Source organism: Haematobacter genomosp. 1, assembly GCF_002196855.1.
In the GTDB taxonomy this organism is placed as follows: Bacteria; Pseudomonadota; Alphaproteobacteria; order Rhodobacterales; family Rhodobacteraceae; genus Haematobacter.
The window spans coordinates 113,347-171,017 of record NZ_NIPW01000027.1; the positions used below are offsets into that span (position 1 = coordinate 113,347).

The 57,671-nt window shown below is 64.0% G+C and carries 42 protein-coding genes, 1 tRNA gene and 2 pseudogenes (2 of these 45 only partly in view); 17 read left to right on the forward strand and 28 right to left on the reverse strand.

The annotated features are described in order from the left end of the window. From CDV49_RS14040 to CDV49_RS14060, 5 genes are all read right to left on the reverse strand, one after another. On the reverse strand, positions 1–487 hold the 5' portion of the coding sequence (locus tag CDV49_RS14040) for a class I adenylate-forming enzyme family protein (protein ID WP_088216106.1). The gene continues 1,112 nt to the left of window position 1, outside the view; 487 of the gene's 1,599 nt are visible here — the first part of the coding sequence; it begins with the start codon at positions 485–487; the stop codon falls past the left edge of the window. A gap of 199 nt (positions 488–686) precedes the next feature. Then, on the reverse strand, positions 687–1,106 hold the full coding sequence (locus tag CDV49_RS14045) for a PaaI family thioesterase (RefSeq protein ID WP_088216049.1): 420 nt from the start codon (positions 1,104–1,106) through the stop codon (positions 687–689). Between the two features lie 12 nt (positions 1,107–1,118). Continuing rightward, on the reverse strand, positions 1,119–1,784 hold the full coding sequence (locus CDV49_RS14050; protein ID WP_088216050.1) for a histidine phosphatase family protein: 666 nt from the start codon (positions 1,782–1,784) through the stop codon (positions 1,119–1,121). A gap of 1 nt (position 1,785) precedes the next feature. Further along, positions 1,786–2,787, reverse strand: coding sequence for an NAD(P)H-dependent flavin oxidoreductase (locus CDV49_RS14055; protein WP_088216051.1), 1,002 nt, complete (start codon positions 2,785–2,787; stop codon positions 1,786–1,788). Next, positions 2,787–3,251, reverse strand: a complete 465-nt coding sequence (locus CDV49_RS14060; RefSeq protein ID WP_256947350.1) for a MaoC family dehydratase — start codon at positions 3,249–3,251, stop codon at positions 2,787–2,789. The genes CDV49_RS14055 and CDV49_RS14060 overlap by 1 nt, the downstream gene beginning before the upstream one ends. Before the next feature lie 306 nt (positions 3,252–3,557). Here CDV49_RS14060 and CDV49_RS14065 point away from each other — a divergent pair, with 306 nt between their 5' ends. After that, complete coding sequence (locus CDV49_RS14065) at positions 3,558–5,144, forward strand: ABC transporter substrate-binding protein (RefSeq protein ID WP_218821980.1); 1,587 nt, start codon at positions 3,558–3,560, stop codon at positions 5,142–5,144. A 412-nt stretch (positions 5,145–5,556) separates the two neighbouring features. Here CDV49_RS14065 and CDV49_RS14070 read toward each other — a convergent pair whose 3' ends face one another. The 3 genes from CDV49_RS14070 to CDV49_RS14080 all read right to left on the reverse strand — a co-directional run bounded on the left by CDV49_RS14070 (position 5,557) and on the right by CDV49_RS14080 (position 9,695). Continuing rightward, complete coding sequence (locus CDV49_RS14070) at positions 5,557–6,093, reverse strand: hypothetical protein (protein WP_088216054.1); 537 nt, start codon at positions 6,091–6,093, stop codon at positions 5,557–5,559. Positions 6,094–6,178: 85 nt separating this feature from the next. Next, positions 6,179–7,240 carry a histidinol-phosphate transaminase gene (hisC, locus tag CDV49_RS14075; RefSeq protein WP_179209219.1) on the reverse strand — a complete coding sequence of 354 codons (1,062 nt, stop codon included), beginning with the start codon at positions 7,238–7,240 and terminating at the stop codon, positions 6,179–6,181. A 1,282-nt stretch (positions 7,241–8,522) separates the two neighbouring features. Next, positions 8,523–9,695 carry an NAD(P)/FAD-dependent oxidoreductase gene (locus CDV49_RS14080; protein WP_088216056.1) on the reverse strand — a complete coding sequence of 391 codons (1,173 nt, stop codon included), beginning with the start codon at positions 9,693–9,695 and terminating at the stop codon, positions 8,523–8,525. Positions 9,696–9,912: 217 nt separating this feature from the next. On the opposite strand from CDV49_RS14080, the gene CDV49_RS14085 reads away from it, so the two are divergent. From CDV49_RS14085 to CDV49_RS14140, 12 genes and pseudogenes are all read left to right on the forward strand, one after another. Next, entirely contained in the window at positions 9,913–10,956 is a 1,044-nt protein-coding gene (locus CDV49_RS14085) for a glycerophosphodiester phosphodiesterase family protein (RefSeq protein ID WP_179209220.1), read from the forward strand. Positions 10,957–11,076: 120 nt separating this feature from the next. Further along, the gene (locus CDV49_RS14090; RefSeq protein ID WP_088216058.1) at positions 11,077–11,934 is read left to right on the forward strand and encodes a bestrophin family protein; all 858 of its coding nucleotides are present in this window, start codon (positions 11,077–11,079) and stop codon (positions 11,932–11,934) included. 259 nt (positions 11,935–12,193) lie between these two features. After that, entirely contained in the window at positions 12,194–12,667 is a 474-nt protein-coding gene (locus CDV49_RS14095) for an RrF2 family transcriptional regulator (protein WP_088216059.1), read from the forward strand. A 31-nt stretch (positions 12,668–12,698) separates the two neighbouring features. Then, on the forward strand, positions 12,699–14,060 hold the full coding sequence (locus CDV49_RS14100; RefSeq protein WP_088216060.1) for an FAD/NAD(P)-binding protein: 1,362 nt from the start codon (positions 12,699–12,701) through the stop codon (positions 14,058–14,060). A gap of 143 nt (positions 14,061–14,203) precedes the next feature. After that, positions 14,204–16,288: a hydantoinase/oxoprolinase family protein gene (locus CDV49_RS14105; protein WP_088216061.1), complete on the forward strand. Its 2,085-nt coding sequence runs from the start codon at positions 14,204–14,206 to the stop codon at positions 16,286–16,288. A 145-nt stretch (positions 16,289–16,433) separates the two neighbouring features. Beyond that, complete coding sequence (locus CDV49_RS14110) at positions 16,434–18,110, forward strand: hydantoinase B/oxoprolinase family protein (protein ID WP_088216107.1); 1,677 nt, start codon at positions 16,434–16,436, stop codon at positions 18,108–18,110. A gap of 303 nt (positions 18,111–18,413) precedes the next feature. Next, positions 18,414–19,229 (forward strand): NAD-dependent epimerase/dehydratase family protein, encoded by an 816-nt coding sequence (locus CDV49_RS14115; protein ID WP_088216062.1) that lies wholly within the window; start codon positions 18,414–18,416, stop codon positions 19,227–19,229. Between the two features lie 287 nt (positions 19,230–19,516). Next, positions 19,517–20,728 (forward strand): NAD(P)/FAD-dependent oxidoreductase, encoded by a 1,212-nt coding sequence (locus tag CDV49_RS14120; protein ID WP_088216063.1) that lies wholly within the window; start codon positions 19,517–19,519, stop codon positions 20,726–20,728. A gap of 73 nt (positions 20,729–20,801) precedes the next feature. Next, positions 20,802–21,719, forward strand: a complete 918-nt coding sequence (locus CDV49_RS14125; RefSeq protein WP_088216064.1) for a LysR substrate-binding domain-containing protein — start codon at positions 20,802–20,804, stop codon at positions 21,717–21,719. 63 nt (positions 21,720–21,782) lie between these two features. Further along, positions 21,783–22,887, forward strand: a pseudogene (locus CDV49_RS14130) (bifunctional transcriptional activator/DNA repair enzyme AdaA). 688 nt (positions 22,888–23,575) lie between these two features. Further along, a tRNA-Ser gene (locus CDV49_RS14135) sits at positions 23,576–23,665 on the forward strand. Positions 23,666–24,014: 349 nt separating this feature from the next. Next, positions 24,015–24,847, forward strand: a pseudogene (locus tag CDV49_RS14140) (DUF3883 domain-containing protein). 593 nt (positions 24,848–25,440) lie between these two features. Here the strand turns inward: CDV49_RS14140 and CDV49_RS14145 are convergent. From CDV49_RS14145 to traA, 9 genes are all read right to left on the reverse strand, one after another. Next, positions 25,441–27,183, reverse strand: coding sequence for a recombinase family protein (locus tag CDV49_RS14145; protein WP_088216065.1), 1,743 nt, complete (start codon positions 27,181–27,183; stop codon positions 25,441–25,443). 16 nt (positions 27,184–27,199) lie between these two features. Then, complete coding sequence (locus CDV49_RS20740; protein WP_088216066.1) at positions 27,200–27,409, reverse strand: hypothetical protein; 210 nt, start codon at positions 27,407–27,409, stop codon at positions 27,200–27,202. Next, positions 27,409–27,822, reverse strand: a complete 414-nt coding sequence (locus CDV49_RS14155; protein WP_088216067.1) for a type II toxin-antitoxin system VapC family toxin — start codon at positions 27,820–27,822, stop codon at positions 27,409–27,411. Before CDV49_RS14155 ends, CDV49_RS20740 begins: the two co-directional genes overlap by 1 nt. Next, on the reverse strand, positions 27,819–28,091 hold the full coding sequence (locus CDV49_RS14160) for a type II toxin-antitoxin system VapB family antitoxin (RefSeq protein ID WP_088216068.1): 273 nt from the start codon (positions 28,089–28,091) through the stop codon (positions 27,819–27,821). The genes CDV49_RS14155 and CDV49_RS14160 overlap by 4 nt, the downstream gene beginning before the upstream one ends. Positions 28,092–28,177: 86 nt before the next feature. Continuing rightward, a complete protein-coding gene (locus CDV49_RS14165; RefSeq protein ID WP_088216069.1) occupies positions 28,178–28,435 on the reverse strand; it encodes a hypothetical protein in 258 nt (85 codons plus the stop codon). Next, positions 28,425–28,643, reverse strand: coding sequence for a helix-turn-helix transcriptional regulator (locus tag CDV49_RS14170; RefSeq protein WP_088216070.1), 219 nt, complete (start codon positions 28,641–28,643; stop codon positions 28,425–28,427). Before CDV49_RS14170 ends, CDV49_RS14165 begins: the two co-directional genes overlap by 11 nt. A gap of 696 nt (positions 28,644–29,339) precedes the next feature. Next, complete coding sequence (gene drt3b, locus CDV49_RS14175) at positions 29,340–31,421, reverse strand: antiviral reverse transcriptase Drt3b (RefSeq protein WP_088216071.1); 2,082 nt, start codon at positions 31,419–31,421, stop codon at positions 29,340–29,342. Then, complete coding sequence (gene drt3a / locus CDV49_RS14180) at positions 31,414–32,760, reverse strand: antiviral reverse transcriptase Drt3a (RefSeq protein ID WP_179209223.1); 1,347 nt, start codon at positions 32,758–32,760, stop codon at positions 31,414–31,416. Before drt3a ends, drt3b begins: the two co-directional genes overlap by 8 nt. A gap of 257 nt (positions 32,761–33,017) precedes the next feature. Beyond that, positions 33,018–35,981, reverse strand: a complete 2,964-nt coding sequence (gene traA / locus CDV49_RS14185) for a Ti-type conjugative transfer relaxase TraA (protein WP_088216109.1) — start codon at positions 35,979–35,981, stop codon at positions 33,018–33,020. 171 nt (positions 35,982–36,152) lie between these two features. Here traA and CDV49_RS14190 point away from each other — a divergent pair, with 171 nt between their 5' ends. Both CDV49_RS14190 and CDV49_RS14195 read left to right on the forward strand, forming a co-directional pair. Beyond that, entirely contained in the window at positions 36,153–36,479 is a 327-nt protein-coding gene (locus CDV49_RS14190; protein ID WP_179209224.1) for a conjugal transfer protein TraD, read from the forward strand. 1 nt (position 36,480) lies between these two features. Next, the gene (locus tag CDV49_RS14195) at positions 36,481–36,747 is read left to right on the forward strand and encodes a conjugal transfer protein TraD (RefSeq protein ID WP_088216073.1); all 267 of its coding nucleotides are present in this window, start codon (positions 36,481–36,483) and stop codon (positions 36,745–36,747) included. A 129-nt stretch (positions 36,748–36,876) separates the two neighbouring features. Here CDV49_RS14195 and CDV49_RS14200 read toward each other — a convergent pair whose 3' ends face one another. From CDV49_RS14200 to CDV49_RS14220, 5 genes are read right to left on the reverse strand one after another with little or no spacing between them, the layout of a single operon-like run. Further along, positions 36,877–37,989, reverse strand: a complete 1,113-nt coding sequence (locus CDV49_RS14200) for an ABC transporter permease (protein ID WP_088216074.1) — start codon at positions 37,987–37,989, stop codon at positions 36,877–36,879. A 1-nt stretch (position 37,990) separates the two neighbouring features. Beyond that, positions 37,991–39,148 (reverse strand): ABC transporter permease, encoded by a 1,158-nt coding sequence (locus CDV49_RS14205; RefSeq protein ID WP_088216075.1) that lies wholly within the window; start codon positions 39,146–39,148, stop codon positions 37,991–37,993. Next, the gene (locus CDV49_RS14210; protein WP_179209225.1) at positions 39,145–40,908 is read right to left on the reverse strand and encodes an ATP-binding cassette domain-containing protein; all 1,764 of its coding nucleotides are present in this window, start codon (positions 40,906–40,908) and stop codon (positions 39,145–39,147) included. Before CDV49_RS14210 ends, CDV49_RS14205 begins: the two co-directional genes overlap by 4 nt. Continuing rightward, a complete protein-coding gene (gene hlyD / locus CDV49_RS14215; protein WP_088216076.1) occupies positions 40,905–41,921 on the reverse strand; it encodes a secretion protein HlyD in 1,017 nt (338 codons plus the stop codon). Before hlyD ends, CDV49_RS14210 begins: the two co-directional genes overlap by 4 nt. Then, positions 41,918–42,595 carry a CerR family C-terminal domain-containing protein gene (locus tag CDV49_RS14220; protein WP_088216077.1) on the reverse strand — a complete coding sequence of 226 codons (678 nt, stop codon included), beginning with the start codon at positions 42,593–42,595 and terminating at the stop codon, positions 41,918–41,920. The genes hlyD and CDV49_RS14220 overlap by 4 nt, the downstream gene beginning before the upstream one ends. 217 nt (positions 42,596–42,812) lie before the next feature. Between CDV49_RS14220 and CDV49_RS14225 the strand changes: the two genes are divergently transcribed. After that, a complete protein-coding gene (locus tag CDV49_RS14225; protein WP_088216078.1) occupies positions 42,813–43,016 on the forward strand; it encodes a transcriptional regulator domain-containing protein in 204 nt (67 codons plus the stop codon). A 58-nt stretch (positions 43,017–43,074) separates the two neighbouring features. Next, positions 43,075–43,596, forward strand: coding sequence for a DUF2285 domain-containing protein (locus CDV49_RS14230; RefSeq protein ID WP_088216079.1), 522 nt, complete (start codon positions 43,075–43,077; stop codon positions 43,594–43,596). A 225-nt stretch (positions 43,597–43,821) separates the two neighbouring features. Here CDV49_RS14230 and CDV49_RS14235 read toward each other — a convergent pair whose 3' ends face one another. From CDV49_RS14235 to CDV49_RS14260, 6 genes are all read right to left on the reverse strand, one after another. Beyond that, positions 43,822–44,136, reverse strand: a complete 315-nt coding sequence (locus CDV49_RS14235) for a type II toxin-antitoxin system RelE/ParE family toxin (RefSeq protein WP_088216080.1) — start codon at positions 44,134–44,136, stop codon at positions 43,822–43,824. Continuing rightward, a complete protein-coding gene (locus CDV49_RS14240; protein ID WP_088216081.1) occupies positions 44,133–44,399 on the reverse strand; it encodes a hypothetical protein in 267 nt (88 codons plus the stop codon). Before CDV49_RS14240 ends, CDV49_RS14235 begins: the two co-directional genes overlap by 4 nt. A gap of 111 nt (positions 44,400–44,510) precedes the next feature. Continuing rightward, positions 44,511–49,907 (reverse strand): RecQ family ATP-dependent DNA helicase, encoded by a 5,397-nt coding sequence (locus CDV49_RS14245; protein WP_088216082.1) that lies wholly within the window; start codon positions 49,905–49,907, stop codon positions 44,511–44,513. 223 nt (positions 49,908–50,130) lie between these two features. Then, positions 50,131–51,159: a hypothetical protein gene (locus CDV49_RS14250; protein ID WP_088216083.1), complete on the reverse strand. Its 1,029-nt coding sequence runs from the start codon at positions 51,157–51,159 to the stop codon at positions 50,131–50,133. Then, on the reverse strand, positions 51,159–56,930 hold the full coding sequence (locus tag CDV49_RS14255) for an AAA family ATPase (RefSeq protein WP_218821981.1): 5,772 nt from the start codon (positions 56,928–56,930) through the stop codon (positions 51,159–51,161). Before CDV49_RS14255 ends, CDV49_RS14250 begins: the two co-directional genes overlap by 1 nt. Before the next feature lie 95 nt (positions 56,931–57,025). Beyond that, positions 57,026–57,671, reverse strand: partial view of a DEAD/DEAH box helicase gene (locus CDV49_RS14260; RefSeq protein ID WP_088216085.1) — the 3' end only. It continues 5,342 nt past the right edge of the window; the window shows 646 of its 5,988 coding nt (coding positions 5,343–5,988); its start codon lies off the right edge, out of view; its stop codon occupies positions 57,026–57,028.

Sequence of the window (57,671 nt, forward strand, 5' to 3'; positions counted from 1 at the left end):
TGTAGATGATGTCGAACAGGGTATCGGGCTGGATGCGGCGGGGCGGCAGGGGGGCGAGCGCCTGAGCCTCCGCCACGAAACGCTCCAGATCCCGGGCGCCGGGCGTCTCCGGCGCGGCGGCATCGGCAAAGACCTGCGCGGCGCCCGCATTCTCCCGCATCCGGGCCAGCGCCTCGGGATGGCCGGAGGTCGGCAGCGGCGCCACGCAGACGCCAAGCGCCGCGGCACCCAGATAAAGCGTGAGGTGGTCAGAGGTCAGCCCGCCCACCGTGGCGATCACGTCGCCCTCGGCCAGACCGAGCGCGGCCAGCGCCGCAGCTACCCTGTCCATCCGGTCCACCAGTGCGGCTGCCGTGATCTCCCCCGCGCCGTCGATCAGGGCGATATGCTCCGGCCGCTTTGCGGCGGCGGCGCGGATGCGGTGCGGAATGTCCAGCACCTCCTCCTCCACCGGGATGGGCCAGAGGCGCATTTCCGCCGCGGTCATGTCCGCCACCCGTGCGGCATCTGCGATCCGGCCATGCCGGACATCAGGGCGATCTCAGCCATTCTCTCCTCCCTCTCGTGCAGTGCAGCGCGGGTGTCTCCTCTCCCGCGCCGTGCCGGTTGTCTTGCGGCATCCGTGCCAGATGCCGCGCCCTGTGCCCGCGCCCGCATCCGGGCGCGGTCGCGTCATGCCAGTGCCGTCACTTGCCCGCGCCGGTGTACCGGAAGGCGCCGCTGCCGGTGGCCACGATCGTCCCCTCGGCATCGGTGATCCGGCCCTCGGCGAAGAAGGTCTTCTGCCCGCCGCCGACGCGCCAGCCCTCCGCCACGATCACCGTGCCCGCGGGCCGCGAGAGGAAATTGGTGGTCAGCGACAGCGTCATCGCCTTGCGGCGGTTCTCGGCATCGCCGGTATAGCTGCCGCTGTAGCCCATCACCGTGTCCAGCAGGGCCGCATAGACCCCGCCATGCGGAATGCCGTAGCGGTTCTGGAGATGCTCCCCGAGCGGCAGTTCGAACCGGGCGCGGTCCTGGGCCCAGTCGAGCATGCGGAAGCCCAGCAGCTTCTGAAACGGATAGGGGTCTTCGGTCAAGAACGTGCCGGACACGGGTTGATCCATCGGTAGTCTCCTTCAGGCATAGGTCAGCAGCCGGTCGTCCTCTTCCGTCCGCAGGTGTGGCGCTTCGTTGAACGCATGCAGGAACAGCCCCTGCCCCCCGCCGACAAGACGCGACACAGCGCAGTTCTTCATCTGAAGCTGGAGCAGGATCATCTGCGCGGGCGGCGCGCCCAGCACTTCCACCAGCATCCGGCTGATCGCGCCCCCGGAGCTGACCGCGAGCACATCGCCCCCCGCCGCACGCATCTCCGCCAGCGCGTCGGACACGCGGGCGGAGAAGTCGCGCCAGCGTTCGGGCGGGGCTTCCACCTCGTCCCGCTGCCAGGCGAGCACCGTCTCCCGCAGGGTGCGGAAGTAGAGCCGCCTGTCACGCCGCACATCCTCGGGCAGCGCGCCGCCGAACCGGCAGGCAAGCAGCGCGCCACCGTCGAACTCGTTCAGGCCCTCGTGAACGACGGCGGCATCGGGATCCAGTCCGAGCGCGGGGGCCAGCCCCTCCAGCGTCTCCCGATGGCGGCGCATGTTCCCCAGGAACACCCGTGACGGACGCGCCCCGCCCCGCAGGGCCAGGCTTTCCCCCAGCAGGCGGGCCTGTTCGTGGCCGAGCGGCGAGAGACGGTCGTAATCCGCCGCCCCGAAGGACGCCTGCCCGTGACGGACGAGGGTGATCTCCACCATCTCAGCCAGGCACGCGTTCGTCGAGCGCCACGACACCCTCCACGGCGTGCCGGTATTCCCGCTCCAGCCGCGCGACCAGATCGGCGGCAGACACCACGCCCTTCACCGCACCGATCCCCTGACCCGCACCCCAGATCTCCTTCCAGGCCTTGGGTTTGGAGGCGCCGTCCTTGAAGTTCATCGTGGCGACGTCGCCCTGCGGCAGCGCGTCCGGGTCCAGACCCGCGCGGCGGATCGACGGCTTGAGGTAGTTGCCCGAGACACCCGTGAAAAGCGAGGAGGTGACGATGTCCTCCGCCCCGGAGCCCACGATCATATCCTTGTATTCCGCGGGGGCCTGCGCTTCCTTCGTTGCGATGAAGGCGGAACCCATATAGCCCATGTCCGCGCCCATCACCTGCGCCGCCAGCAGCGCCTGCCCGGTGGCGAGGCTTCCCGACAGCAGCAGCGGGCCGGAGAACCACGACCGGATTTCCTGCACCAGAGCAAAGGGCGACTGCATCCCGGCATGGCCGCCCGCACCGGCGGCAACAGCGATCAGCCCGTCCGCGCCCTTCTCCACCGCCTTGCGGGCGAAGGTGTTGTTGATGACATCGTGCAGCACGATCGCGCCTGACTCATGGGCCACCGCGTTCACTTCGGGCCGCGCGCCGAGCGAGGTGATCCAAATCGGCACCTTCCAGCGGGCGCAAATCTCCACGTCCCGGTCCAGCCGCGCGTTGGAGCGGTGAACGATCTGGTTCACGGCAAAGGGCGCGGCGGGCCGGTCGGGGTTGGCCTGGTTGTGGCGGTCCAGCTCCTCCGTGATGCGGCGGAGCCATGCCTCCAGAAGCGGCGGCTCGCCCGCTCCCTCACGCGCGTTGAGCGCGGGGAAGCTGCCGACGATCCCCGCCTTGCACTGGGCGATGACCAGATCGGGGCCGGAGAGGATGAACATGGGCGATGCGACGAGCGGCAGGCGGAGCCTGCGGAACGGGGCGGGAAGATCCTTGAGTGTCCGCATCACGCGGCCTCCTTTCCAACATAGCGCAGTCCGAGCCAGTCAGCGAGGAGCGCGGGCCGGTCGGCCCCCTCAATTTCCACAGTCACCCCCCAGACGGCAAGCAGAGCGTCGGGTGACCTCCAGTCAGCCCGGGTCAGCCGGAACCGCCCCCGGATGCGTGCGCCGACCGGGACCGGCGCCACGAAGCGCACCCGGTCGAAGCCATAGTTCACGCTGGAGCGCACATTGGTGAGCTTCGGCAGCGCGCTTTTCGCCAGAGCGGGCAGGAGAGAAAGCGTGAGCAGCCCATGCGCGACCGTCGTGCCATAGGGCCCTTCGGCGGCGGCGCGGCCCGGATCGACGTGGATGAACTGATAGTCGTCCGTGACTTTGGCGAAAGCGTCGATCAGCGGCTGGTCGATGACCTTCCAATCGGACAGGCCGATCTCCTCCCCCACGCGCTCCGCAAGCTCTGCTGGCGACATCTCCATCCCACCTGCCTCCCCGTTTCCTGACAAATGTAAGGCGACCGTAGATCCAAATCCTGCGACAGACAACGCCGATAATTCTCTTGCGCCCGTTTTGACGGATCGCCTTGTTCCCTTGGGGTTTCGCAGAGTGGAACGGGGCCGGTCAGGTATCCTGACATTTGTAAGGAATCCGTTGACACGCGGGTCGGCGAATGCTGTCGTCAGGGCGGATCCCCTCCGGAGGAGGAGGGGTTGTACAGACCAGACGGGGCCTTGCCGCCAGGCGGCACAGGGCGACCGGACATGACAGGGAGGAACAGGGTGACTTTTGATGACCACGGGTCCGCTTCGCGCGGATTTTTTCCCGCTCTCAGCCGCAGGAAGCTGCTGATCGGCATGACGGCGGCAGGCGCGGTAGCAAGCCTCGGCCTGCCGATTCGCGCCTTTGCGGGGGCGACGGGTCGGCTGCGGATCGCGGGCATCGCCAATCCGTCCAGCCTTGATCCGGCGACGAGCGGGTCCGGGTCCGACCACGTCTATCTGTTCAATTTCTACGATACGCTGGTGGACTGGGATCCCGATACGCTCGCCCCCCGCCCCGGCCTTGCGAAAAGCTATGCCTTCAGCGATCCGCAGACGCTCGTGCTCGACCTTCGGGAGGGCGTCACCTTCCACGACGGCACCCCGATGGATGCGGAGGCGGTCAAGTTCAACCTCGACCGGATGCGCGGCTCGCCGCTGTCCAACCACAAGGCCGAGATGTCCACGATCGACACGGTCGAGATCACCGGCCCGCTTCAGGTGACACTGCGCCTCAAGGTGCCGGACAGCGCCATGCCGCTCATCCTCGCGGACCGGCCGGGCATGGTCGTCTCGCCCACCGCGCTGAAGGCCAGCGAGCAGGGCCGGATCGACCGCAGTCCGGTGGGCACCGGCGCGTGGAAATACGTGAGCTGGACCGATGCGGAGCGGCTGATCGGGGAAGCCAACCCCGCCTACTGGCGGCAGGATCGCCCCGGTGCGGCGGAGATCGAGTTCTTCATCATCCCCGACGCGGCGACGCGGCTTCGCGCGGTGCAGTCCGGGCAGGTGGACATCGCCTATCTGGTCTCCGAACGCTTCATGCCGGTGGTGGAACGCAACCCGAAGCTCACGGGCATCACCCGGCCCACCGCCTATATCTACCAGCTCTACCTCAACGGGTCCAAAGGTCCGCTGGCCGATGTGCGGGTGCGGCAGGCGATCAACCACGCCATCGACCGGAACTCCTTCATTCAGGCCGTGCAGCAGGGGCTGGGCGAGGCGGCGGCGATGAACCTGCCCAAATCCCACTGGGCCTACGCGCCTGAGGCCGAGGAATACACCCGCTACGATCCCGATCTTGCCCGGCGCCTGCTGGCGGAGGCGGGCCATGCCGACGGGTTGCAGCTCGACTTCCGCAGCTATCCCGATCAGGCGGCGGTGCAGCGGCAGGAGGTGATCCTCAACCAGCTTTCCAAGGTGGGGATCCGGGGGCGTTTCCTGAACGCGCCCATCGCGGAGGCCGACAGCCGCGTCTTCGGCGGGGGCGAGGGGGACGTGTATCTCTCCGCATGGACGGGGCGTGCCGATCCGACGGTGACCTACGTCACGCTTTATGACGAGAAGTCCTACTACAATCCGGGCCGCGTCGCGCCGTTGCCGGGCTTCAACGAAGCCATCGCCGAAAGCCGCGCCACGGACGATCAGGCCGCCCGTGCAACCGCTCTCGCCAAGGTGCAGAAGCTGGCCATGCAGAACGCGCTCACCGCACCGATCTCCTTCCGCTACGAGACGGACGCCGCGACGAAGCAGGTCGCGAATTTCGCGCCGAACCTGCTGGGCAAGCCGAAGTTTCAGGACGTGACCCTGCTCGGCAACGGCGGCTGAATATGTATCGGCCCCCGATGGCGGGGGCCGGAACGCCCCGGCACATCGCGGACAGACAATCCGGGGTCAGACGATCTGCTGACAGACAATCCGGGGCAGATAATTCGTCCCACACCGTGTCGAACCCCGATGAAGGCCCGAAAGCCTGCATCGGGATCATGCCCCGCAGGCCCTCCGGCTGAAACGGCTTCCGCCAGACTACATCAGGCACCAACCAACAGGAGGTCGCAAATCCGGGAGATGGGCGAGGACAAACCCCCGCCCAACGCTCCCTCTGCAGGGCCACAAGGGGACGCCCGCGCCGCAAAGCACGGGCTCCTCTTTCGGACGCGGGCCGCCACCAACGGTGCGGATCGGCGGTTCACGCCCGAGGCCAGACCGGCGATCCAGACTGGCAGTCCAGACCAGCGGGTCAGGCCACCGGCGGCGGGGTCTGGGTCGTCGCGGCGGGGGTAGCGGTGCCGGACAGGGCGGTTTTCAGCCGCTCGATCGTCGCGGTCTCCTCCGGGCTGACCTTCACACCGCCGAAGCCAAGAAACCCGCCCTCCTTCGACGCCTCCGCCACGCTCTGCGCGATGTCGATGAGCCAGCTGTTGAAGCCCGGCGCGGCATCCGGCGCCTTCTCTGCTATAATGCCGGAAAGCCGGCTGATCTCACCGATCAGGCTGTCCACGATGCCTTTCGGATCCTTCCCCTTCACCCCGTCCTTGAGCAGGGTGGTCACTGCGGAACGTCCCTCGGGGGAGGAAAAGCTTTCCACCGCCGCGGTGATCAACGGATTGTCCTTCGAGTCGCGCGCCTTGTTGAGCGCTTGCGCCATGGCCGCGCTCTCCTTGATGGCCCCGAACAGGCCACTCGGATCGGCGGCGGTCACCGCCATGCCCGCAAACATCGGCATTGCGGCTATACGGTCCCGGTCGGCGGGATCGAAGGCATCGAGTCCAGTCATGGGTGTTCTCCCTTACGCATCGGAATCATGCGCAAGAGAATGTAGCACGACATTCGCATTCGTCTTTGTTTCGATCTCCCGCCTTTCAGCGGGAGAGGACCCCAGCGGTTGCGGAGAGCAGCAGATCGCATTCCTCCGCCGTGCCGATGGAGATACGGAGCCAGTCCGCGATCCGCTCTTGGCCGAAGCGGCGGATAAGAACGCCCTGCGCGCGCAACCCCGCCAGCGCGGCCTCCCCAGAGAGATCCGGGTGACGGGCGAAGACGAAATTCGCCTGCGAGGGCAGCACGTCGAAACCCTGCGCCGTGAGCCCCGCCGTCATCCGCTCCCGGTCCGCCATCACGCGGGCGCGCGTCTGGTCGAACCAGCCACGGTCGCGCCATGCGGCCTCTGCCCCGGCGAGCGCCAGCCTGTCCAGCGGATAGGAATTGAAGCTGTCCCGGACCCGCCGCAGCGCCTCTATCAGCGGTTGCTGGCCAAGCGCGAAGCCGACCCGCAGCCCGGCAAGGCTTCGCGACTTGGAGAATGTCTGCACCACCAGAAGGTTGTCATGCTCCCCGATCAGGTGCGCGGCACTTTCCGCCCCGAAATCGACATAGGCCTCATCGATCAGAACCACCACGTCGGGGTTCCGCCGCAGGATATCCTCCAGCACGTCCAGCCCCACCGCGATCCCCGTCGGGGCATTGGGGTTGGCGATGACAATGCCGCCGCAGGGCCCGTGATACGGGGCCGCATCCAGCCGGAAATCCGCATCCAGAGGCAGCCGCCGGAACGGCAGGTCGTACAGGCCGCAATACGTGGGATAGAAGCTGTAGGTCACATCGGGAAACAGCACCGGCCCCTTGTCCCGGAAGAAGGCGTTGAAGGCATGGGCCAGCACCTCGTCCGAGCCGTTGCCGAGAAACACCTGATCGGGCGCAAGGCCCAGCGGCTCCGCGATCGCCGCTGCGAGGGCGGAGGCCGTCGGATCGGGATAGAGCCGCAGGCCATCGTCCGTCGCCGCCCGGATCGCCGCCAGCGCCAGAGGCGAGGGGCCGTAGGGGTTCTCGTTGGTGTTCAGCTTCACCACCCGCTCCCCCTTCGGCTGCTCGCCGGGGACATAGGGGACGAGATGCTGGACGAAGGGGCTCCACAACCTGCTCACGGGTATCCTCACCATTTCATCGGCGGGAGACTATCGCCTGCGCTTGGCAGAGGCCACAGGGAACGGCCAAAGAGTCTCTAACGCGCGGGCTAGGATGCGCAGGTGGATAAGATCGCCGGTCATGGTATCACACCCTGGCCCACGCGGAGGCCCCCCGGGAGGCCCGTGCGCAGGCCGACCGCGTCCGCTCAAGGTGCTTGTCCGGGTGCTCGCCCGGGCCGGTGTTCAGGCCTTCGTCCGCGTCGGCCGGGATGCGTCTCCTTCATCCCTTATAATGCCAAGAGGCACCCCGCGGCAGGCCGGGGTTCTGGCGCAGCACCCGGCGGAAATGCCGGGGCGCGACCGGGAGGGTGATCGCCCCGGTGGAGAAGAGCCGGAGCCGTTTCTGCCCCTGCGCATCGAGACCCCGGCCGAGGGGGTGTCAGAACTCGCCTTTGTGACAAGGACATAGAACGGAATTCCCCTCAAGCCGACCTCGGGCCACTTGCGCACATCAACACGGATACATGTGTCATCGTGAAGAGCATCCCTCCCCTGCGCGGCGTCGGAACCGTGTTTTGACACACCCTCAGCCTTTAGCAGACGGCTGAAAAGGACTTCTGGGTGCGTGTTGGAGCGGAAATCATCCGCAATCCGACGAAATCCGGCCATTTCGGATCGTACCGGGGCCGATTTCCAGAGCAGAGGCATGAGTCTTCCGGGCTTTTCAGCAACCTGTTGGCAGCCTGCGGAAAAAGGCGCTCACGCCTGCGCTGAAGCGGAAAGCGGAAAGCGGAAAGCGGAAAGCGTTCGAAATCTGACGAAACCCCGCCGGAAATCCATCCGTTTCGTGTCTTGGGCCAATTTCCCGATTTGCAGCACATAGACATGACGCTGGGACCTTTTCAGCAGCCTGTTAAGCCATTGCCCGCGCGGGCCGGGATGCGTCAGCGGTGACCTGCCCCGGTTTCTCGACAGGGTGCCAAGCGGACATCCGCCATCGAAATCGCGACCGGGCGGAGATGCGGGTGGCCCACGCAATGCCTGCTGCAAACCCTGTTCGAGCCGCGTGTCGAGGCCCCCGCGCACGCGCGCCAGTCCGGGAGACCGTGTAACCGGCGGAGGAGCCGGGTGCCGCGCAGGCCGGGCGCCTGCCATCCCGGAAGTGTCGCGCCCGGATGGCAGGCGGCGGCCGACTTCCCCGCACGACTTCCCCGCAAGACTTCCACGCCATAGCGCCAGCCCCGCGCCGAACGCCCGCCCGTGGCGCGCCGGATGGCGGGCACGATCCGGTGCCGTGCGGCTATGCGGCCGCTGCCCAGCCCGAGGACCAGGCCCATTGGAAATTATAACCGCCAAGCCAGCCCGTCACATCCACCACCTCGCCGATGAAATGCAGGCCGGGGACCGCCTTCGCCTCCATCGTGCGGGCATCAAGGGCATCGGTGTCCACCCCGCCCAGCGTCACCTCCGCCGTGCGGTAGCCTTCCGATCCGGCCGGACGCAGCGGATAGTCGTGCACCAAAGCGGCCAACCGGTCGAGCGCCGCGTTCGGCTGATCGGCGAGATTGCCCGACAGGCCGCTGACCGCCTCCACATGCCGCGCGAGCTTCTCCGGCATCAGCCGCGACAGCGCCGTGCGGAGCGCGATGCGCCCGGCGGTGGCGCGGGCCTCCCGCAGCAGTGCGCCGGCATCCTGACCGCGGGCGAGATCGAGCCGGATCTCCTCCCCCTCCCGCCAGTAGGAGCTGATCTGGAGGATCGCAGGGCCGGACAGGCCGCGGTGGGTGAACAGGATCGCCTCGTCGAACGCGGTGCGCCCGTGGCGCGCGCTGCCCTGAACGGCGGTGCCGGAGAGCGGGGCGAAGCGCTCCAGATCCGGCGGCGAAAGGGTCAGCGGCACAAGGCCGGGCCGCGTCTCCACCAGCGGGAGGCCGAAGCTCTCCGCGATGCGGTAGCCGATGCCGGTCGCGCCCATCTTCGGGATGGACTTGCCGCCCGTCGCCACCACGACCTTGCCCGCCGTCAGCACCCCGCGAGAGGTGGCGACCGCAAAGTCCTGCCCGCGCGGCGTGACCCCTTCCACCGCCGTCTCCAGCCACAGGTCACCCCCCGCCTGCTCCAGATCGCGGAGCAGCGCGGCGACGAGATCCCTGGCCGAGCCGTCGCAGAAAAGCTGCCCCAGCGTCTTTTCGTGCCACGGGATACCCCAGCCCGCCATGCGGTCGATGAAATCCCACTGGGTATAGCGTTTGAGGGCCGACAGCGCGAAGCGCGGGTTTTTGGACAGGAACCGTTCCGGCGCGATGCCGAGATTGGTGAAGTTGCACCGCCCGCCGCCGGAGATGCGGATCTTCTCTCCCGCCCGGCGGGCATGGTCGATCAGCAGCACCCGCCGCCCGCGCCGCGCCTCCTCGATCGCCGAGAAGAGTCCCGCCGCGCCCGCGCCGAGGATGATGGTGTCCTGTCCCGCCATGCCCCGCCTGTATCTCCGGCGGCGGCGGCTGGCAATCGCGCTCCCGCTGCCTGCACGGGCGGTCATGGCGCGCCGATGACGATGCACAGGGCACACGCCGGAATTGTCCCCGAACCGTCATCGTCCGTAAACCATGTCGTTTCAAACGCTTGTGATCTTGCCCGCGTTGACTGCCGTGGTGGAAACGCCGCGGCGCGCACAACTCCAGAGGTATATGATGAAACTCTCCCATGCCGTCCTTGGCGTGACCTTCGCGTTCGCCCTGCCGCTTTCCGCCGAGGCCGCAACCTTCGACGCCCGGTTCGACACGCTGACCGGGGCCGCGCCCGCGGTGATCGCCCACCGGGGCGCCCCCGCCTATCTTTCCGAGAATACGCTGGCCGGAACGGAGCTTTCCGTCCGCCAGGGCGCCGACTGGATCGAGAACGACGTGCAGCCTACCAAGGACGGCGTCCTCGTCGTCATGCATGACGGCACGCTGGAGCGGACCACCAATGTGGAGACGCTGTTCGCGCCCCGGAACGGCGGCTACAATGTCGCCGACTTCACGCTGGAGGAAATCCGCACGCTGACGGTGGATTCCCAGAGCCACGACTATCCCGGCTTCACGCCGTCCAGCGAAAACCCCTTCCGCGTGCCGACCTTTGCAGAGCAGCTCGACGCGCTGACCGAATACAACGCCACCTATGGCACGAATGTCGGCATCGTGGCGGAGCTGAAATACGGCTATGATCCGGTGTCGAACCAGAAGGCGATCGACACGCTGATCGCCCATGGCTACGACACGCCGGACAAGGCGATCCTGCAATCCTTCAGCCATGAGAATGTCCACGATGCCGCGGGCAAGCTGGCGGAGATGGGCCTGACGCTGCCGGTCTCGCAGCTTGGGGGCGCGGCGCTGGGGCTGGACGGGCAGTTCTACATCGACGGCAAGATCACTCTCGCCGGGCTTGCCACCTATGCCGATGCCCTGTCGCTGACCTCCGGCAGCATCACGGAGGAGTTGATCGCCGCCGCCCATGACCTTGGCCTGCCGGTCTATGCCTGGACGTTCCGCCCCGCCGATCTGAACACGGCCTTTGCCCAGATGGCGCAGGTCATCGAATGGGGGATCGACGGCATCATCACCGACAATCCCGACTATGCAGTGGCCGTTGTGGCGAGCTATGAGGTCGCCCCCGTGCCGCTGCCGGCCGCCCTGCCGCTGGTACTGGCCGGGATCGGCGCCCTCGGGCTGGTTGCACGCCGCAAGCGGGCCTGACCCGTAAAGCCGCCTTGCGGATCCCAGGGCGGCGCAGGACACTGACGGCCCCGGCGGCGAGTCGCTCCGGGGCCTTCCCATGCCGCCCGCGCGCCGCGCGGGCCGAAAGTCGATGGCCCGATGATCGTCCGAGACAGACCCAGCGCGCTCCGCCTGTTCTTCGTGATGAAAGGCTCCATCGTTCAGCGTATCTGGCCGCAGCTTCTCAGCGTGGCGCTGCTTTCCGCCTTCATCGTCGCGGCGCACCGATGGCTGCCAGGCTGGGTGCCGGGGATGAACCCCGCACCCTTTGCGCTGATCGGGATCTCGCTGTCCATCTTCCTCGGCTTCCGCAACGGGGCGAGCTATGACCGCTGGTGGGAGGCCCGCAAGCTCTGGGGCCAGATCATCCAGACGGCGCGCGACATCGCCCGCCAGACCGCGATCCTGACCGAAACCGCCCCGGAGGCGCGGAGGGACATCCTGCACGCGGTCATCGGCTTCGCCCATGCCGGCGCGCGCGGCCTGCGGGGCGAGACGCCCGACCCCTCGGCGGACGCGCTGCTGACACGCGCCGCGCTCACCGTGGCGGGCCTGCTCCGGGCGGGGGCGCTGGAGCCGGTGGAGGCGCTCGCGCTCAACGAAAGCCTCGGGCGGTTGTCGCAGGGCATGGTCGGCTGCGAGCGGCTGGCCAACACGCCGCTGCCCTTCGCCTATGCGCTGCTCCTCCATCGGACAGCCTATATCTTCTGCTTCCTGCTGCCCTTCGGTTTCGCTGACAGCCTTGGCTGGGCCACGCCGCTGGCGGTGGCGCTCATGGCCTATACGTTCTTCGGGCTGGACGCGCTGGCGGATGAGCTGGAGGAACCGTTCGGCCTGATGCCCAACGATCTGCCCATCGCCTCCTACGCCACGGGGATCGAGATCACGCTCCGCCGCGAACTGGGAGAGACTGAACTGCCCCCCGCCCCCCGCCCAGATGACTACGTGCTCACCTGACGGGTGAGCGGCGCCGAGGCCGGCAGAGAATTTTCACTGGTGGACGGCCGGGAAAGAGAACGCCATCGCTGCGGGGCGCAAAACCTTGGAATTCGCCCGAGGGGCCGCCTGCGCTAGACTGCGCGCCATCCGCAGCCCTGGGAGCATGGCATGACCCGTCGTTCGCCGCAGCGTCCGTTTCCGTCTCGCCTTCGGCGCGGCCTCCGTATAGAAATGCTATGGACGAACGCGGCGGAATACCGCCTTTCGGGGGGGTCCCATGCTGACGATGAAGGGCAAGTACGGGCTGAAAGCGCTCATCAACCTCGCGGGTCGGCCCAAGGGGGAGCTGGCGCAGTCTGTGGAGATCGCGGAGGCCGAGGGGGTCTCCAAGAAGTTCCTGGACACCATCCTGGGCGAGTTGCGCAACGCGGGCTTCGTCGCCACACGCAAGGGGCGGAACGGCGGCTACATGCTGGCCCGCCCGGCGGAGCAGTTGATGGCCGGGCATGTGCTGCGCGTGCTGGAAGGCCCCCTCTCCCCCATCCCCTGCGCGAGCCGGACGGCCTATGTGCGCTGCAACGACTGCCCGGACGAGACGCGCTGCGCCGTGCGCCTGACCATGCTGGAGGTGCGGGAGGCGATCGTCGGTGTGCTGGACAGCAAGTCCATCGCCGATCTGCGCGCCATGGGAGGGCTGTCTCTCCCCGCGGAGGAAGAGGACGACACCGCCCTCAGGGTCGCGCGGGCCTGACGCGCGCCGGGAGCGTGGTCGGGAACGTGGCATGAGCGGGCCGCGCCACATCCTCATCATCGGCGGCGGGGCGAGCGGGACGATCCTTGCCGCGCATCTGCTCCGCAACGGGCCGCCCGGCCTGCGGCTCACACTCGTCGAGCCGCGGGAGCGGCTGGGACGGGGCATCGCCTATGACACGCCGCATGCCGCCCATCTGCTCAACACCCGCGTCGGCGCGATGAGCGCCTTTGCCGACTGGCCCGACCATTTCCACGACTGGCTGGCCGGGCAGGGAACCCCCGCCGACCGGGATGCCTTCGTGCCCCGTCATCTCTACGCCGCCTATCTGGAAGGCCTCGTCTCCCCTGCGCCCCGCCTGCGCCGGGAGCAGGAGGAATGCGTGGCGCTGACCCACGGGAGCAGCGGGCGCATCGCGGCCCATCTGGCCGACGGGCGGACGATCCTCGCCGACAGGGCGGTGCTGGCAACGGGGCATCCGCTGCTTCAGGCGGGCGCGGACATGTTGGAACGCGCCGAGTTCGATCCCTGGCACGCCCCCCTGCCCGACGATGCGGAGGCGCGCGTCCTGATCGTCGGCACCGGGCTGACGATGGTGGACCGGGTGATGCGGCTGCTGGAGGCCGGACACCGGGGGGAGATCGTGATCCTGTCCCGCCGGGGGCTGCTGCCGCGGGTCAACGGGCCGAGCCGACCCATCGAGCTGGACAGGGCGGACCTGCCGCTCGGTGCAGGGGCGGGCTATGCGCTCCGCTGGCTGCGCACGCAGGTGCGCTGGCACGAGGGGCGCGGCGGCGACTGGCGCGACATCGTGGACGGCGCGCGCGGGCATCTCGCGCTCTGGTGGCAGAGCGTGCCGCCCGAAACGCGCGGACGCTTCCTGCGCCACGCCCGCCGGTTCTGGGAGATCCATCGCCACCGCATTCCCGCACCCGTGGCCGCGCGGCTGGATACCGCGCGCCTTGCCGGTCAGGTGCGGCTGGTGACCGGCACCCTGCTCTCCGCCGCCGAACGCGGGGGGCGCCACACCGTCACGCTGCGCCATCGGGGGGGAGAGCTGGAGACGGTGGAGGTGACGCAGATCACCGATGGGCGTGGCCTGCTGCGCGACCCGGAAGACCATGCGACACCGCTCGTCCGGTCGCTCGTGGACAGTGGCTTGGCGCGGATCGACGCGCTGCGCATCGGGCTGGAGGTAACGGCCGACGGGCAGGTTCTTCCCCGCCCCGGAACGGCCGCCGCGCCGCTTCACGCCATCGGCCCCGCCGCGCGGGCGGCAAGCTGGGAGGGGCTGGCCATCGTCGATATCCGGGCACAGGCCGCCTTGCTGGTGCCCCGGCTGACTGCGGACGATACAACGGCTGCGCAGGCCCGCCGCCGCCCCTGCGGCTGACGCGGGCTGCCCAGATTACATGCATCGTGGAGACAAGTATTTCTTGTCTCATCACAGCGTTTCTTGCTTGTGCGAAGCGGGGCGCGGGCGCAACCTGACAGGCAAAACGGCGCTCCGCGCCGATGCCGCCTTCAGGAGACAGCATGACCCGAACGCCCGTCCGCCTTGGCGCCGATATCGGCGGCACCTTCACCGACATCGCGCTGGAACGCGACGGGCGCATCTTCTCCACCAAGGTTCTGACCAACTATACCGCACCGGAACAGGCGATTCTGGACGGAATAGCCGTCGTTCTGAAGGAGGCGGCGCTGACGCCCGCCGATCTGGATCTGGTGATCCATGGCACCACGCTTGCCACCAACGCGCTGATCGAACGGCGGGGGGCGAAAACCGCGCTGATCACCACGGAGGGGTTCCGCGACGTGATCGAGATGCGGACGGAAAGCCGCTTCGACCAGTATGACCTCAACATCCGCTTGCCGCAGCCCCTTATCCCGCGTGACCACCGCTTCCCGGTTCGCGGGCGGCTCGGGGCGGACGGCTGCGAACTCGAACCGCTGGACGAACCGGCGCTGGAGGCGCTGGCGGAACGGCTGGCGGAGGACGGGTTCGGCGCCGTCGCAGTGGGGTTCATCCATTCCTACATGAACCCCGCGCATGAACGCCGCGCGCGGGAGATCCTGTCGGCGCGGCTCGATGTGCCGATCTCGCTCTCCAGCGAGGTCTCCCCCCAGATGCGGGAATACGAGCGGTTCAACACCGTCGCCGCCAATGCCTATGTCCGCCCGCAGATGGCCAGCTACCTCGCCCGGCTGCAGGTCCGGTTGCGGGAGATGGGCGCGGATTGCCCCGTCTTCATGATCCATTCGGGCGGCGGCCTGATCTCGGTGGAGACGGCGGCGGAGTTCCCGGTGCGGCTGGTGGAATCCGGCCCCGCAGGGGGCGCGATCTTTGCCGCCGACATCGCCCGCCGTTTCGGGCTGGAAAAGGTGGTGAGCTATGACATGGGCGGGACCACGGCGAAGATCTGCCTGATCGAGGGTTTTCAGCCCAAGACCGCCCGCACGTTTGAGGTGGCTCGCACCACCCGCTTCGCCAAGGGATCGGGGATGCCGATCTCCATCCCGGTGATCGAGATGATCGAGATCGGCGCGGGCGGCGGCTCGCTGGCCTGGGTGGATGCGATGGGCCGCATCCAGACCGGCCCGGAAAGCGCGGGTTCCGAACCCGGCCCCGCCTGCTACGGGCGCGGGGGCGAGCGTCCGGCCATCACCGATGCCGATGTGCTGCTGGGCAAGATCGACCCCGACAATTTCGCGGGCGGCGCCATCGTGCTGGATGCGGGCGCCTCCCGGCGGGCGGTGGAGCGGGAAGTGGCGGCGCGGCTGAACCTCACGCCGCTCGACGCGGCCTTCGGCATCGCCGAGGTGGTGGACGAGAACATGGCCAATGCCGCCCGCGTCCACGCGGTGGAGAATGGCAAGGTCATCGGAGAGAACGTGATGATCGCCTTCGGCGGCGCGGCCCCCCTGCACGCGGCCCGGCTGTGCGAGAAGCTGGGCGTGGACCGCTGCCTGATCCCGGAGGGCGCGGGCGTCGGCTCCGCCATCGGGTTCCTGCGCGCGCCCTTCGGCTATGAGGCGCTGGCCTCCAAGCTGACGCGGCTGTCGGATTTCGACGTGGCGGCGGTGAACGCCATGCTGGAGGAGTTGAAGGAGACGGCGGAGCATTTCGTGCGGGAGGGGGCGACGGGGCCGATCCGGCGCGAGATCACCGCCTTCATGCGCTATGCCGGACAGGGCTGGGAGATCCCCGTGCCGCTCGCCGACCGCCCCTTCGCGCCGGGCGATGCCCAGGCCTTGCGCGAGGCGTTCCGCACCGCCTACGCCCGTTTCTTCGGACGGGCCATTGACGGGCTGGGCGGGCTGGAGGTTGAGATCGTCACCTGGTCCGTCCGGGTGGAGGACGAGCGCCCCCTGCCCGAGACGCGGACGATCCGCACGGGAACGGAGACCGTGAGCGGTCCCACGCGCGAGGTGTTCGACCCGGCCTCCGGGCGGCACCTGCCGACCGCCATCGTGGACCGCGGCGCGCTCACCCCCGGCGCACGTGTCGCGGGGCCCGCGATCATCGTGGAACGGGAGACATCGACTGTCGTGACCTCCCCCTTCGATGTCACGATGCAGGACGACGGCTCCCTCCTCCTCACCCGCAAGGACGTGGCGTGATGCGGCCCGTCCTCACCCTGGCCGCTCTCTCCCCTTCTCCGGCGGCCGCACCAGCCGCACCCTGGGCGGCCCCACATGCCACCCTACTCACCACCCCACATGCCACCACCCTGACCACCCCGCAGGAGACGATCCGATGAACGAGATGACGGGCGTTGACGAAATCCGCATGCAGGTGATGTGGAACCGGCTGATCTCCGTGGTGGAGGAACAGGCGCTGACGCTGATCCGCACCGCCTTCTCCACCTCCGTGCGGGAGGCGGGGGATCTGTCGGCGGGGGTGTTCGACCCGGAGGGGCGGATGCTGGCGCAGGCCGTCACCGGTACGCCCGGCCATGTGAACACCATGGCGGAGGCGGTGCTCAACTTCCTCGCAGAGATCCCGCGGGAGGAGATGTATGAGGGCGATACCTATGTGACCAACGACCCCTGGCTGGGCACGGGGCACCTGCATGACATCACCATGGTCTCGCCATCGTTCCTTGACGGGCGGCTGGTCGGCTTCTTCGCCTGCACCGCGCATGTGGTCGATGTGGGCGGGCGCGGCTTCGGCGCGGACGGGAAATCCGTCTATGAGGAAGGCATCCAGATCCCGATCATGAAGTTCGCGGAGCGCGGCGAGGTCAACCGCGACCTGATCCGCCTGCTGCGCGCCAACGTGCGGGAGCCCAATCAGGTGGTGGGGGATTTCTACTCGCTCTCCGCCTGCAACGAAGTCGGCCACCGGCGGCTGGTGGACATGATGCGCGAGGTGGGGATCGACACGCTGGACCGGCTGGGCGAGTTCATCTTCTCCCGCACCCATGCGGCGACGCTGGAGCGGATCCGCGCTTTGCCCAAGGGATCATGGTCCAACGTGCTGGTGACGGATGGCTACGACGAGCCGGTGAAGCTGGCCTGCGAGGTGACGATCGGCGACAACCGGGTGCATGTGGATTTCGCCGGCACCGATCCGGTCAGCCGCTGGGGCATCAACGTGCCGGTCATCTATACGAAGGCCTATGCCTGCTACGCGCTGAAATGCGTGGTGGCGCCCGATATCCCGAACAACTCCGCCTCGCTCGCGCTGTTCACCATCGAGGCGCCTGCCGGGTCGATCCTGAACGCCGAGCGGCCCGCGCCGGTGAGCCTGCGGCACGTGATGGGACATATGGTGCCGGACCTCGTGCTCGGCGCGGTGGCGCAGGCGCTGCCCGGACAGGTGCAGGCGGAAGGGGCCGGGTCGCTGTGGAACATCCATCTGTCGGTGAAGCCGGTGGCCGGACAGGCGGGGCGGCGGGCGGAGGTGCTGATGTTCAACTCCGGCGGCGGCGGCGCGCGCCCCGCCATCGACGGGCTGTCGGCCACCGCCTTTCCCTCCGGTGTGATGACCATGCCGATCGAGGCGACGGAGCAGACCGGCCCCATCGTCATCTGGCGCAAGGAACTTCGGCCGGATTCGGGTGGCGAGGGCGCGCAGCGCGGCGGGCTGGGCCAGATCATCGAGATCGCGCCGGCAGCGGGCCATGAGATCGACTTCTCCGCCATGTTCGACCGGGTCCACCATGCGCCGAAGGGCCGTGAGGGCGGACGGGATGGTGCAAAGGGCGCGGTGGAACTGGATGACGGCACGGTAATGCGCCCGAAGGGCTGGCAGCATGTCCCCGCGGGCCGACGGCTGATCCTGAAGGCTCCGGGCGGCGGCGGCTTCGGAGACCCCGCCGACAGAAGCGCGGAGGACCGTGCGAACGACCGCCGGAAAGGCTATGTGACGGAGGCCGGCGCGACCGGGGACGCGGCGGAGACCGCCGCACCGGGGCGCAAGGGGGAGACGGACGCTTGAAACGCGCTGTGGATCACGATTCCGCACCCCCGATGCGCTCCTGTGCGCCAATGACGGGTTGCCGCCGGGGGCTTCCGCGCAGAGCATCGCAGGGGACCGCCGCTGGGAAGGGCACCCGCGCCGAACCGCGACGCTGCTATGCGACCCCGCGGGGCACGGCGGCAGGCGTTCCTGCAGTGCTCCGCCCGCGCCAGACCTACACGGACGGCGCACTGGCGCCTGTATCGCACCCCGCCGAACAGCAGTCTCTGGCGCCCGCCCGCGCCGGGGCATACCATCGTCAGCAACCAGACCGGAGGCCGCATGACCACTCCCCGCTATGATACGATCCTCATCACCGGCGCGGCCGGAATGCTGGGCACGGAACTCCGCAAGGGGCTGGCCCCGTTCGCGCAGAAACTCCGCCTGAACGACCGGGTGGAAATCGCCGATCTCCAGCCGAACGAGGAAGCCGCGATCTGCGATCTGGGCGACATGGCGGCGGTGAGCGAGATGGTGAAGGGCGTCGATGCCATCGTGCATTTCGGCGGCGCCTCGCGCGAGCGGCCGTGGGAAGATGTGCTGAACTCCACCATCTCCGGCAGCTACAACATCTATGAAAGCGCACGGCAGCACAGGGTGAAGCGGATCGTCTTCGCCTCCTCCGTCCATGCCATCGGCTTCCACAAGCTGGAAAGCCATATCGACGCGACGACCCCCGCACGGCCCGATACGCTCTACGGCCTGTCGAAATGCTTCGTGGAGGATCTGTCGCGGCTCTACTGGGACAAGTGGGGCATCGAGACGCTGTGCCTGCGGATCTTCTCCTCCTTCCCGGAGCCGGAGGATCATCGCCACCTGTGGTCTTGGCTCTCCTTCCGGGACTGCGTGCAATATGTCACGCGCGGGCTGATGGCGCCGCGGGTGGGCCATACCATCGCCTTCGGCATGTCGGACAACCGCCTGAAAGTGGTGGACGATTCCAAGGCCGGGCACATCGGCTATCAGCCGCAGGACAATACGGAAGCCTTTCGCGCCAAGGTGGAGGGATCGGTGCCCTGGCCCGACCCGAACGCGCCCGAGGTCAAGCGTTATGGCGGCGTCTACGTGACCTTCCCGCACCCGGACGACCCGGCGTGACCGATCACGGCGCCGGTTCCCCCACGGGCCACGGACGTCCGCGCGCGGGGCGGCGGGGCGCACCATGCGCCGGGTTTCCGCCAGCGGCGCTGCTCCGGTTCCGCCCCTGACACGGGGTTCCGGGCCTGAGCGCCTGCCTGCCCGCGAGATCGGCGGCATGCGCGAATGGCACCCGCCCGCCGGCACGGGGCCTGACCCCGGCTCCGGTGTTCTGAGATAGCCTCGCGCCCGGCAGCCGGCCCGGGCGCTTTCCCCCGGGCGGCCCGCCCTGATGATGAGACGAAGCGATGCGCGAACAATATGACGTGGTGATCGTGGGAGGGGCGGTGATCGGCTCCGCCTGTGCCTATTTCCTTGCCGCCAATCCCGATTTCGACGGCAGCATCCTGGTGGTGGAGCGGGATTCCACCTATCGCACCGCCTCCACCTCGCTCTCTGCCGCGGGCATCCGGCAGCAGTATTCCAACCCGATCAACGTGGAGATCGGCAAGTTCGGGGTGGAGTTCATCAAGCGCTTCCCCGAGATCATGGGCGTGCCCGGGGATGAGCGGCCCGACCTTCACTTCCATGAGGCGGGGTATCTCTACCTCGCCAATACGACGGGGATGGTCGAGTATCTGCGCGAAGCCCATGCCGTGCAGGCGGCCTGTGGCGCCGATACCGTGCTCTGGGACCGGGAGGAGCTGTCGCGCGCCTTCCCGCATCTGAACACGGACGACATCCTCATGGCCTCCTACGGGCAGAGCGGCGAGGGATGGTTTTCCAACACCGGGCTGATGTGGGGCTTCCGTAAGAAGGCGGCGGCGCTCGGCGCGGAATACACAACCGATGAGGTCGTCGCGATCGGGCAGCAGGCGGGGCGGGTCGCCTCCGTCACGCTGAAATCGGGCCGGGTCATCAGCGCGGGGATGGTCGTCAACGCCTCCGGCGCGCGGTCGAAACGCACGGCAGAAATGGCGGGCCTCACCGTTCCTGTGGAGCCGCGCAAGCGCACGCTCTTCGTCTTTTCCTGCGAGAAAAGCCCGGAAGGCACGGCGACGGTCGCGGGCGGGCGGCTTCCGCTTATGATCGACACGACCGGCATCTTCTGCCGACCGGAAGGGCGCTACTTCCTGGCCGGAGCGCCGCCCGTGAACGACGTGGCGGTGGATTACGACGATTTCGAGCCCGTCTATTCGGAGTTCGAGGAGATCATCTGGCCCGCGCTGGCCGAGCGCTCGCCGAATTTCGAGGCGATCCGCGTGGTGAACCAATGGGCGGGACATTACGATTTCAACGTGTTCGATCACAACCTGATCGTGGGGCCGGCGCCCGAATTGCCGAACTTCTACTTCGCCACCGGCTTCTCCGGCCACGGGCTGCAACAGGGGCCGGCAGCGGGCCGGGGGATTTCCGAGCTCATCACCTACGGCGGGTTCCGCACGCTCGACCTCAGCGACGCAGGTTTCGACAGGATCGCGGCGGGGCGGCCGTTTCTTGAAAAGGCGGTGATCTCCTGACGGCGGGGAGGTCGGCGCCTCGGGGGCATCGAGCCCCCGCGCCCCCGGCTGCCGCGCGCGGGAGGGAGAGGGAGTGACAGACCGCAACGCCCTGCCCCCGCTGAATGCGCTCCGCGCGTTCGACGCGGTGATGCGCGCCCGCAGCTTCCGGGGCGCCGCGGACGACCTGCGCGTCAGCCCCCAGGCGGTGAGCCAGCAGGTGAGGCATCTGGAAAGCGTGCTCGGGCTGCCGCTTTTCGAGCGGCGCGGGCGCGCCGCGGAGCCGACGGAGGCGGCACTGCTTCTGGGCCATTACGTCGCCTCCGGCTTCGAGGAAATGGCCGAGGGGATCCGCCGTGTGACCGCTCCCCGGCGCACCCGCATCACCCTGAACGCCAGCCCCTACTTCGCCACCCGTTACCTGCTGCCCCGGCTCGCGGGGTTTCGCGATATCGCGCCCTCTGCCGATATCCGGCTGACCACCATGGTCGAACTGCCGGACTTCGACCGGGACGAGGTGGATGTCGCGGTGCAATGGGGCTTCGGAAGCTGGCCGGGGCATGAGAGCCACCTGCTCATCCGCGATCCAAAGGTCATCGCGGCCCGGCCCTCCGTCGCGGCCGCCATCCGCAGGCCCGACGACCTGCAACACGCACCCCTGCTGCACACGATGGCCGCGCCGGAGATGTGGGACAGGGTGCTCCGGCATCTGGGGGTCGATCTGTCCGCCGGAGCGGGCGGCGTGTCGTTTCAGGATGCGGAGACCATGCGCCGCGCGACACTCGCCGGGCTGGGCGTGGGGCTGCTCTCACGCGCGGATGCGCTCGACGATATCCGGTCGGGCCTGCTTGTCGCCCCGCTCGGGATCGACGCGCTCTCCGGCATGGCGCCCGCCGATGTGCCCGCCTTTTCGCTGGTGCTGCCGCGCGCCCATCGCCGCCGCCCGATGATCGCGCTGCTGTGCGACTGGATCACGGCGCAGGAGTGGAGCAAGGACATCCCCCTGCCCTGACAAATGAGAATAGACGCCCGATTTCCGACGTCCCGCCTTGCGCCCGCATGGTAGAACCGGCCCATGCTGTTCAACCTTCCTGATCCCGCCACGCTTTATGACGCCCTGCTCGCGCGGGATCCCCGTTTCGACGGGCAGGCCTTCGTCTGCGTCTCTTCCACCGGCATCTTCTGCCGGCTGACATGCCCCGCCCGCAAGCCGCTGGCGAAGCACTGCACTTTCCACGCCACCATCGGCGAATGTATCGAGGCCGGCTACCGCCCCTGCAAACGCTGCCACCCGTTGAAGGCCGCGGCGCTGGCCGACCCGACCGTCGCGGCGCTGCTTGACGCGATGGAGGAACGGCCCGGCTTCCGCTGGTCGGAGGCGGAGGTGGAGCGCCTGGGCCATGACCCGTCGACCGTGCGGCGCAGTTTCCGGCGACACTTCGGCATGACCTTCCTCGAGATGGCGCGGCAACGGCGGCTCCGCGATGGTTTCCAGTCGCTCGCCACCGGGGCCAAGGTCATCACCGCGCAGCATGAGGCGAGTTTCGACAGCCCAAGCGTCTTTCGCATCGCCTTCGCGCGGCTTTTGGGCTGCGCTCCCGGCGCGCTTCGAAGCGAGGCGCTCCTGCAGGCGACATGGATCCCCACGCCACTGGGTGACATGATCGCCGTCAGCAGTCCGACCCACCTGCATCTGCTGGAATTCATCGATCGCAAGGCGCTTCCCGCCGAGCTGTCCCGCCTGCGGTCTGCTGCGCCCGGCGGGATCGGCGTGGGCGGCGCCGCCCTCCGATCAGGCGGCGGCGGAGCTGGAGGCCTATTTCGCGGCACGCTCGGCGCAGTTCACCGTGCCGCTGGCACTGGCGGCCAGCCCCTTCACCCGCGCCGTGTGGCAGGCGCTGCGCGAAATACCCGTGGGCGAGACCCGGAGTTACAGCGACATCGCGCGCCAGATCGGCCGCCCCACGGCCACCCGCGCCGTCGCCCGCGCCAATGGCGCGAACCAGATCGCCCTGATGATCCCCTGTCACCGCGTGATCGGGGCCGACGGTTCCCTGACGGGTTACGGAGGCGGCTTGTGGCGAAAGCAGCGGCTGATAGAAATCGAGCGGATGTTGCGTGAGGAGCCATCCCGCCCCCTCCACCACGGCGACACCCCCTTCGCGTCTGCGCCACAATGAGCTTCGCCGAGGACGCGTTCATGTTTCGCCGACATCCGTCGAAGCAGCCGGAATTCCGTCTGTCTCGCATTGGAGTTACCGTAATGGACGGGGACCGGTAAATCGCCCTCCGGCTCGCATCCGGGCGTTCCTTCACTCGCGCTGCAGGCTACAGTTTCGGTGCTCCGGTTCTCATGCCAGAAAACGAAGGCCTGACGCTGCATTCCATCGCCCGAAAGACGGTTCCGAGATCGTGGTGGCCGCTGCCTCGGGTTGTTGCAGGCGATAGCCCAATGTCAGCATGCTAACAGGCTGCTGAAAACGCATTCTGCGGTCGCCTAGGGGCAGGAATCTTTCTCCATTGTTGAAGATTACCCGGGAAATCGCAAGTTTTGGCTCGTGACCAGATCGATTTCTGGCGTTCAACGCAAGCCCAGGTAGTCTCAACGCAAGCCCAAGTAGGCGCCCGACTATTCAGCGGTCTGCCGAACTACCCATGCGATGCATCTGTCTGCATGGGCCGAGCCCAATGCTCTACCGCAATCCCCACGTCTGACCTGACGGACTTGTGCCGAAGCCGGAGGGCCGGGGCCACTGTGTCATTCTTCTGTTCGTCATATCTTACGGAAATATAATCAGAAAACCTACTTCTGCACGCAGGGAGGATTTGACCTTGTTTTCGCGTTTCTTCCCCCCTATACCGGCCAACGGAGTGGTGGCCGAGTGGTCGAAGGCACACCCCTGCTAAGGGTGCAGGCGGGAAACCGTCTCGAGGGTTCGAATCCCTTCCACTCCGCCACTTGCACATTGCAAACCCGAAAACAGGTCCCTCTCGGGGCCTTTTTCTTTATGTGCCAAAGGGGTTTGCAGGAGCCATCCGCCCTTCGGAGACGGCCCACCCGCGCGAGATCGGTCTCCGAACGCCCGCCGTCTCTTTCCACCTGCCCCTCGCTCTCGGCGAGACGGGTTCAAAACCCCCATAGATTTCAACGAACTGACCGGAGCACGTTGCGCCCGTGTTTCGCTGGTTCCGGCTTGTTTCGATGGAGACGGAGCGACGACACGGGCGGCGTGGTAGATGGTATGTCTTGGGAGTTTTGCGCGAAGTCTCTGATGACAAACGCAGTTTCCACCCCTAGCCTGGCGCAATGTCGAACGGGCCTTGGACCGATGAAGAAAACAACCTGATCGTCGCGGACTACTTCGCGATGCTGATGATCTGGCTGGGCGGCCCTACAACAAGGCCGAGCATCGCCGCGTGCTTCTGCCGCTGTTGAATGATCGGTCCGAGGGATCGGTCGAGTTCAAGCACCAGAACATCAGCGCCGTGCTGAAGGGGCTGGGTGAGGACTGGATCCCGGGTTACAAGCCAGCATTCAATTTCCAGATGACGCTGGTGGATGCCGTGGCGCGTTGGCTGGCGCTAAACCCGGCGTGGCTCGGCCGCCAGTCGGGCACCAGAGCGACGACCGGCCTCGCGGAGGCGCGCCGGATCTGGATCGGGCCGCCGCCCACGTTGTCGAACCAGCCGCCTCCGCAGGAGCTGGAGCAGATGCTGCATATTGCCCGCAAATTCGATGTCGCGGCCAGAGATGAGCGAAACCGCGCCCTCGGCCGGGCCGGTGAGGAGCGCGTCCTGGCCCACGAACGAGCCGCCCTGAAATCAGCGGGCCGCGACGATCTTGCGTGCAAGGTCCGGTGGGTGTCGGAGGAGGATGGCGATGGTGCCGGCTACGATATCGCCAGCTTCGCGCCCGATGGCCGTCCGCGCCTGATCGAGGTGAAGACGACGAATGGCTGGGAACGCACCCCTTTCCAGATCAGCCGCAACGAGCTGGACGTGGCCGAGGAGCGGCGTTCGGAATGGTCCCTGTTCCGGCTCTGGAACTTCGCGAGCGAGCCGAAAGCGTTTGAGCTGCACCCGCCGCTGGACGCGCATGTCTCGCTGACTGCGACGTCCTTTCAGGCGAGTTTTTGTTGAGGATCAGTGCAAGGCCCGCCCAGCCTGCTCCTGCCCTGTCTCTCTGAAGAGAAAACACAGGTCATAGAGGCTCATCGGCAATGCCGCGCAGCGGCAGGTTAGGCGTTTGAGAAACTCTGGCGGCTGACATGGCGCTCGGCCCGACGGACCGCTTCGGCCAGTTCCTGGCTCATGGTAGATTTGCCTGCATCCATGCGCCAGCCCCGCCGGGGGCGCCAGGATTGTGCGGGTCCTGCGTCTGATCCTTGCATGGACTGCAGTCGGCGGGCAGCATGATTTTCGACCGCTCGTTCTTCTTCTTGCGCAGATTCAGGGGACTCGGCGCCGGAGGAAAGACCAATGTTAGAGCATCCCGGCCGAGGCGGATGGGCGGCTTCTCCTACCGCATACCGCGATGGCGCTGGTATACCGCAAGCGGGTTCAGCAATTCTCGAGGTCTTTCAGGACGGAAGAGGGATAGCAGCGCACCCGGCCTGGAGCTCCATTTGCACGGTGCCTTTGCGATTCCCTTTCAGTGGCCTGCGGGCGACCGGTGCATGAGATGGGCGGAGCGGCAGCCAAGCGCAAAGAGCCTCGCGAGACGCGGGGCGTGATTATGCAGCGCTTACGCTCTCTTTGTATTTCTTATGGTTTCTGCGAATGCGGAAGGCCCCGCTGGTGGCGGGGCTGCATGTATTGTTGACTTTATGGATTTGGTTGCGGGGGCTGGCTTCAACCTTAGTCCTAACTTCGCCGGGTCTTTGCCTGTGTTCCGCATCAACGAAGTCGAGAATGCCGAACAACTCGCCGCGTAGCTTGGCGTGGACCTCGCCGCGCTTGTCGCCCGGCATAAGGACAACTTCCTCGATCAGCGAGCGCAGTTCCTCGGCGGCGACACGGCCATCGTCGTCATTGCGCAGCGCATCCGTGAACCGCTCCACCCGCTTGCGGTAGATGCTGGCGATATTGGGATGAACGTCCGGCGTGTCGGCCGGTGCTTGGGCTTGGCGCGCGACGATCTCGGCCTTCTGACGCTCCAACTCGTCCATGCGCGCTTTCATCGACGGCTGATACATGCCGTCCTCGATGGCCGCGATGATCCCGGCGATGGCCTTATCGATCTTCTCCAGCGCCTTGCGGTCCTGTTCACCCTGCGCGCGGCGCTCCCTGTTGAGGCGGTTCATCTCCTCGGCAAAGGCGCGTACCGTTTCCTCGACGGCACGGGCGGAGATCAGCCTGTCCTTGAGGCCGGACAGCACGCGCTCCTCGATCTTCTCGCGCGTGATGGTCTTGTTGTTGTCGCAGGTGCCGCGCCGGTGATGGTTGAGACAGCCATAGCGGTCGCGCAGGATGAGGCCGTATTTGCCTTCACAGCAGCCGCAGGTGAGCAAGCCGGATAGAAGGGACACGGGCCGCTTCTTCTCGTGCAGCTTGCGGGCCTTCGCCTTCCTGACGCCTTCGGCGGTCGCCTCGAACCGGATGGCGATGTCCTCCTGCCGCGCGCGAACCGCGTTCCAGTGCGCGTCGTCCACGATCCGCAGATGCGACACCTCACTCCTGATCCACTTTTCCGGCGGGTTCGGCCGTGAGACACGCTTGCCGGTGGATGGGTCTTTCACGAAGCGCTGGCGGTTCCAGACCAGCACCCCGGCATAAAGCTCGTTGTTGATGATGCCGGTGCCGCGCGAGACATGGCCGCGAATGCTGGTGTCGCCCCATGCACGGCCGAGCGGACCGGGGATACCGTCCCGATTCAGATCGACGGCGATAGCTTTCGGGCTCTTGCCGGAGGCGAACTCGCGGAAGATGCGCCGGACGATCTTCGCTTCCTCTGGCACGATCTCGCGGTCGCCCCGGATCGGCTCTCCCTCGGCATCGAACTTCTTGATGACGCGATAGCCGTAGCAGAGCCCTCCCCCGGCCTTGCCCTTCTCCACCCTGCCCCGCAGGCCGCGATGGGTCTTCATGGCAAGGTCTTTCAGGAACAGCGCATTCATCGTCCCCTTGAGGCCGACGTGAAGCTCGGAGATTTCGCCTTCGGCCAGCGTGACGATGGTCACGCCTGCGAACTTCAAATGCTTGTAGAGGGTCGCTACATCCGCCTGATCGCGGCTGATCCGATCCAGCGCTTCGGCCACCAAGATGTTGAACTCTCCATGCTGCGCATCGCGCATTAGCCTCTGGATGCCTGGACGCAGGATCGTGCTCGATCCGGAGATGGCCGCATCCTCATAGGAGCCGACGATCTCCCACCGTTCCCGCACCGCATGTTCGCGACACAGGCGGAACTGGTCCTCGATGGAGGCTTCGCGCTGGTTGTCGGAGGAATAGCGGGCATAGAGTGCGGCGCGCGTCATTACGGTCTCCGTTCGGTCAGTCCTTGATAGCATCCTGCGGCACCGGCGGTACGTCCGGTGCCCGGTCCAGAAGCTTCGTCAGATCGCCACGCTGCGCAGTCCCACAGCGTGCCTTAAGAAAGTCGGCCGCCGTCTCTTTGCGAGACTGCGGCAGTTGCGGGTGTTTATAGCGTTGCGTTTGCGTCATGTTCTCAGCCTTCTGCTCTGCGGCCTGACAATCGACCATTATCTTACCAAAGCCGATTGCACGTCGGTCAGCGCGAAGTCGTCCCCGACATACAGAAGCGGGACCGAATGCCGCTTGGCGAGGGCATAGGCAAAGCAGTCACCGAAGTTCAGACCGCCGCGCGTGCCGAACCCCTTGCCGTATTCCAGCCGTGCGTTCATCGCCGAACGGGCAAGGTTCTCGTCAAGCGGTGCGATGTCGATGCGCAGCGTTGCGAGGAAGCCGTCGAGTATTTCGATGGCCTTCGCCCGTTGCCCTTTAGCGAGCCGCCCGGCGAGAACCGTTCCGGTCTCCACATAGTTGACGGCCGAGATCGAACGGGACGATGCGGCTTCAAGCGCCTCGGTGCAGTCCGGCCCTTCCGGCTCCTCGAATAGAATCGCGATCAGGGCCGAACTGTCGACCACCATCATTTCGGGAAGCCCAATTCTTCGGGGGTGTCTCCGACCGCCTCATCCCATTCCTGCTTCGTCACAGGGCGGCGGTCGAACTTATCGGCATGCTTGCGGACGAAGGCCTGCGCGCGCGCGACATAATCGACATGCGCTTCCTGTTCGGCCCTCAGCCGGTCCAGCCGCTCGCGCATGGCCTGGGTGATGGCGTCCGTCATGGTCTCGCCGGTCATGCGGGACAATTCGCGCGCCAGCCGATCCGCTTCCTCGGTCTTGATGCTTAAGGCCATGGCAGCCTCCTTTCTAGACGTTTCATATATACCGATTCCCTGCCGATCCTTCAATGGAAAACATCGAAGCTTCGATCCTTCGACCGCTATGAATCCTTATCCTCTCCGGAACGATCTTCCTTCGCGCCCGCGCGGCGAGTAGGCGGCTGGTTGTCGTTGGCGGCCTGCAACGCATTAAATTGCTCTCGCGCGATCTGGCGTCCGATCAAGCGGGCAATGGTCAGCACCACCGCATCCACCCGCTCCGACACATCGGCTTCGCTCCCGACATCCTGTCCATCGGGCGGGCGGTTATCGTTCGCCGGTCTCTGCTCCCCGCCCTCGTCCTCGCGCTCAGAAGTCATCGAAGTCGAACTCGCTTCGTGGCCGCCACGCGACGGGGTTAGCAACCCATCGGTTGATGTCGGATTCCTTCCATCCCGCGCCGTTGGTGCTGATCCTGAGCTGGGCCGGAAACGTGCCCTCTGCGATCTTGCGGTAGATGGTCGACCGGGACAGGCCGGTGCGGGCGCGGACGGTGTCAAGGCGGATGATACGATCTGGTTGACGCATAGCTGCGCTGCCTCCTGCTGGTTGTTTCTGACGGCTTCCGATCCAGTCAGAACAAGCAGTTCCGTGCGCGCAAGAGTATTTTTCACCTCATCGTACTATAGGATACAATCGGCGGTAAAAAGGATGGTCGTAGGGTTCGGTCTTTCATCCCTATAGAAGTGATAGGTCGTGGATGAGGGCCATTGCCGGGTCGAAGTGTAAACCTGATTCGATCTGTTTTATAATGCATCAAATCCCAATGGGTCCGCGAGAGCGCGCCGACGTTCCCGCCAAGTCTTACATACGCATAACGATTTCTTTGGGCGTGAACAGGCCCGGCAAGGATGGCGGGACGCGCCACAGCGAAGCGGCTGCGGCGTTGACCGTCCGGTTCAGGTCCATCGCCATGCAGGGAAGCAGTAAAGGCTTTCCCTAGAACGGAAACGGTGGTGGTCTGCGGAGAGTCTGCTCTGTAACACCCGGCTCGAAAGCAGACATTCGGCGGCTGTCAAAAATGGGGCCGATAGCGGCTGGCAGCTTTCAAGCGAGGTAAACGAGAAACCGATGCTTAAAAGGGGCGGTCGGTCGCGATCACAACGGGGGTGAGACGGCCCGCTTCTACCGTCCAGTGACCCAACCCCCAATTGATATAGGAGAAGAGAGGGCGCTTGTGTGTGGGCTGCCAACAGCCATTAAGGGTAAAGCGGAGCGCCAAAGTCAGTATACCTCACGACTGCGCTTCGCGTCCAGCTCCTTGCCGAGATCGAATTTATCGCCCCATGTGGTAAACCAATGGTCGTTGGCAGATTTGACGGAGGCAAGACCCGCCGCATCCAGCCCGAAAATCTGGCCGATCGCATCCTTGGTGGCGGTGCTTATGTAAGGACACACGACGAGGTCGAGCAGCATGATCAGCGTCTCGGCATCGTTCGGGCAATGAGCCTTCATGTATCCGAGCTTAGCGATGATGTGAGCCTCGAGGAAGGCTTTCAGCTGCGCATATCTGACCTTGTCCTTGATGTATGACAGCAGGATCGTAACCGAGAAATGGTTCATGAAGCCTGCACCTCTAACCAAACTCACCACGCCAGAATCGTCCTTTTTCTCCTCAATGAGGAAGTGCTTTAGCAGGACAGAGACTGGCAGCCAGTATTCTCGCCCGATCTGCGATAGAGAAATGAGAAAGTATAGGCTCTCAACTTCACGATGCACGCTCATCGTGTTCTTTTCGAGCTGCTGCATCAAGTTGTCATGAACGTACTTAAACAGCAGATGCTTCTGCTCGTAAGGGAGACCCTGCACGTGCAGGAAATCCACGGAAGTCGCGATCATCCGGCAGATGCGGATCGTGTGATTGACCTTGGGGCTCGCCGAGTACGCGAAGAAGGCGAACTCCATGATCGCCAGCAAGGCATTCGAGAGGCGCTTGCGGTCCCGGTCCGATTGGTCACTAGCGACATAAGCCTTGAAGAGCTTCTCGATCTTGTTTTCGGTAATCGCGAAGGTGTAATTTAGCAGATCGCCATAAGTGACGCCTGCCTCCTTGATGGCCGCCTTGTACCGGATGATCAGTCGGTTCGCATTGATCGCACAGACCAGCTTCTGCTTTGGCGGCTTGGAGGTATCGGCCAGCGGTTCCTCTTCGCAAAGCGGATCGATCTCGGCATTCAAAAGGGTCGAAATGCGTTCTTTGGCAATCGTGATCTCGGTGATGATCGGCTTTTGGTAATGCCTGATCTTCGCCGTGTTGATGCTCAGCTTCTTACTTTTAAGAATCTCCTGGAGCGTCTCGAAGACTTTGAGCTTCGTCGATTCCTCGTTGTAGAAAACGAAGAAGTCGTCAACGTAGCGAAAAATTTCGTAATCAACTTTGTGGGTTAGGTTGGCTTCCTCGACCAGTTGCGTGAGCAGTTGCGAATCAACCGACTGCAAAATGATCTCGGCAAAAATGCGTGAGAACTCGGGACCAATGACGATGCCATTAGTTTCTTTGTGATTAAGATTTTGCATGAGCGCATCGAAGCGCCCTCCAAAGGTGCGTTTTGATTCTTCCAGATTGAATTTCGTCTGGTCCTTGCCCAGCACGGCCCACGGCAGCGAATGTGTATAAACGCTGTCGAAGCACTTGCTTACGTCGATCTGCACCATCGCGTCGTATTTCTTCTCGCTACGATGATATTTGTATGACTCGAAGAAGCGGTGGATGTTGCGGTATTTCCGATAGACGAAGTAGGAGCCGAGCTGCTCGTACTCCCGATCCTCCTCCTCAAGCCCCGCGACCGCGTCCAACCGCTCTTCGTGCAGTTTGTCCTTGTAATACGCGTAGCGGGACACCGACACCGGACGGCGAATCGAGAACTCGCTAACGGACGTGTGATAGATGATCAACGCGCTATGCGTCGCATAGAAGCTCGCTACCGCGACCTGGTTGCGGGGATGGACGATGCTCAGCGTGCGACCGTCGAGATTATGCGCGACCCGGAAATTAAACGGGATGGTCGCCATCTGACACTTACCGATGGGCACGGAGCGGCGGGTTTTAACTTTGCCCCATTCGGTCACGACCTCCGTGGCGATGACGGCGGTGGTGTTGATGCCGAACAAAAGCCGCATCGTGCGGTCAAGGGCGTCGGTGTCGCAAATCCAGCGTAACTGACCACTTTCGATCTCGATGCTGTGGTCCCGAAGAAAGCGGTAGTAGCCCCGATTGGAAAATGTTGGAGGCACTTCGAACGGCAGCATGTCTGTGAGGACCGACCGCTGCTTCCGATGAGTGAGTGAGACGCGCCGCTTAGCCATGTTTCCAGGCCCGTACGATCACGTGCAACTCTCGCGAACTGAAATTATGATAGCGGCGCTGCTGGAAGCCTGTCGTGAATTTCAGCTTTTTAAGCTGCTTTTGCAGGCTGGTCCGCTTGAGTTCCACGATGCGAGTCTTGAGTCGCTTATCGAGAAATTCCAAGCTCGACAGGTCAGTCGCGATCGAATTGTTGAAGTATATTCCAGTGGCGGCGCGCGATTTACTATTCGAAAGCCGGGTATTTCCGGTCAGGAATTTGACTCGCCCGACAAGTTTACGGAATGCTCCTCTGGGATTGACCGGCCTCTCCCGCCAATATTCAGCAAAGGCAGCATTCATCCGCGAGCGATACTTCGCGACTTTGGCCGCGCTCGGGCTGATCTCAAACTGCCCGGATTTGAGATGGAAGCGATAACCGAGATACTCGAACTTTTTCGGTGCGCTGTCGGCGAGGTTAAACTCCGAGGTTTTGTCCGCGTTGTGTGCGAGTCCGTTTTCGCCAAAGATCGTGATGATCAGATCCTTGAACGAGCCGAGGTTTTTACCGGCCGGCGGCCGAGCAAACACGGCCACGATATCATCGACAAAACGACAATACAGAACTAGTCCTGGGATCGCCCGGATCGCCTTATCTACCGGTCGCAGGTAAAGCTCGGCCAGATAGGCGCTGATGCCTACGCCCCGCGGAACGCCGTTCGCCATGCCGGAAATAGCGCCGTACGAGTCCAGCACCTGCTTAATGTATTTCTTAGACGCGGGGCTCAAGAGTTGGTCGCGATCCAGCTTTTCGACCAGCCGCTTGCGGTTGATGCTCTCATAAAATGAAGAGATGTCGGTACGCACCAGCTCAAAAGGGAATTGGCTGCCGAGCATGTCGCGAAGCTGGCAAACTAGGTCGTGACGGTTGGCCTGCTTGACACCGTAGATGCGATGGATGTTCCGCTGGAGTTGCTTGATGACGAAGAAGGTCTCCGGGTCCGCGTCAATGCAGAAAACAGGTTTTCCCTTCGGTCCAGTCTTTTGCGACAGGTCGATCCTGAAGCTCGGCTTGAGAACCTTCTGGCTGATGTCGTCCATGAGATCATCGACGATCGCAGATTTGGAAGCCTTCAAATCGGTGAGTTCAGCTTTCAGCTTCAACAGCGTCGCCTCGAACACGTCCGCCGCCATCGTCTGTTCGAGCGCACGATGTTCGCGAATGCCTTTTACCTTGTCGCGAACTGCGAGGGTGTGCGGTTCGAGCGTCGGGAAATACCGGCTAGCCAGATCGAGGCCCTTGCGGTTCTCGGCATCGTAGATTCGTCGAAAATTCTCCGCAGTGAACATCTGATCGAGCATTACTGGCAGCTCATTCCATTTGATTCGGGTCCGTGACTATGTGCGATGATGTGCAAATTGGAGCCTAACCGCAACGTTGAGAAGCCGTTAGTTGCGAAACGGCAATCTGGCAACTTTTGGCACCGCGCGTCGATATCTCGAACCGCCGCAACGAGGGCGCAAAGCTGATGTTGCCATGCGGCGGTGAATGACCGGCGTGTGCCCTCGAATGCCCGAAATGAGGGCGGAGCTGCCAGTCTGGAGTGGCATGGCCGGTTCTACAGGCCGAGACCCCGGCCCCTGCCAAGGTCAAGGCCGTGCGTGAAGGCCAGTACCCGGCCAAGGCTGCGCCCTGAGTCGATGTCACCGCCGATGCCGAGTTGCTGCTTGCGGTTGGCGAGAATAGATTCAAGCTGCGGATCGCGTTGCAGCCTGTTCGCCATGTCGCCCATCTCGGCCCGCGTGGATCGGTAGCCGGACATGTCGCCCGCCTGATATTGGCGCTGGCTGGCCTGATCCAGCCTCTGCCAGCGCTCCACGAAACGGTCTGCACTGCGCTGGGGATCGGTGCGGATTTCGGTTTCCAGTTGCAGGGCGCGGATCGCGCGGGCGGTGCGTCCCGTGGCTGCCTCCGTCGCAAGCTCGGGATTCTTCTTGTAGGCGGATTCGGCATCGTGCGAGCCGTAGGGCCGCACGTCCTCGAACACCTTGCGGGCGTCGTGCAACTCCTGCACCTGTTCCGAGCTGGCCTTGCCGCCCTGTTCCTGCGCCTTGAAGACTGCGTCCACGGCACGGGCATGACGGACGAAGGCCCGGCCACGGGCGCGGTGCAACGCCGCCTCTGGGTCAACCTCGGCCTGCTGCTCCACCGCCTGTTTCCCGGCCCTTTCCGGCCCTGCACCGACTGCGGGGCCGGGTGCGCCGTCACCGCGCTGGCGCAACCTGTCTAGCATGCCGTCGATCCTGTCGCGGATGCTCTCGGGCACGAGTTTGCGCATGATCTCGGCGATGCGGGCACGGAAGGTGATGCCGCGCCGCTCGGCATAGTCCTGCGCCGGGTCGTAATCCGTCGCCATGTCCTTGGCCCGGTCGCGCGACAGGGTGTTGATGAGCTTGTCCTGACTGGCGAAGTCGTCGTGGCCGTAATGCAGGTCCATGCCGTCGCGATGCCGCGACAGGGCGACATAGCTGCCGTGGGCGTCCAAGCCCGGTGTCGCCAGCACATGCGTCCGGTCCACCGTCATGCCCTGCGCCTTGTGGATGGTCGCGGCATAGCCGTGGTCGATGCGGTCGTAGTCCTTGAGGTCAAAGGCGACGGAGCGCCCGTCATCGGTGCGAACCGACATGGATTGTTCGTTGACCCGTTCGATGGTCCCGAGCGTGCCGTTCTTCACGCCCAGGCTGCGCTCGTTTTGCAGGAACATGACGCGATCCCCTGCGGCGAAGTTGCGTTCGCCGCGTTCAACGGTGACGCGCACGTTCTCGCCAAGATCGCCAGCCTCCCGCATCCGGTCGCGGGCGGCCTCGTTGAGTTCCCGCACCTCGGCATTGGTGTGGGTAAGGATGATGCGGCTGCTGTCGGGCGATGCCTGACGCTGACGGTCCCAACGGTCGATCAGTTCGTCACGGCCCTGCTCGCGAGTCGTGGCCTGATGCACCATGTCGTAACGGTCATAGGCATGGATCGCTTCGCCGGTCCTGCCGGTCGCCAGATTGCGGGTGGCGTCGCGCTGCCAGTCTTCCCGCTGGCGGCGCACCTCATGGATTTCCACGCCGCCATGACGTTCGTGGATCGAGCGGAACGCCGCGCCCGCCTCGATAGATTGCAACTGCTGCGGATCGCCGACCAGCACCACCTTTGCCCCGGCCTCGGCGGCATGGGACAGAACACGCTCCATCTGGCGCGTGCCGACCATGCCCGCTTCATCGATGACAAGCACTTCGCGGGACGTGAGCAGGTCGCGCCCGTTTTCCCAGCCATGTTCCATGCTGGCGATGGTGCGGGATGCAATGCCCGATCCGCTTTCCAGATTCTCGGCCGCGATACCAGACAAGGCGACGCCACGAACCTCATAGCCCGCCGCCTCCCAAGCCTCGCGCGCCACGCCGAGCATGGCGCTCTTTCCCGTTCCGGCATAGCCGACGACAATGCCAAGGTCGCGCCCATCCGTGACATGCGCCAGCGCCTCGGCCTGCTCCCCGGACAGGACAAGGCCGCGCTGTTCGGCGCGGGCCAATGCCGCCTGCCTGTCGGCCTCGTTGACTTCATGGCGTTCGCATTCCGCCATCAATTCCGCCGCGCGATGAAGGCGCTGCTCCGCCTCGATCATGTTGCGCGTGGTGAGCCGATCTTCACCGCGTCCGTCCTGCCCGAGTTCGACCAGATAGGGCGCGTTGCGTATTGCACCCATCACCTCGTTGAACTGGTCAATGCCGTCGCTATGCCGGTGCGCGAACATCGCCATGTCGCGCCGCGTGAAGGTCGATTGCTGGTGCGTGATCGCGTCCAATCCTATGGAAGGATCGGCGATGATCCGCGCGCCGTTGTTGCGGGCGATCTCGCGGTGCATGTCCACGCGGTCGGCAGCTTCAATGCCTTCGATCCTTTGTGCGGGTGCGCCGATCTGGCTCTGCGGCTCCAAGCCGATGCCCTGCGCCTCAAGACTGCGGTGGTCAATCCGCGCGTCGATGTCGAGTTCGGCAAGGCGCTCGTTGACTTGGCTTGCCCAGCGCTCGCGCCACCGCTCCACCATCTCCGTGCGGTTCCAGTCCCGAACCTTCTGGCCGAAACCGTTCTCGTCCACCGAGCGCATGGCGAGCATGACATGGGCATGGGGTCTCGGCATCCCGTCCTTGCCGATGTCCCAATGCACATTCAGGTCGGCGATCATGCCCTGATCGACAAACTCGGCCTGCGCAAAATCGCGGGCAAGCTCGATGCCTTGGCGCTCCGTCATCTCGCGGGGAATGGCGAACTCCACCTCGCGGGCAAGTTGGGCGTCCTTCCTGACCTCGAACGCCTCGACATCGTTCCACAGCCGTTCGCGGTCGTTCCATGCCTCCGGTGCGTTCTCGGGCAACAGCACCTCGGAATGGACGACGCCGCGCTTGGCGGAAAAGTCCTGCACACGGTCGATGCGTTCGTCGCGCAGCCGCGAGGCGGAGCGGTAGGCGGCGGACGCCACCGCGCTGCTTCCGGCCTTGCGGCCGATGACCTTGACGTGAAGATGATAGATCGCCATCGCGATCAAGCATTGCCACGCTCAAGCGCACGTCGGAACGACGTATAAGCGCGCCCTCCCTCGAAAAAATCTCGGGATGGACCGGGCCGTGCCAGACCGTCCCGGCAACAATACTGCGTTCGGCCGCCTTCGCAACTATCATCTCTGCATCAAAAGCTTATGGAGACGACGATGCGCAAACCACGGGACTATGATGCGGAACTGAAGGCGCTTGAGGACAAGGCGCGGGAACTAAGAAACCGCAAAGTGCAGCAGCTTGGCGAACTGGTGATCGCCACCGGGGCCGATGCCTTCACCGCCGAGGAACTGGCGGGCGCGCTGATCGTGCTGGCGGAAACCACCGATGCCGGAAAGAGGGAGGCGTGGGCCAAGCGTGGGGCCACATTCTTTCAGGGCCGGTCGCGGCGATCTGCGCCAGCGCCTGACCGCGACATTGGCGGCGCTCGGACGCAACCGGGCGGCGCGCAACCGGCATCAGGCGGCACGGGCGCGGAATGACATGCGAAGCTGGCAGGTCGAGCGCCGCAAGCGCACGCGGCATCTGATCGAACTCGGCGGCCTCGTGGTCAAGGCAGGCATCGTGGACCTGACCGGCGATGATCGTGCCATGATCTACGGTGCGCTGCTCTGGATGGCCGACAAGCTCAGAAGCAAAGACGGAGAACACGCGCGCGACGTCTGGACGAAGCTGGGAAAGACGGCGTTCGATGCGGAACGTCCAGCAGGCGCACATGACAGAACTCAACCGCAGCAGGATCGGGCGTGACCGATGGCGGGCGGCGCGGAGACCTCACATATCGCAGCGCTGCCCGCCATCGCGTGGCAACGCCGCGCAAAGCCAAGTCGCCGTTCATCATCCAAGTACGCCAGCATGCAAACGGAGCGTTTCGCGGAACTACTCCGAGCGCCTTCTGAACAGCCAGGCAGCGCTGCTCAATGTCGTGACGGCGATCAAGGCGAGCGGCACGGTCTGGGAAACAACTTCCGCAACAGGAATGTCCTTGAGGAACACGCCTCTGACGACGACGAGGAAGTAGCGCAACGGATTGATCAGCGTGACCGGCTGGAGCCAAGTCGGCATATTCTCGACGGGCGTGGCGAAACCGGACAGCAGCATGGCGGGAGCCATGAATAGAAATGCCCCAAGGATGGCCTGCTGCTGGGTCGTGGAGATTGCCGAGATGAACAAGCCGATACCGACAACGGAAGCGAGGAAGAAGATCGCACTGCCGTAGAGCAGAAGGAGAGAGCCGCGCAGCGGGATGCCGAAGATGAACACCGCTACCACGATGTAGAGGGTGATGTGGAACAACCCGATCAGCATGGGCGGGGTCAGCTTGCCGATCAGGATTTCATGCGTGCGCAAAGGGGAGACCATGAGTTGATCGAAAGTGCCCAACTCCCGCTCGCGGGCGATGGACAGCGCCGTGACGATAAGGCCGATGAGAAGCGCAATAGCCCCGACGAGATTGGGAACCATAAACCAGCGAAATTCGAGATTTGGATTGAACCAGTTGCGCGGCACGACACTGACCACGCCCCATGCCGCTCGCTGCCCGGCGGGCGTTTCGGCTGCTACCGCGTTGACGATCTGACCGAGATAGCCGCCGACGATCTGCGCAGCATTGGAGCGGCGACCGTCGAGGATGATCTGGATGTCGGCGGGGCGCGCGGCCTCTATATCGCGTGAGAATGTGGGGCCGATATGGATAGCGGCCAGAACCGTCTGCCTGTCGATGGCCGCGCGCAATTCATGCGGTGAGTCGGCATGCGCAACGGTCTGGAACGTTGGCGCTCCCTCAAGACGATGGACGATCTCGTGTCCCCAGCGCCCGGCGTCATAGTTCAGAACCATGACGTCCACATTCCTGACCTCCAGCGTCGCCGCGAAAGAGAAGACGACGAGCTGCATGATGGGAGGAACAATGACGATAACGCGGCTTTTGGGATCGCGCAGCACCGCGAGCAGTTCCTTGACGATCAGTGCCCTGAGCCGAGTCCACCACATCTCAGCCGATCCGCTTTCTGGTGCTACGCGCTGCGATGAGGAAAAAGACCGCCCCGATCGCCAGCATCATCGCGATGCTGCTTGCGAACATCGGCCAGATGTCGCCCACGAGGAACACCGTTTGCAGGCTGGGGATCAGATAGCTGGCGGCTACGACCCTCGTAAGCTGCCGGATCACGAACGGCATGGAATCGATCTCGAAGATGAAGCCGGAGAGCAGGAAGGCGGGCAGGAAAGCCGTAAGGAGCGCAACCATCGAGGCGAGGAACTGGTTCTTGGTGAGGGCGGAGATCAGCAACCCTTGACCGAGCGCAGGGATCAGGAACGCGGAACACACAGCGTAGAGCGCGACGATCGAGCCTCGGAACGGCAAGTCGAAAAGCATGACGGCGACCACGACACAAAGCGTCATCGCCATCATCCCTAGAATGAAATAGGGCAGGAGTTTCCCGGCCAGCAGCTCCAGGGCTGTGACCGGCGTCGCCATGATCGCCTCCATCGTGCCACGCTCCCATTCGCGCGCCACCACCAGCGACGTGAGCAGCGTGCCCACCAGCGTCATGACGATGGCGATGGAGCCTGGCACGAGGAAGAAGCGGCTGGTCAGTTCCGGGTTGAACCAGAAGCGTTGCTGGACCGTGATCGGCGCACCAGACACGGGGCTTTCGGCATTGCGTAAGGCCAGCCAGTTTGTGATCGCGCCCTGCACATAGTTCTGCACGAAATTGGCGGTGTTGGGATCGGAGCCATCGACGATGACCTGCACGGTAGGACCGCTTTCGGAGACGAAAGCTGCTGTGAAAGCGGCAGGGATGACGACGATGCCGCCGATCCGGCCGAGAACGAGATCGTCCTCGAATTCCCGCCGGTCGCGGCCGTGGATCACTTCGAAAGAAGAAGACGCCGTGAAGCTGGCGGCAAGGTCTTGCGTCAGCGGCGATGCGGATTCGATCACCAGTCCGATGCGGCTACGGTTGGCGTCGAGCGAGACGCCGTAGCCGAACAGGAACAGCAGCACCATCGGCAGCACGAAGGCAATCAGGATGCTGCTGGGATCGCGAAGCACCTGAATCGTCTCCTTGCGCACGAGAGCGGCGAAACGTCGGGTGCGGCCCAGACGAACCGGGGATGTTGTCCTTGAAACCTCCGGCGCGCTCATGCCCCCATGCTTTCGTCCGAGCGCTTGACCAGTTCGATGAACGCATCCTCCATGGTCGGCTTAGGATTGGCGTCGGTCGCCACGCTGGACTTCAACTCGTCCGGTGTGCCCAGGGCGATGGAGCGTCCTCGATAGATCAGCGAGATGCGGTCGCAATATTCGGCTTCGTCCATGAAATGCGTGGTGACGAGGACGGTCACGCCCTTTTCGACCAGCGCGTTGATATGGGTCCAGAACTCCCGCCGCGTGATCGGATCGACGCCGGATGTCGGCTCATCGAGGAACAGGGCTTCGGGTTCGTGCAGCATGGCGCAGGCCAGCGCCAGACGTTGTTTCAGACCCAGCGGCAAATCCTTGGCCGACATGCCCATGATCGGAGCGAAATCGAAAATCTCCGTCATCAGCGCGATGCGCTCACGCCTGCGCTGACCGGAAAGGCCGTAAACCCCTGCGAAGAAGGCGAGGTTCTGTCCGACGTTGAGATCGCCGTAGAGCGAGAATTTCTGTGCCATGTAGCCGAGCCGGTTACGCGCCTGCGCACCGTCTCGGCGCAGATCGAAACCGGCGACGCGGCCTTCGCCCTCCGTGGGCTTCAAAAGGCCGCAGAGCATCTTGAAGGTGGTGGACTTTCCCGCCCCGTTTGGACCGAGCAGCCCGAAAATCTGGCCGCGCGGTATCGCGAAGGTGATATCGTCCGACGCGGTAAAATCGCCGAAACGCTTGGTCAGACCGTGCGCCTCGATAACCGGCAGGTCGTCCTCTGCCGGGAAGCTGCGCGAAGCCTCGGCGAGTTTGGATCGCCCGCCCGGGCCTCCGCCCAGCATATCAACGAAGGCATCCTCGAAACGCGGTGGTGTCGGCGCGATACGTGCCTTTGCTCCCGCATCCTCAGGAATAGCGGATGCGGCCTCAATATCGGGCCGGACCACCAGCCGGATCGCTTCGCCCTGAATAACCCCGTCGATCACGCCATCGCGGTCGAGCGCCTTCGCCAGCACCAGTCGGCGACGCCCGGCCATGTCGGTAAGCTTCAGGACGCGGCCGTCGACGCGTCCGGTTAACTCGCTAGGTGGTCCATCGAACAGGAGTTGGCCCTGGTTGAGCAGCAGAACGCTGTCGCAAGCCTCGGCCTCATCGAGATAGGCGGTCGCCCAGACGACGCCGATCCCTTCCCGTGTCAGGTCCTCGACCATGGCCCAGAGATCGCGGCGCGAAATGGGATCGACGCCGACGCCCGGCTCATCCAGCAGCAGGAGGCGCGGCTTCTTCAAGAGCGCGCAGGCCAATCCCAGCTTTTGCTTCATGCCGCCGGAAAGCTTTCCGGCGAGGCGCGCGGTGAAGCGCTTGAGATCGGTGAAGGTCAGCAGTTCGTCGAAGACCGCCGGCCGTTCCGCATGGGCCAAGCCGCGCAGATCGGCATAGAGATTGAGGTTTTCTGCTATGGTGAGGTCTTCGTAGAGGCCGAAGCGCTGTGGCATGTAGCCAATGGCGGACTGGATGGCGGCAGCTTCCTTGCGCGTGTCGGAGCCGAGCACGTTGATGCTGCCCTTGTCGGGCAGCATCAACCCCGTCATCAGACGCATCAGGGTCGTCTTGCCAGCGCCGTCCGGCCCGACCAGCCCGGTGATCCTGCCACCGCTGATCGAGCCGGAGACACCATCGAGAGCTGGAGGTCCATTACTCCCGAAGGTTTTCGTCACGTCCGACAGAGCGACGAGGACGGGTTGCCGGCTGTCCGTCGATCCATCCTGCATGGTCATGCCGGCGGCTCCGAAAGGGGAAGCCGCACCGTGACAGGCATTCCCTGCCGCAGCCCCTCGTCGGCTTCGGCGACGGTGATACGCAGCCGATAGACGAGGTCGGTCCTCAGTTCCGGCGTTTCTACCGACCGAGGCGTGAACTCAGCAACGGGCGATATGAAGCCGACCGTGCCCTGATAGGGGCGATCCGGTGCGGTATCGGTCATGATTTCCACGTTCATGCCGGGATGGATTCGGCCGAGATCGGGCTCGGCAATATAAGCGCGCACCCATACGGGCTGCGCCAGCGAGAGCACATAGATCACTTGGCCCTGCGAAAGGACCGAACCTGGTTCCTGCGTTCGTGACAGAACGACGCCATCGGAGGGCGCGCGAAGCTCGGCATCGGCAAACGAGGTCCGCGCCGATGAAAGGTTCGCCTCCGCCGCGTGAAGGTTGGCGCGTGCGATTGCGATGTCCTCGGCGCGCGTGCCTTCTTCAAGAAGGTGCAACGCCTCCAGCGCCGAAGCGGCGCGTGCGGCCGCCATGTCATATGCGGACTGAGCCTCATCCAGACTGGCTTGCGAGATGGAGCCTCCCGGCCGAAGCGCGGCAGCGCGCTCCAGACGTTGCTGGGCATTCCGCAGGTCAGCGAGACGTTCGGTATGGTTTGCCCGCGCCTGAGCGATTTCGGCGGGACGAGCGCCGGTTTCGAGTTTTTCGAGAGTGGCGCGCAAGCCCTCGACCTGTGCCTCGGCGGCACGGACGCTGTCCTCCAGCGGCTGGGTATCGAGACGTGCGAGCAAGTCGCCGGCGGCCACCGTATCGCCTTCCTCGACCAGCGCCTCGACCAGACGGCCGCCGACACGGAAGCCGAGGCCCACCTGCCTGATATCGACATTTCCATAGAGGAGGGCTTGCTGTGAAATCGCAGAGTCCGTCCAGCCAAGTCGTGCAGGAAGGTCAAACGCCCACGCCGCACCAGCCCCCGCGACGACAAGCACAGCCAACGCGCGCAGGACTTTCCTGTTCATGACCGGCGTCCATGGCCGAAGGAGGCAACGAGGTCGGCGACATGAGCGCGCATTACGTCGATTTCTCTGTCGCCAATGGCTTCCCATGCGAGTGTGCGAAGCGCAGCCGCCCTCGCCATGCGGAACACAAGGATACCACCCGCGAGCGACAGAGCGCGTAGCCGCACATGCTCGCTGTCCGGGTCTTCCGAGAGGAGGATGGCGACAAGCCTGCATACGATGCCGAGCATCGGACGCATGACCGCTGCATAAATCCGGTCGAAGGCTTCCGTGGGTGCCATCTGTTCACGGACGATGAAGCGCGCCCAAGGTTCGGATTGATCGCTGATCATCAGCCCGGCAAAGGTCTGGAGTCCGAGAGTGAGCATTTGCCGCGCCTCGGCATCCCCGATGACCTCTCCCCCTTCGTCCATTCTCGAAAGGCGGTCGTGCAGCATCTGCCGGGGGGCGGTAAGCTTCCCGGAGATTACCGCTCCGATGTGTTCGGCAGCGGCAACATAGAGCCCTTCCTTGCCGCCGAAATAATAAGGGATGGCCTGCTGGTTCACCGCTGCTGCCTCGTTCAGCATGCGGGTCGTCGTGCCATGGAAGCCATTGAGGCCGAACACATCGATCGCGGCGTTCAAAAGCCTTTCTCTCGTGGCATCTCCTCGTTCGGCCGTTGGTCGTCTCATTGCCGTTTCCTTTCAGTAGACCTGAAAACTAATTCATCCGGTTGATTTAGTCAATCAGATGAATTAATTTTACGAGTAGAAGCAGGCGAGCTGAGAAAGGACGGGCTATGCGGAGGCGGCGACATTCAGCGCCGATGATCGACCGTCGATGGGGCGTGCCGACCTCGCTCGCCTTCGCGTCGATTATCCAACCACGGTCCAGCATGGAGGAGTGACCATGCTGCATATCGAGTGGTGGCACCATGCGGCCTACGGGTACATGTGGCAGCTTGCTGCCCCCGGTTTCGCTTGGGAGTATCTGCGCCGGAATGACGATTATCGTCAGGAGTTCCAGACCATCGCACAGACCGGGAGACCATCTGGCCGCGACCTTGAAGCGTTCGCGGATTGCTGGGGCTTGCTGTTTCCCAAGCGACCCTGACACGCCGGCTGATCTACAAGCTGCGCTCTGGTCGCCGCGCGTGTATGCGAATGCCGTCATGCTGTTGCCTGTCAGACATGAAACCGGCACGAGGGGACCGAGAATTAGGCTCGCCCATCTCGACGGCCTCGATCTGCACCGCGCAACCGATGGCTGGCACGGCATCTGGCAGGCCGATGGCATCGCGCATCAACTGTGGCTGCCCCGCGCCGCTCCCGATGCTGCGACCTTCTACGGCACGTTCTTGCCGTTGGATGCCTTCTTTGAACTGCGATCACATGCTGCCCGGCGGTTCTGGCGCTCCGTCGAAGGCCGCCGGCCGGGTCCGGAGTTTCGGGTCATGCCCGCCCAACTCCGCCAATGGCACATCTTGTCCCTACGAGCCTTGGACGCCCGCCTGCACGGCGAGAGCTACCGCACCATCGCCAAAGTACTGCTAGGATTCAGCGGCACGAAAGAGGATTGGGAAGTCGATCCGTGTAAGAACAAGGCCCGCCGCCTCGTTGCCCATGGCATCAAGATGATGCGCGGCGGCTATCGGCTGCTGCTGCACTATCCCATCAAAACGGACAGCCATTGAGCGCGCAGGGCTTCGGCATGGCCGAAACGGCTGATATGCCGCCAGCTTCAAAACAGAAAAGGCTGCCTTTCGGCGACCCTAAGCATCTGATTACACGTCGGTTTCGAGTGTTTTATGACAGAAGTGGTTGCGGGGGCGCGCCTTGCGAACTGTTTCGCAATGTCCAAAGCGATCATCCCGCCCTGCGCCGCACTAGCAGCCTGAGGTCTTGTGCGCTACGCATAGTCAGCTGCGCGCCTTGCTGCGCCGAACCCAATCCGCCCCGCCATAACTCACGGCGTATATATAGACCTCACGCAGATCATCGTCGACTGAGAATACAACGATACCCTTCCGTCCCGCCGGGATCGCCCGAAGTCCTGGTGCAATCTCGTTGCGTCTGCTTCCCTTATGCGGGGTCAGCGCAAGGCTGCGGATCATCGCTTCGATTTCATCGAGCTTGGTGGCAGCACTGGATACTCCAGCATAGTCAGAAATCCATTCGGAAATCCAGTCGAGATCGTCAGCGACCGAAGGATGGAACCGGATGCGGTAAATCACCGATCACCAGAGGCCAGTCGGGCGCGAGCCCGGGCGAATACCTCATCACCATCAACGAAGGCATCGCGCGGCGTCTGCAGCCTGGTTCGGATCTCGTCGGCGAAGACGCCCAGCGCGACCTCGCGCTCCTCCTCGTCCTGGATCATCTGCTCCAGCGCAGCTGCCACCAGCGCGGATTGCGAGGCGAAGATGCCCGCCCCCACCTTATCCGTCAGGAAGCGGTGATGGCGGTCCGTGAAGCTCAGCGTAGTTTTGACGGTCATGAAACCCTCCTAAGTATGACTACATCATACCGAGATCGCCGCTGAATTCAACATGGACCGAACCCATCTTTGCCAAAGCGGTCCGGCATCATGATCTGCGCTAGCGCCTTCCTAACCTGACAGAATTTCGGGAATTGCGACCCACCAGTTTTCTCGCTGATTTCGGGGCTGAAAATCTTCTCCATCATCCACATTCCGCCAAAACACGATAGCAAAGACACGCGCGCCAAGCTCGCCACTGTCCTCGTTCAGAAACCTCCCAGAGGTTTCACCCGCAAGACGACCTTCGGCTACATGGATTGATCTGCGCCCGCTACCTCCCGCTCTCATCGCACCGACAAACAACGGGTCACCGGTCTTCAGTTGCCGAATGGTCTTGGACATCGCGTCAATCTTTTCATCATCCCCCCTTGCCGGGAAGGACAGATAGACCTCGCGCAGGCTGCATGGAACACCGGCTTGAATAGAAGATCCCGCGGCCGGTAATGCGTTGCTGACCCGCGCCCGGCTCGCTTCTCCGGTAAGGCAGGCACCAGGCGCGGCTCTGCTGCCATGGGTAGAACTGACAATCGACAGGAACTTGCGTGCCCGTGTCACGGCGACATAGAGCAGGCGCCAGTCGGCATCACTCAGAACCTGACTTTGTCGTGTCCAGTCGGCATCACAGACCACGACATTGTCGAATTCCAGCCCCTTGGAACTATGCGCGGTCAGCACCCTGACCCCGATCTGTTCGCCCTGCCAACTCTCTGCCCATTCGGTAAAGTCATCGAGCAAATCCGCTGGAGGAAGGTTCTCCCCCTCCACCAGCCCCGCAGCTATCTGGTGAAGGTGCCGTGACAGCACATCCGACCAAAATCCAGGATCGCTTGCACATAGCGCGATGGCGCGAGAGCGCAGATCCTGAGCACCAAGCTGCTGACCTGCATCGATGCATCTGTTCAACCAGTTCTGGATCTTCGTCGCCTCGCGAACACGCAGAAGCGGCACGAGGCCCCTGATGTTCCGGGAAACCTGCAGGCCCCTACGGGAGAGCTCTTTCTCAACCAACTCGACATGCGCGCGTTGCCGCACAAGGATTGCGGTCGACGACCAGTCCCATTCTCCAGGCGCGAAACGAGCGGACTGGTCCAGAAGCGCCTGAGCCGCAGCGGCCGCCTGAAACGCGATGCCTCGCCCCGCCGGTGCAAGAAGCTCGATCTGGCCGCGACCAGGGTCGTCATTGCGGTAGTAACTCCCCTCTGAGGGCAGAGCAGCGCGTCCGGGATTAATCGTGATGGCGTGAACCTTCATCCGGTCGGCGACATTGGCGATGATCCGGCCCGCTGCCGCGATGATCGCGCCAGATGAACGGTAGTTCCAGAACAGTTCGCGGCGCTCGGCACCGGGAAAATGCGCATCGAACTCGCGGATGAAACGGCCGTTTGCGCCGCCGAAATCATAGATGTTCTGATCGTCATCCCCGACGGCACAAAAGCGGGTAGTGTAAAGATCATCGGCCGATTTTGCCTCCGCCTGCCTGCGCTTTTTCGCCTGCTCTGCAATCTCGCAGATGAAACTGAACGAGGCCTGGGTTACATCCTGATATTCATCCACGAAGACCCAGCGATAAGTTTGCAGCGTGTAATCCGACAGGTCACCGCCGCGCGCACGATGACGTTCCAGCAGGGCCGTGGCACGCTGCAACACATCAGCGAAAGGATCGGCGCGGCCGCCTTCGGGCGCATAGGGATTTGCGATCTCCGGAGCCACATCATGAAGGCTGTGCTGCAGGCTTTCGCCAAGGATACGCAGGGCAAAGGCATGATAGGTGTGGACGGCGACCGTTCGACCAAGTGCGCCCAGCCGCGCGACAAGACGACTGCGGATTTCGTCGGCCGCTAAGCGCCCGTAGCAAAGCGCGAGAACCTCCTCGGGCGGCACACGCTCAACCGACACGAGCCAGACGATACGCTCGACCAGAACCCTCGTCTTGCCTGACCCCGGCCCCGCAAGAACCAGCGTGTCCTTCAGATCTGTTCCCGCCTCGACAATCGCACGTTGACGCTCGTCCAGCCCGGACAGCATATCCTTTTGCCGGGCAATGGTCGCAGGCCTGTTCGCATTGACGAATGCGCGATCATCATGCGGGAAGAACCCACGCACGACATTTTCGACTGAATGGGTGAAATAGCTCTGCAGCAACTCCGGCGCGCGGGAGGTATCCTTTGCAACCGCCTGTGTATAGCCCTCCATCGCGTGCAGCTGCCATATTTCCTCGGCCTGAATGGCGGCCAACCCGCGACGATATGCGTCTTTCGTATAAGAGTTGCGCTTCGTGCCAAGCAGATCGACGAAGCTGATGCGGCACTCGTCGATCTCGGGAAACAACCCAGGACCAATCTGAATTTCGCCTGTGTCCATCAGCCATTTCACCCCCCGCCCGATGATCTCCTCCAAAGATCGGTCCGACAGCGGCACGCCGTTCGCATCCGACCAAAGACCGGCAAGATCCATCTCGGCACGCCGCAGATCAGTCGCTAATTCCGGCATGGTGAAGCGCGCCTGTCCAGCTTTGTTCGCCACCATCTCGAGCGCGCGCAATATGGCGGCCTGCCGCTCACCCGATCTTATATGGCGATGCCGAACTTTAGACCATTCGGCATCCTTGTGGATCGTTATCGGAGAGCGCGGCGATAGCGCCTTGAAATCCAGTCCGAGAAATTTTTCGCGCCGCAGTGACAGCAAGGCATCGCGGATTTCGCGGGGGCTGGGCTCGAGTTCTTCTGCCTGCACATCCAGCCGCTTACCTCCGCGCAGCTTCAACCGCAGATCGGCAAGGGACATGCTTGGCGGCGGCAACGGATTTGGTTTGCGTCCCTCTCGATCTGCCGATGCCTCTTCTTCGGCGCGCCGGGCATCGTCATCTGCCTCCAGAACCTCCAGCAGCTTGCGTTCCAGAATCAACCGCGCTTCGGACTGCCTTTTTCCGGCATCAAGAGGTCGCTTGCTCATGATGGAGATCTCGATCTCATGCGCCCAGAACAATACACCGGCCTTGACCAAACCGCGCACGGCGTCATTCGCGATGGCTTCGCTCTCTAGATCGAACAAGCCCATCGCTTCGGCAAGCCTATCCTCGCCCAGCGGTTTCCCCATTTCGTCCCGCATGGTCCAGCCGCCCTGCTCTAGGATGGCAAGCAACTGTTGCTGCCGCCGCGGCAAAAGATGCCGCGTTTTCAGCCGATCAAGCCGGACGCGCAAGGCATCTAGACGCCGTACCGGTCTTTCCTTCCGCACAAGGCCCGCGCGCTCCAGCGTGTCGATAATGCGCTCGATGCGGGCAACCGTCTGACGCCAGCGCGCGGCAGAGGCGGCCCCCTCTGCCACCTTGAAGATGTCGCGGGCCATCACCCGGTAGGGGGCGGAAAAAATCCTTGTGCGCGGCCCCTTCCTTTCGGCTGCGGCACGGGAACCGGATTTGCGCCGCGCCTCGGCCATCGACAGAAAGAACCCAAGGGTTGCATCCACATCCTCTTTGCTGACCTGAGCCTTCGCGATCCGCGCAAAGCCGCGGTCGATCTCATTGCTGTCCGAAAAGAGAACGCAACGCGCGGGCTGCCCATCGCGCCCCGCGCGCCCGGCTTCCTGCACATAGGCCATCAGGCTGGACGAAATTCCCGCATGGATCACCAGCCGCACTTGGGGCGGATCCACCCCCATGCCGAAGGCGATCGTCGCAACGATGATCCTGACCTCGCCCGCACGGAACGCCACCTCCGCCTGATGGCGGACGTCCGGGTCAAGCCCGGCATGGTAGGCTGCGGCGGCCTGTCCAGCCCCTGCCAACGATGCTGCCAGGGCTTCGGCCTCGTCGCGCGTGCCGACGTAGACGATCACCCGGGCGTCGGGTTCGTGCTCGGAAAGGATCGCGCAGATTGCAGCCGTGTCGGCAGAGCCCTCGCGCACCTCATAGGAAAGGTTGTCGCGATGGGCGCTGCCGTCGATCACTTCCAGTTCGCGTCCGTTCGCGGCGCGCATTGCATCAAGGATATCCTTGCGCACAGCCGGCGGCGCGGTCGCAGTCAGACAGTGGACCGGGGCGGTATCGCTGCCGGGCGCACCCACCCCATCAAGCCAGGTCAGGGCGCGGCGATAGTCCCCGACAAAGCTGTTGCCCCATTCGCTGATGCAATGCGCCTCGTCAAAGATCCATGCGCCGATGCGGCGCGTTGCAAGCAGCCGCTTGAACCCATCCGACGCCAGTCGCGGAGGTGCAACGTAGAGCAGCGCCGCCTCCCCCCCCAGGATGGCATCATTGACGGCCTGGCGCTCTATCTCAGACAATTCGGCATTCAGATGAAAGACGCCCGGCAGCCCTGCCGTGCCCGCCTGTGCGACCTGATCCTTTTGCAGCGCCTTCAACGGTGAGATGACCACCGAAAGATCGCCGGTCCGCCGATGCCGCTCCATCGCTGCCAGCTGGAAACAGCGCGACTTGCCACTGCCCGTCGGCATGATCGCAAGATAGGAGCGGCGCGCGAGCCCCGCCTCCATCACTCGCTCCTGAACGAAGCGGTCCTCGGCATCACGCGGTCCCCGAAAGCTGAAGGCCTCGCCTTCGGGAGGGGGAAACCATTGCGCCGCCCGTTCGGCGATCGAGTCACCTTCCCGGCACCAGCGACAGTGCCCACGCCAACAGCCGCCTTCGCGCAGCTGATCCAGCACGGAGCCGAAACCAGGCACTGCCTCCAGCAACCATGGAGCCGGAGCGCTACGAGAATTTCGGTTTCTGACCCAACTGAGCGCATAGGCGAGTGACCAGCCATCTTCCGAACGCCAGCTGTGACGAAGGGCCGCCACCAAGCCTTCCAGGCAAAGCTGCCCGTCGAACATGCGGCGCAGGTCGGCCAGGACTCCGGCGACCTCTACCCGCGTGTCACATGGAGGAGCACTATCGGCCCCATACCCGCGCACCTCGTTGAACAGGGCATTGTATCCGGCCGTTCCTGGGCCAAGCGTTGTCAGAAAATGCAGGATGCGCAGCCAGTCCGGCTCCATGGCCTCAAACGCATCAAGTTGACTGCGCAACAGGTCCATCGACAAAAGCGCGTCCTGCGCCGGGTCATTGCCAAGCCAGGCCCCGTCCTCTTTGTAGGACTTTGTCAGCGCGTGAGATTGTTTTTCGGGGAATGCAAGGGGGGACAGGCGAAGTGTGTCTATGGTGACCAGGTCAGCCGCAGCTGGTTGGTATCGGGCGAGTATGCCGATATCATGCGCATCAATATTATGCCCGACGGTAAATTCGTTCCCTCGCAACCGGGCAACAATCTGTCTGGCAGCGTCGGCCTGCCCGGCAGGATCTGGAGCCAGCCGCAGCACCATCTCTTTTGACACCGTGGCAAAACCCACGACGGCAACATCGAAGATACGCTGATCACCAGCCACACCCTTAGACGCCGCCTCAATGTCGAGCGCCTGACAACGCTCAAGCAGATTCGTGCATATGGTTGAAATTAGGTCATTCATGTGGTGGTGCAGGCAGCCGATAGCGACCTTGGCGTTATCATCCCGGAATATGCCCTAAGCGTGGCAAAAACCGAGAATTGTCCATCTCGCCCAGGGCGGGAACCCGCCCCCTCACCGGCCAGCGTCGTCCAAAAACTTTCACGTACGAAAAGTGATGCATAAGCTTCACTGCGGAGAACCCACTCGGGGGATTACAGAGGTTCCCGTGTTGCAACGCTGCCAACTAACGCAGAGCATCCGATAGATCCAAAGCACGTATGAAGCTCTGTGGAGAGACCGGTTTGCGATGGGCTAAGTCATTACGCATAGACGCAAGAACCTCAATATGCTCAAGTTCTGTTCGGGAAAGGTGCGCGCGCAACTGATATCGCAGCGCCCCCAATTCAATGTTCTCCACTTCACTCACCTGCAGCTTTAGCAGGTGATCGTCTATGCGCAAAAATTTCCGATACCGGTCAATGATCCGTAGACGGTGTTCCTCAATCCAAGGGAATAGCGTCGCCAGTTGAGCGCGCCATGTTCGCAACTCTATTTCTTTGATCAGCCCGAGCGCAAGAAGATGCACGGGGCACTGAAAGCTGCGGCTGCCATAGTTCACCTCAAAACCAAAACCACGATCCGCATTCCTGCGCAGCCACCCTTCCGGAGCAAGAATGTCCTCCTCGCGTTGGCTCACGAGATCCGCAACCAGATCCAGGCGCCAGCCGCACAGTTCTGCGGCTAAATTCACAGCCAGATCCTGAAACAACGCTGATCGGCCAGATGGAACATGGAACTCTGCCCAGATCATCGCATCAATCCGCCTCACCCGACCGCTCCATGCGATCTGAACGAAACCGTCTGCGGTTGCGATCGCCGAACCCAGGAACAATATCGCCAGACCGTCGCCGGCCAGTGCGCGCTCGCGGGCAAAGCGTTGCAAAAACACCTGCCAGACCTTCTGGTCTGCCGGGGGCAGATCGCTCCCTTCAACGATTGCGACAGTCTCCGGATTTGCGACAAGCGCTTTCATCGCCGCGTCGCAACCAAGTGCATCCGCCAGCCTGGCGAGGGGGCTTTCGCCCGCCCCAACCTGAAGCCGATGGGTGCTGTGGCTGTTTTGAAACCGGCGCGCCAGTTCTGTGGGCAGCCCGGGCGGGATGGACGGATCAAGGGCAAGGACAGCGCCGCCCTGAAAAACCGTGGCCTCCGCTTCGGCAAGGAATTGCGCCGGCGTCGGCAGGCTCCAGACTTCAGGCGCCTGAATGCTCATCAGCGCACGCGCGCTGCCGCAGGTCGTTCGCAGGTTCGGAAGACCAGCGCCGCAAGGGCAGAACTCCGGATCAGGTTGGAACCGTCGGGGGCAGGCCGGAACAACCCCAACCGTTCCATCAACCGGATGTCCCGATCCGCCGCAGCGTTTCCTTCCTCGACCAGCAGATCGATCAAGGTGCCGCGCTCTTCGCCTTGACCCAAAAGCTCGACCGCCGTGCAGAACAGGGGGACAAGGCTTTCCGGCAAGCCGACCTCGCCGGGCAAGATCCCGAGCTTTTCGCCCATCGTGCGGATCGCTTCGGCGGTGGCTTTCCCACGCCGCTCGGTCACCAGCGTCTCCAGCTGGGTGCGCAGTCCGTTCAGCAGCAGAGGCGAGCCGCCCGTCACATCAAGCAAAGCGTCACGACACTCGGCGGTATCAAGCGCCTGAAGGCCGCCTTCGGCGAGCCATGCGCGCACCATGTTACGCTCCCATGGGCGGGCCCGGAACATCTTGATCTCGACCCGCTGATCGGCAGCGGGACGCGCACGGGCAATGTGCTCATGCGATCCCACAAATACCAGCAGGACCGTCCCTTGCTGGGATACCAGCTCGCGAGTGGCGAGCCAGCGCACCCACTTTTGCGCTCCTTTGGTTGCCGCTGGGATCACCAGGACCCGACGACCGTTGGACCGTTCGACCTGACGACGCAGATCATCATCCCCGCCAGTGAAAAGACTGCCGCTGAGAACCCCCTCGCCATCCCGCCAGCCATCGGCCAGTTCCGCAATGGCCGTGGCCGCATCGCTTCCCCAGATCCCGGGTGGGGCCACCACAAAGCGGATGCCGGGGACACGGGTGTCAAACAACGCCTGCAGCGCATTGTCCGAGAGCGGCGAGCGGCGCTCGGACTGATCCGGGCGGGCGCGGCGGTGGTAGAAGCTCGGGTCATAATCGACCCTCGGCTCCTTCTCCGCGATATGCAGAATTTCCTGTTCCAGCTGTTCGCGTTGACCCAGCATCTGGGCGACCTGCGCCCCCCGCAACCCATAGCCCCCCTTCCCCGAGCGGTTCAGCACGCCAAGGTCGACCATCTCGTCCAGAAAGGCGCTGAAATCCTCGGTCGGCAGCTTTTCAAAACCGCGCGGCCAGAAATTCTCAACCTCGCGGAAGATGAATGCGGGGCTCATCGCGTTCCCGTCACCCTCGGCATTGTCAAGCCGGTAGAGCGCCAGGACCTTGGCGATCAGCTCGTATCGCGGGTCGAGATTCAACGTCCACTGAAAGCGCTCGCGGATCTGCGAGTTGATATCCTCGTTGCTTTCGAACAGATTTTCCTTCTCGAGCGACCAGCGCGGACCCTGCCCCCTGGGTCGAACCTGATTGGACATCCCCTCGAGAAGCGCCTTGCAAAACACCTGAACGAGCGACGGATAGTAATTGACGCGGGTCAGCACCGCGTGAACCAGATCCGGCGAGGCATAGTCAAAGCCCGCTGCACGCATGGGCTCGGTTACCAGACGGCGCGCCTGGACGCTGCTTGCGCTGGTGGTGTTCATCGGCCCGATGCAGATCGGCTCTCCAAGATGGACAAGCGGCGAGTTCGGCGCCCTGGCCATCCGGCGCACATTGTGCAAACCCGCGAAGACGGTTTTGAAGCGCCGCGCCGAGATTTCCATGATGTCTTTGAGGCGGTTGAGGTTCGGGAAGCCGCTGCGCGCTTCCGAGGCGAGGAACATGTCGGCCTCGTCGATCAGTAGCAGGATCCTGCGCTCGCCGCCGCGATCCAGCCAGGCGAGGATGCCATCGCGAATGTCATCCGGGCTTTCCGCCGATTTGGACAAGACCTCGCCTGCGGTGAGTTCGCGCTGGATCAATGTCCAGATCTGATCGGCGGACTGCACTTGGCCGCCGAATTCATCGATCTTGAGATAATAGGCATGACGCCCGATATCGACCTGGTGGAAGCGCTTGCGGACATGGTGCAGCAATGCGGATTTGCCAAGCTGCCGGCCGCCATAGACCAGACAACCATCCGCCGTGGTGGATTCGATCTTGGCGATTTCCTCCTCGCGGCCAAAGAACATCTCTGGCGGGATTTTCCCGGGGCTGGTCGTATAGGGCTGGAGATAGCCGAACGGGGCGGCGCAGGTGAAAAGCCGCTCCATCCACGAACTGCCCGTCGCCAGATAGAGCAACTGCGCCTCGTCGATCAGCAGCACGGTCTGTTTCGCGCGCCGCATGGCCAGGGCAAAGTTCTCTCGCCGCGCCTTGGTCAGGGTCCCGAAAACCAACAGGATACACGGGGCATCGCGCCCGACCTTCGCCAACTCGCGCGTGACCTGTTCGTCGTCGATGTTCCCGCTGGCCAGAAACACCGGATAGCTGCCCCTAGCCTCACTGCCGAAGGCCGGTGGCAGGAACCAATGCTGCGCCGTCAGCTCATCGCAGCGCATCCGCATGGTGCGCAGTTGCGACGAGAGAATGGTCTCCCTCTCGATCACGACCGAGGTGAACCCGAGCCGCTCCATGAAATTGCGAAGAGACTGGCCCAGGTCGCCGCGATTGGGGCTCATCGCATTTTTCAGCGCGCGCCAGTTCTCGAACAACTGGCCAGAGCGCTTGCGTTCCCCTTCGTCCAGCGCGGTGAAATCCAGCGGTCCGAGCCGAGCCCCCTTGTCGATGGCCGGCGAGATTTTCCCTCCGCCGGTATCCTCCGTGGCGAGGGCCACAACGAAATCGGGGTAGAAGATCGAGAAATAGTCCTCTTTCCCGTCTTCGCTCAGAGCGAGGTTCTGTCCGTTCTGCAAACGGATCACGATATCCTCGACGGTGAGAAGATCGCGCTCCGCAAGGCTCGACACGACCTCGCGCGCCTGCGCGACCAATTCCGGAACACCCTCAGACTGATAGCGTTCAATCAAGGCCCGCAGCCGACCTTCCTGGTCGCGCATGATCCTGTCGCGCACGGAATCGCGCAGCTGCCGACCAACGTCGAGGACCGCCGCCAGCTGAGGGAAATCGGCCGGAATATCACGGGCGCGTATGCCGTCGCGCATGGGCAGAACGGGGTCGCCTTCGGAAGCCCTGGAGACGACCTTTTCGATCACCGTAAGCCGGTCGAGCCATTGCTGTATCTCTTGCGACGTGCTGAGGTCGATGCTTTGCAGGGGCTCCAGCTCGTGGCGCAGTGACTTGATGCTGCTTTTTGCATCCTTGACGGCTGCCTCCAGCACCTCGTCCTTCTCTTGGGTCAGGTCCACCAGATCGGATTCGGCCAGGATCCCCGCTCTCTCAAGTCGGGCCAGGATCTGGCCCGCGGGAAGAAGCGCGCGCTCCTCGAAATGTCGCCGCAGGGCGGTCACCTCGTCGGGCGCAATGTCCTGAGGTGAGGAGAGCGCCTCCAACAGACGGGCACGCTGAATGCGCCGTTCTTCGGCATATGCGGCATCCTCGGGCGCAAACGGCTGACAGATGCCGGGCAGGCGCAGCAAGGGGAGATTCATGACATCCGAGATGCGCCCCGCCGCAGCGACGCCGGCACGCCCTTCAAGAACAGCAATGAGATCTTCGATTGCTCTATCAACGCAGATTTGCACCGCTGCATCGAGGTCGCCCCCGGACGACGGCTCGCCTCTGACCTGCTCCAGCTCCTTCCTCAGGTTGCTGATATACCGCTGCAAGCCCTCTCCGTGGCGACTATCGACGCCACCATCTTCATGCCTTGCGGTGCGCCAACGCAAAAGCAGCTCTGCCCCATCGCGTAGCTTACGACAGATCCAGTCCAGTGCCGTGCCACGGATCGCATCGCTTCGGGGGCGATCGAGTTCTTTTTCTTTCGTGGTAACAAGATCTGCAGCAACGCTCTTGTCGCCCGTTAGCCCCAGCAGAAACTCGACCCCGGCATCAACCGTTGCGAGGTCGTCCAGGCTGGCGGCCTCGAAGAACCGGCCCAGCTCGCCTTGCGCGGAAAGGATACCATGCAAAACGGTGTTCGAGGGGGCGTGCTTGTGTTGAGCCGCCCGCGCCCCAGGCAGCCAACCCTGAATCTCCGCGACCACTTGCGGCAGGCGGCGTTGCTTTTCGACCCCGGCCAGCGCACGCAACTCGGCGACGCTGGGCTGAAGATCATGCCGCAATTCGGTCAGGCTGTTCACCACACCGGCATAGGCCGACCATTGGCCGGCGAGCGACAGATTGGCCAGCAGATCTCGCGCGTTGGTGTCTCGCGCCATCAAGGCCGGACGCAGAAGCGCCGCGAGTGCAATCCCGCGCGCTCGTTGCCCCGCCAATGCGCTTTCGCCCGCCGCGCGATCCAGTGCCGACATCGCCGAAGCGAGCAGCTCTCCCACGGCCTGGGTCGAGGGGTCATAGGGCCCGGTAATCGCCGGACCAACGGCAAGCGCACGGATCAGAAGCGGTGAAATCGCCACGTGATAGCCATTCTCATCCGCCAGATCGGCGAAATGCCACGCCAGAGCCGTCTCGCCGTTGCCAAGGTAATCCGCCAAAAGATCATCAAGCGACCTGCGGCCGGTCCAGACCGCCGCAGGCTCTTCGTCTGCGCCCTCGTCGTCACCTTGCGCGTTCTGCTCTGACGCTGCGGGCGCGGGTTCATCGAAAATGGCCGAAAGCCGGGCAATCTCTCCCGCGGCTTGCGGCAAATCTTCTTGCGGTGCCGGGGCAACGATCTCTGTATCTGGAACGGTGGCGGGCTCGGGGACCACTGCGACCACAGGCTGGGGGGCGACCGTGTCCGATGCCGCCTGATCCTCTGGAGCCATCGCATCTTCCGCAGGTCCGGGCATATCCTCGTCGCCGGAGGGTCCCACGTCGGCACCCACGACGGCAGGAGTGCTCTCGAGTTCCTGCAAGGCTGTGCGAACCGCTTCCTCCAGAAGTCCACGGGCCGCGTTCTCAGCCTCCTCCATCAGCTCCGCTTGCTTTCCGGCGGCCCTCAGTTCGGCTTTGCTGCGGTCTCGGTCCGCCCGTATCTCGTCTTCGACGCGCACCGCTTCATCGCGGCGGCTGAGGGCAATCTGCCAATCGGCTTCTGCCACGATCACCGGGCCGATGGCGGCTTCGACAGCGTCGATGTCGTAGCTCGCCTTCGCTTGCGCGAGAAGGTCCTCCCCCCCGGGGAAATCGGAAAGCCAGCCAAGCGGAGCAAAAAACGCGGCCCGTCGGGCTTGGGCCCTTTCTTTCTGCCGGGTGTCTGCTTCGCGCAGATGCTCAGCGCAAGCGGCCTGAAGGTCTTCGGCCAACCCCAAAAGGTCCGAGGCGACATCAACGTCCGCTTCCAGCAGCCGATCCAAGGTCTCGCGCATCTGTTCGCGCAGGACCATCCATTCCGGTAGATCCCCCTCTTGGCGGTGCGCAGCCGTGGTCTCTGGCGGCGGGCTGGCATCACCTTTCAGAAACCGTATGAACAACTCGAACACGGCCCGCTGGGTTGGGGCCATCTTCCCGACAATCTCGTCCATCTCCCCCGCCTCGAGAAGGGTCGGGTCAGCGTCCAGTTCGGCAATATCTGGCACCGCGCCTTTCAGCCATCTCCAGGCTCTGGAGCTGGGCGCGCGTTGGCGGTCCTTTTCCCGCCCGGACCTCTGGAATGCCGATTCCAGCGAACGACACCAGCCCGGGTTCGCATTCATCCGCTCAAGCAGCGCGGGATAAAAAAGACCGTCATCGCCCCTGTCGGCTTTGTCTATGAAGTCGAAATGCTCTGCAAATCTCCGCCGGTCACTCGGGATGATCTGAAAGATTTCCAGAATCAGCTCCGGCGACAACAAAGCCCCCCCCCCCTCGGACAACATCAACGAAAGTTCCTCTCAAAGTCATCGGTTAACACGTTATTGCAGGCCCTGAAGCTCATCCAGAGGAATTATGTCCTCCTTATGGCAATTGGCGCCCCAACCATGCCATCGCCGTTGATATCAAAGACCGTCGCCGAAATCGCCCGCGCCTGAACGGCGTCTGAAGCCGTGAAATCATGGCGATGCACACCACTGACCCGCCACCCCGCAAAGCCCTGATCAAGATGGATGGTCAATTGCCGCCCATCTTCCAGAATGATCGCAAGGCTTCTGCCATGCGCCATTCTGGACTTTGATTGCAGGGTGACGACAGAGCCGGGGGCCAATTGCCGCATAACGTCACAGCGCACCGCATCGGAGGGGAATGCATCATGCAGAAGCCGCGGCTCGTCGCGCGCCCTGTCCGCAAAGGCCAGCGAGATTTCCTTGCGCGCGCCTGCTGCGCCCGGCGACGACTTCAGCACCTCTGACAGCAACCGCAGCGTGAAGGGGGTGAGGAGATAGCGGTCGCTATAGATCAGGCTCCGAACGCCGACCGATCGCATCGCGGTGATCTCCAGCGGCGCTTTTGCCGCCAGCCATTTCCAGAACCGCTGTCCGAAACCCGCCACGGGCCCGTCCATCTCGTTGCCGACATTCAAAAGATGGGCATTGCCAACCCCAAGCTCGACCAGCCTCAGTGCAGATAGCCTTGCCCCGATTGCAAGCTCTGGC

Bases quoted from the DNA above. Each gene is read 5' to 3' on its own strand.
- CDV49_RS14250 (WP_088216083.1), bottom strand. From the start codon at position 51,159: ATGAGCATTCAGGCGCCTGAAGTCTGGAGCCTGCCGACGCCGGCGCAA.
- CDV49_RS14100 (WP_088216060.1), top strand. From the start codon at position 12,699: ATGAGCGGGCCGCGCCACATCCTCATCATCGGCGGCGGGGCGAGCGGG.
- CDV49_RS14105 (WP_088216061.1), top strand. From the start codon at position 14,204: ATGACCCGAACGCCCGTCCGCCTTGGCGCCGATATCGGCGGCACCTTC.
- CDV49_RS14190 (WP_179209224.1), top strand. From the start codon at position 36,153: ATGCGCAAACCACGGGACTATGATGCGGAACTGAAGGCGCTTGAGGAC.
- CDV49_RS14165 (WP_088216069.1), bottom strand. From the start codon at position 28,435: ATGACTTCTGAGCGCGAGGACGAGGGCGGGGAGCAGAGACCGGCGAAC.
- CDV49_RS14055 (WP_088216051.1), bottom strand. From the start codon at position 2,787: ATGCGGACACTCAAGGATCTTCCCGCCCCGTTCCGCAGGCTCCGCCTG.
- drt3a (WP_179209223.1), bottom strand. From the start codon at position 32,760: ATGCTCGATCAGATGTTCACTGCGGAGAATTTTCGACGAATCTACGAT.
- drt3b (WP_088216071.1), bottom strand. From the start codon at position 31,421: ATGGCTAAGCGGCGCGTCTCACTCACTCATCGGAAGCAGCGGTCGGTC.
- CDV49_RS20740 (WP_088216066.1), bottom strand. From the start codon at position 27,409: ATGGTCGATTGTCAGGCCGCAGAGCAGAAGGCTGAGAACATGACGCAA.
- CDV49_RS14225 (WP_088216078.1), top strand. From the start codon at position 42,813: ATGCTGCATATCGAGTGGTGGCACCATGCGGCCTACGGGTACATGTGG.
- CDV49_RS14245 (WP_088216082.1), bottom strand. From the start codon at position 49,907: ATGAATGACCTAATTTCAACCATATGCACGAATCTGCTTGAGCGTTGT.
- CDV49_RS14045 (WP_088216049.1), bottom strand. From the start codon at position 1,106: ATGGATCAACCCGTGTCCGGCACGTTCTTGACCGAAGACCCCTATCCG.
- CDV49_RS14085 (WP_179209220.1), top strand. From the start codon at position 9,913: ATGAAACTCTCCCATGCCGTCCTTGGCGTGACCTTCGCGTTCGCCCTG.
- CDV49_RS14115 (WP_088216062.1), top strand. From the start codon at position 18,414: ATGACCACTCCCCGCTATGATACGATCCTCATCACCGGCGCGGCCGGA.
- CDV49_RS14160 (WP_088216068.1), bottom strand. From the start codon at position 28,091: ATGGCCTTAAGCATCAAGACCGAGGAAGCGGATCGGCTGGCGCGCGAA.
- CDV49_RS14050 (WP_088216050.1), bottom strand. From the start codon at position 1,784: ATGGTGGAGATCACCCTCGTCCGTCACGGGCAGGCGTCCTTCGGGGCG.
- CDV49_RS14155 (WP_088216067.1), bottom strand. From the start codon at position 27,822: ATGATGGTGGTCGACAGTTCGGCCCTGATCGCGATTCTATTCGAGGAG.
- traA (WP_088216109.1), bottom strand. From the start codon at position 35,981: ATGGCGATCTATCATCTTCACGTCAAGGTCATCGGCCGCAAGGCCGGA.
- CDV49_RS14230 (WP_088216079.1), top strand. From the start codon at position 43,075: ATGCTGTTGCCTGTCAGACATGAAACCGGCACGAGGGGACCGAGAATT.
- CDV49_RS14145 (WP_088216065.1), bottom strand. From the start codon at position 27,183: ATGACGCGCGCCGCACTCTATGCCCGCTATTCCTCCGACAACCAGCGC.
- CDV49_RS14195 (WP_088216073.1), top strand. From the start codon at position 36,481: ATGCGAAGCTGGCAGGTCGAGCGCCGCAAGCGCACGCGGCATCTGATC.
- CDV49_RS14080 (WP_088216056.1), bottom strand. From the start codon at position 9,695: ATGGCGGGACAGGACACCATCATCCTCGGCGCGGGCGCGGCGGGACTC.
- CDV49_RS14200 (WP_088216074.1), bottom strand. From the start codon at position 37,989: ATGTGGTGGACTCGGCTCAGGGCACTGATCGTCAAGGAACTGCTCGCG.
- CDV49_RS14170 (WP_088216070.1), bottom strand. From the start codon at position 28,643: ATGCGTCAACCAGATCGTATCATCCGCCTTGACACCGTCCGCGCCCGC.
- CDV49_RS14240 (WP_088216081.1), bottom strand. From the start codon at position 44,399: ATGACCGTCAAAACTACGCTGAGCTTCACGGACCGCCATCACCGCTTC.
- CDV49_RS14210 (WP_179209225.1), bottom strand. From the start codon at position 40,908: ATGACCATGCAGGATGGATCGACGGACAGCCGGCAACCCGTCCTCGTC.
- hlyD (WP_088216076.1), bottom strand. From the start codon at position 41,921: ATGAACAGGAAAGTCCTGCGCGCGTTGGCTGTGCTTGTCGTCGCGGGG.
- CDV49_RS14070 (WP_088216054.1), bottom strand. From the start codon at position 6,093: ATGACTGGACTCGATGCCTTCGATCCCGCCGACCGGGACCGTATAGCC.
- CDV49_RS14095 (WP_088216059.1), top strand. From the start codon at position 12,194: ATGCTGACGATGAAGGGCAAGTACGGGCTGAAAGCGCTCATCAACCTC.
- CDV49_RS14120 (WP_088216063.1), top strand. From the start codon at position 19,517: ATGCGCGAACAATATGACGTGGTGATCGTGGGAGGGGCGGTGATCGGC.
- CDV49_RS14205 (WP_088216075.1), bottom strand. From the start codon at position 39,148: ATGAGCGCGCCGGAGGTTTCAAGGACAACATCCCCGGTTCGTCTGGGC.
- CDV49_RS14090 (WP_088216058.1), top strand. From the start codon at position 11,077: ATGATCGTCCGAGACAGACCCAGCGCGCTCCGCCTGTTCTTCGTGATG.
- CDV49_RS14060 (WP_256947350.1), bottom strand. From the start codon at position 3,251: ATGTCGCCAGCAGAGCTTGCGGAGCGCGTGGGGGAGGAGATCGGCCTG.
- CDV49_RS14110 (WP_088216107.1), top strand. From the start codon at position 16,434: ATGACGGGCGTTGACGAAATCCGCATGCAGGTGATGTGGAACCGGCTG.
- CDV49_RS14220 (WP_088216077.1), bottom strand. From the start codon at position 42,595: ATGAGACGACCAACGGCCGAACGAGGAGATGCCACGAGAGAAAGGCTT.